At 64.4% G+C, this 53,471-nt stretch carries 61 protein-coding genes and 1 pseudogene; 31 read left to right on the top strand and 31 right to left on the bottom strand.

All coding sequences use genetic code 11. The features are described 5' to 3' along the window. The first annotated feature begins 112 nt into the window (after positions 1–112). From BMX04_RS06600 to BMX04_RS06585, 4 genes are all read left to right on the top strand, one after another. Positions 113–568, top strand: coding sequence for a universal stress protein (locus tag BMX04_RS06600; RefSeq protein ID WP_050662078.1), 456 nt, complete (start codon positions 113–115; stop codon positions 566–568). Between the two features lie 127 nt (positions 569–695). Beyond that, entirely contained in the window at positions 696–1,259 is a 564-nt protein-coding gene (locus BMX04_RS06595) for a NifU family protein (RefSeq protein WP_074785537.1), read from the top strand. Then, positions 1,252–1,827: a tRNA (adenosine(37)-N6)-threonylcarbamoyltransferase complex dimerization subunit type 1 TsaB gene (tsaB, locus tag BMX04_RS06590; protein WP_074785536.1), complete on the top strand. Its 576-nt coding sequence runs from the start codon at positions 1,252–1,254 to the stop codon at positions 1,825–1,827. Before BMX04_RS06595 ends, tsaB begins: the two co-directional genes overlap by 8 nt. Continuing rightward, positions 1,817–2,221 (top strand): GNAT family N-acetyltransferase, encoded by a 405-nt coding sequence (locus BMX04_RS06585; protein ID WP_074785535.1) that lies wholly within the window; start codon positions 1,817–1,819, stop codon positions 2,219–2,221. Before tsaB ends, BMX04_RS06585 begins: the two co-directional genes overlap by 11 nt. Positions 2,222–2,237: 16 nt before the next feature. Here BMX04_RS06585 and BMX04_RS06580 read toward each other — a convergent pair whose 3' ends face one another. The 5 genes from BMX04_RS06580 to dctP all read right to left on the bottom strand — a co-directional run bounded on the left by BMX04_RS06580 (position 2,238) and on the right by dctP (position 7,933). Next, complete coding sequence (locus BMX04_RS06580) at positions 2,238–3,755, bottom strand: malonate--CoA ligase (protein ID WP_074785623.1); 1,518 nt, start codon at positions 3,753–3,755, stop codon at positions 2,238–2,240. Positions 3,756–3,766: 11 nt separating this feature from the next. Next, positions 3,767–5,011, bottom strand: a complete 1,245-nt coding sequence (locus tag BMX04_RS06575) for a malonyl-CoA decarboxylase (RefSeq protein WP_074785534.1) — start codon at positions 5,009–5,011, stop codon at positions 3,767–3,769. Then, positions 5,011–6,324, bottom strand: coding sequence for a TRAP transporter large permease (locus BMX04_RS06570; protein WP_074785533.1), 1,314 nt, complete (start codon positions 6,322–6,324; stop codon positions 5,011–5,013). The genes BMX04_RS06575 and BMX04_RS06570 overlap by 1 nt, the downstream gene beginning before the upstream one ends. Beyond that, positions 6,324–6,872, bottom strand: coding sequence for a TRAP transporter small permease (locus BMX04_RS06565; protein WP_050662084.1), 549 nt, complete (start codon positions 6,870–6,872; stop codon positions 6,324–6,326). The genes BMX04_RS06570 and BMX04_RS06565 overlap by 1 nt, the downstream gene beginning before the upstream one ends. Before the next feature lie 77 nt (positions 6,873–6,949). Beyond that, positions 6,950–7,933 (bottom strand): TRAP transporter substrate-binding protein DctP, encoded by a 984-nt coding sequence (gene dctP, locus BMX04_RS06560; RefSeq protein WP_050662085.1) that lies wholly within the window; start codon positions 7,931–7,933, stop codon positions 6,950–6,952. Positions 7,934–8,074: 141 nt separating this feature from the next. On the opposite strand from dctP, the gene BMX04_RS06555 reads away from it, so the two are divergent. Together BMX04_RS06555 and BMX04_RS06550 are read left to right on the top strand one after the other, a co-directional pair. After that, positions 8,075–8,731 (top strand): GntR family transcriptional regulator, encoded by a 657-nt coding sequence (locus BMX04_RS06555; protein ID WP_074785532.1) that lies wholly within the window; start codon positions 8,075–8,077, stop codon positions 8,729–8,731. Positions 8,732–8,775: 44 nt separating this feature from the next. After that, the gene (locus BMX04_RS06550; protein WP_074785531.1) at positions 8,776–9,420 is read left to right on the top strand and encodes an RluA family pseudouridine synthase; all 645 of its coding nucleotides are present in this window, start codon (positions 8,776–8,778) and stop codon (positions 9,418–9,420) included. A 56-nt stretch (positions 9,421–9,476) separates the two neighbouring features. Here BMX04_RS06550 and BMX04_RS06545 read toward each other — a convergent pair whose 3' ends face one another. After that, on the bottom strand, positions 9,477–10,232 hold the full coding sequence (locus tag BMX04_RS06545; RefSeq protein ID WP_074785530.1) for a glycosyltransferase family 25 protein: 756 nt from the start codon (positions 10,230–10,232) through the stop codon (positions 9,477–9,479). Between the two features lie 4 nt (positions 10,233–10,236). Then, a complete protein-coding gene (locus tag BMX04_RS06540) occupies positions 10,237–11,679 on the bottom strand; it encodes an aldehyde dehydrogenase family protein (protein ID WP_074785529.1) in 1,443 nt (480 codons plus the stop codon). A 136-nt stretch (positions 11,680–11,815) separates the two neighbouring features. Here BMX04_RS06540 and BMX04_RS06535 point away from each other — a divergent pair, with 136 nt between their 5' ends. Next, positions 11,816–12,469: a peroxiredoxin gene (locus BMX04_RS06535; protein ID WP_074785528.1), complete on the top strand. Its 654-nt coding sequence runs from the start codon at positions 11,816–11,818 to the stop codon at positions 12,467–12,469. Here BMX04_RS06535 and BMX04_RS06530 read toward each other — a convergent pair. Beyond that, on the bottom strand, positions 12,439–13,188 hold the full coding sequence (locus BMX04_RS06530; protein ID WP_074785527.1) for a MurR/RpiR family transcriptional regulator: 750 nt from the start codon (positions 13,186–13,188) through the stop codon (positions 12,439–12,441). The genes BMX04_RS06535 and BMX04_RS06530 overlap by 31 nt on opposite strands. A gap of 110 nt (positions 13,189–13,298) precedes the next feature. Here BMX04_RS06530 and BMX04_RS06525 point away from each other — a divergent pair, with 110 nt between their 5' ends. Next, positions 13,299–14,621 carry an aspartate aminotransferase family protein gene (locus tag BMX04_RS06525; RefSeq protein WP_074785526.1) on the top strand — a complete coding sequence of 441 codons (1,323 nt, stop codon included), beginning with the start codon at positions 13,299–13,301 and terminating at the stop codon, positions 14,619–14,621. Beyond that, on the top strand, positions 14,618–15,382 hold the full coding sequence (locus BMX04_RS06520) for a beta-keto acid cleavage family enzyme (protein WP_074785525.1): 765 nt from the start codon (positions 14,618–14,620) through the stop codon (positions 15,380–15,382). The genes BMX04_RS06525 and BMX04_RS06520 overlap by 4 nt, the downstream gene beginning before the upstream one ends. A 244-nt stretch (positions 15,383–15,626) precedes the next feature. Here the strand turns inward: BMX04_RS06520 and cobD are convergent, their stop codons facing one another. From cobD to BMX04_RS06505, 3 genes are read right to left on the bottom strand one after another with little or no spacing between them, the layout of a single operon-like run. Further along, a complete protein-coding gene (gene cobD, locus BMX04_RS06515) occupies positions 15,627–16,604 on the bottom strand; it encodes a threonine-phosphate decarboxylase CobD (RefSeq protein ID WP_074785524.1) in 978 nt (325 codons plus the stop codon). A 6-nt stretch (positions 16,605–16,610) separates the two neighbouring features. Further along, complete coding sequence (cbiB, locus tag BMX04_RS06510; RefSeq protein WP_074785523.1) at positions 16,611–17,549, bottom strand: adenosylcobinamide-phosphate synthase CbiB; 939 nt, start codon at positions 17,547–17,549, stop codon at positions 16,611–16,613. Further along, positions 17,546–18,361, bottom strand: a complete 816-nt coding sequence (locus BMX04_RS06505; RefSeq protein WP_074785522.1) for a hypothetical protein — start codon at positions 18,359–18,361, stop codon at positions 17,546–17,548. The genes cbiB and BMX04_RS06505 overlap by 4 nt, the downstream gene beginning before the upstream one ends. Positions 18,362–18,488: 127 nt before the next feature. Between BMX04_RS06505 and BMX04_RS06500 the strand changes: the two genes are divergently transcribed. The 10 genes and pseudogenes from BMX04_RS06500 (at position 18,489) to BMX04_RS06455 (ending at position 27,078) form a co-directional block, all read left to right on the top strand. After that, positions 18,489–19,700, top strand: coding sequence for a GTP-binding protein (locus BMX04_RS06500; RefSeq protein ID WP_074785521.1), 1,212 nt, complete (start codon positions 18,489–18,491; stop codon positions 19,698–19,700). Further along, positions 19,697–20,332 (top strand): DUF1826 domain-containing protein, encoded by a 636-nt coding sequence (locus BMX04_RS06495; protein ID WP_074785520.1) that lies wholly within the window; start codon positions 19,697–19,699, stop codon positions 20,330–20,332. Before BMX04_RS06500 ends, BMX04_RS06495 begins: the two co-directional genes overlap by 4 nt. Next, the gene (locus tag BMX04_RS06490) at positions 20,329–20,652 is read left to right on the top strand and encodes a DUF6525 family protein (protein WP_074785519.1); all 324 of its coding nucleotides are present in this window, start codon (positions 20,329–20,331) and stop codon (positions 20,650–20,652) included. Before BMX04_RS06495 ends, BMX04_RS06490 begins: the two co-directional genes overlap by 4 nt. A gap of 51 nt (positions 20,653–20,703) precedes the next feature. Continuing rightward, positions 20,704–21,021, top strand: a complete 318-nt coding sequence (locus BMX04_RS06485) for an ArsR/SmtB family transcription factor (RefSeq protein WP_074785518.1) — start codon at positions 20,704–20,706, stop codon at positions 21,019–21,021. 42 nt (positions 21,022–21,063) lie between these two features. Beyond that, a complete protein-coding gene (locus BMX04_RS06480; RefSeq protein WP_244888493.1) occupies positions 21,064–22,113 on the top strand; it encodes a permease in 1,050 nt (349 codons plus the stop codon). Further along, complete coding sequence (locus BMX04_RS06475) at positions 22,110–22,973, top strand: transglutaminase-like domain-containing protein (RefSeq protein ID WP_074785516.1); 864 nt, start codon at positions 22,110–22,112, stop codon at positions 22,971–22,973. The genes BMX04_RS06480 and BMX04_RS06475 overlap by 4 nt, the downstream gene beginning before the upstream one ends. Positions 22,974–23,167: 194 nt before the next feature. Beyond that, positions 23,168–24,587 (top strand): annotated as a pseudogene (locus tag BMX04_RS06470) (circularly permuted type 2 ATP-grasp protein). A 4-nt stretch (positions 24,588–24,591) separates the two neighbouring features. After that, positions 24,592–25,533 (top strand): alpha-E domain-containing protein, encoded by a 942-nt coding sequence (locus tag BMX04_RS06465; RefSeq protein WP_074785515.1) that lies wholly within the window; start codon positions 24,592–24,594, stop codon positions 25,531–25,533. Between the two features lie 3 nt (positions 25,534–25,536). Then, positions 25,537–26,334 carry a transglutaminase family protein gene (locus tag BMX04_RS06460; RefSeq protein WP_074785514.1) on the top strand — a complete coding sequence of 266 codons (798 nt, stop codon included), beginning with the start codon at positions 25,537–25,539 and terminating at the stop codon, positions 26,332–26,334. Positions 26,335–26,343: 9 nt separating this feature from the next. Continuing rightward, positions 26,344–27,078: a proteasome-type protease gene (locus BMX04_RS06455; RefSeq protein WP_074785513.1), complete on the top strand. Its 735-nt coding sequence runs from the start codon at positions 26,344–26,346 to the stop codon at positions 27,076–27,078. Positions 27,079–27,084: 6 nt separating this feature from the next. Here the strand turns inward: BMX04_RS06455 and arsB are convergent, their stop codons facing one another. The 5 genes from arsB to BMX04_RS19750 all read right to left on the bottom strand — a co-directional run bounded on the left by arsB (position 27,085) and on the right by BMX04_RS19750 (position 31,441). Then, complete coding sequence (gene arsB, locus BMX04_RS06450) at positions 27,085–28,092, bottom strand: ACR3 family arsenite efflux transporter (protein WP_074785512.1); 1,008 nt, start codon at positions 28,090–28,092, stop codon at positions 27,085–27,087. Continuing rightward, positions 28,089–29,357 (bottom strand): organoarsenical effux MFS transporter ArsJ, encoded by a 1,269-nt coding sequence (arsJ, locus tag BMX04_RS06445; protein WP_074785511.1) that lies wholly within the window; start codon positions 29,355–29,357, stop codon positions 28,089–28,091. The genes arsB and arsJ overlap by 4 nt, the downstream gene beginning before the upstream one ends. Next, on the bottom strand, positions 29,354–30,352 hold the full coding sequence (locus BMX04_RS06440) for an ArsJ-associated glyceraldehyde-3-phosphate dehydrogenase (protein ID WP_074785510.1): 999 nt from the start codon (positions 30,350–30,352) through the stop codon (positions 29,354–29,356). The genes arsJ and BMX04_RS06440 overlap by 4 nt, the downstream gene beginning before the upstream one ends. Further along, entirely contained in the window at positions 30,349–31,200 is an 852-nt protein-coding gene (locus tag BMX04_RS06435) for an arsenate reductase/protein-tyrosine-phosphatase family protein (protein WP_074785509.1), read from the bottom strand. Before BMX04_RS06435 ends, BMX04_RS06440 begins: the two co-directional genes overlap by 4 nt. 109 nt (positions 31,201–31,309) lie before the next feature. Continuing rightward, positions 31,310–31,441, bottom strand: coding sequence for a hypothetical protein (locus BMX04_RS19750; RefSeq protein ID WP_254892329.1), 132 nt, complete (start codon positions 31,439–31,441; stop codon positions 31,310–31,312). Between the two features lie 512 nt (positions 31,442–31,953). Here BMX04_RS19750 and BMX04_RS06430 point away from each other — a divergent pair. After that, positions 31,954–33,000: a hypothetical protein gene (locus BMX04_RS06430; RefSeq protein WP_175477336.1), complete on the top strand. Its 1,047-nt coding sequence runs from the start codon at positions 31,954–31,956 to the stop codon at positions 32,998–33,000. On the opposite strand, the gene parE is transcribed toward BMX04_RS06430, so the two are convergent. Beyond that, positions 32,997–34,952 (bottom strand): DNA topoisomerase IV subunit B, encoded by a 1,956-nt coding sequence (parE, locus tag BMX04_RS06425; protein WP_074785507.1) that lies wholly within the window; start codon positions 34,950–34,952, stop codon positions 32,997–32,999. The two genes, BMX04_RS06430 and parE, sit on opposite strands and share 4 nt — an antisense overlap. Positions 34,953–35,187: 235 nt before the next feature. Here parE and BMX04_RS06420 point away from each other — a divergent pair, with 235 nt between their 5' ends. After that, complete coding sequence (locus BMX04_RS06420) at positions 35,188–35,907, top strand: redoxin domain-containing protein (RefSeq protein WP_050663222.1); 720 nt, start codon at positions 35,188–35,190, stop codon at positions 35,905–35,907. Positions 35,908–35,926: 19 nt separating this feature from the next. On the opposite strand, the gene BMX04_RS06415 is transcribed toward BMX04_RS06420, so the two are convergent. Genes BMX04_RS06415 through BMX04_RS06400 form a run of 4 tightly spaced genes read right to left on the bottom strand, consistent with a single transcriptional unit; the run spans position 35,927 to position 38,285 of the window. Beyond that, positions 35,927–36,304, bottom strand: a complete 378-nt coding sequence (locus BMX04_RS06415; protein ID WP_074785506.1) for a type II toxin-antitoxin system death-on-curing family toxin — start codon at positions 36,302–36,304, stop codon at positions 35,927–35,929. Then, entirely contained in the window at positions 36,301–36,549 is a 249-nt protein-coding gene (locus BMX04_RS06410) for a hypothetical protein (RefSeq protein ID WP_074785505.1), read from the bottom strand. Before BMX04_RS06410 ends, BMX04_RS06415 begins: the two co-directional genes overlap by 4 nt. A 46-nt stretch (positions 36,550–36,595) precedes the next feature. Beyond that, positions 36,596–37,522, bottom strand: a complete 927-nt coding sequence (locus BMX04_RS06405) for a glucokinase (protein ID WP_074785504.1) — start codon at positions 37,520–37,522, stop codon at positions 36,596–36,598. Beyond that, positions 37,515–38,285 carry an HpcH/HpaI aldolase family protein gene (locus BMX04_RS06400; protein WP_074785503.1) on the bottom strand — a complete coding sequence of 257 codons (771 nt, stop codon included), beginning with the start codon at positions 38,283–38,285 and terminating at the stop codon, positions 37,515–37,517. Before BMX04_RS06400 ends, BMX04_RS06405 begins: the two co-directional genes overlap by 8 nt. A gap of 134 nt (positions 38,286–38,419) precedes the next feature. On the opposite strand from BMX04_RS06400, the gene BMX04_RS06395 reads away from it, so the two are divergent. Both BMX04_RS06395 and BMX04_RS06390 read left to right on the top strand, forming a co-directional pair. Further along, positions 38,420–39,004, top strand: coding sequence for an HdeD family acid-resistance protein (locus BMX04_RS06395; RefSeq protein WP_074785502.1), 585 nt, complete (start codon positions 38,420–38,422; stop codon positions 39,002–39,004). A gap of 65 nt (positions 39,005–39,069) precedes the next feature. Continuing rightward, the gene (locus BMX04_RS06390; protein WP_074785501.1) at positions 39,070–39,969 is read left to right on the top strand and encodes a DMT family transporter; all 900 of its coding nucleotides are present in this window, start codon (positions 39,070–39,072) and stop codon (positions 39,967–39,969) included. Between the two features lie 3 nt (positions 39,970–39,972). Here the strand turns inward: BMX04_RS06390 and BMX04_RS06385 are convergent, their stop codons facing one another. Both BMX04_RS06385 and BMX04_RS06380 read right to left on the bottom strand, forming a co-directional pair. After that, entirely contained in the window at positions 39,973–40,683 is a 711-nt protein-coding gene (locus BMX04_RS06385) for a GNAT family N-acetyltransferase (protein WP_175477335.1), read from the bottom strand. 133 nt (positions 40,684–40,816) lie between these two features. Continuing rightward, positions 40,817–41,626, bottom strand: coding sequence for a division plane positioning ATPase MipZ (locus BMX04_RS06380; protein WP_050663228.1), 810 nt, complete (start codon positions 41,624–41,626; stop codon positions 40,817–40,819). Positions 41,627–41,800: 174 nt separating this feature from the next. Between BMX04_RS06380 and BMX04_RS06375 the strand changes: the two genes are divergently transcribed. The 4 genes from BMX04_RS06375 (at position 41,801) to BMX04_RS06360 (ending at position 45,592) form a co-directional block, all read left to right on the top strand. Beyond that, positions 41,801–43,330, top strand: a complete 1,530-nt coding sequence (locus BMX04_RS06375) for an AAA family ATPase (protein WP_074785499.1) — start codon at positions 41,801–41,803, stop codon at positions 43,328–43,330. Further along, the gene (locus BMX04_RS06370) at positions 43,327–44,046 is read left to right on the top strand and encodes an SDR family oxidoreductase (RefSeq protein WP_074785498.1); all 720 of its coding nucleotides are present in this window, start codon (positions 43,327–43,329) and stop codon (positions 44,044–44,046) included. The genes BMX04_RS06375 and BMX04_RS06370 overlap by 4 nt, the downstream gene beginning before the upstream one ends. A 7-nt stretch (positions 44,047–44,053) precedes the next feature. Beyond that, positions 44,054–44,929 (top strand): DMT family transporter, encoded by an 876-nt coding sequence (locus tag BMX04_RS06365; RefSeq protein ID WP_074785497.1) that lies wholly within the window; start codon positions 44,054–44,056, stop codon positions 44,927–44,929. A gap of 78 nt (positions 44,930–45,007) precedes the next feature. Next, a complete protein-coding gene (locus BMX04_RS06360; protein ID WP_074785496.1) occupies positions 45,008–45,592 on the top strand; it encodes an exopolysaccharide biosynthesis protein in 585 nt (194 codons plus the stop codon). A 7-nt stretch (positions 45,593–45,599) separates the two neighbouring features. Here the strand turns inward: BMX04_RS06360 and BMX04_RS06355 are convergent, their stop codons facing one another. The 5 genes from BMX04_RS06355 to BMX04_RS06335 form a co-directional block, all read right to left on the bottom strand. Beyond that, positions 45,600–45,785, bottom strand: coding sequence for a DUF3008 family protein (locus BMX04_RS06355; RefSeq protein ID WP_074785495.1), 186 nt, complete (start codon positions 45,783–45,785; stop codon positions 45,600–45,602). A gap of 69 nt (positions 45,786–45,854) precedes the next feature. Continuing rightward, positions 45,855–45,995, bottom strand: coding sequence for an entericidin A/B family lipoprotein (locus BMX04_RS06350; RefSeq protein WP_074785494.1), 141 nt, complete (start codon positions 45,993–45,995; stop codon positions 45,855–45,857). Between the two features lie 82 nt (positions 45,996–46,077). Further along, positions 46,078–47,766, bottom strand: a complete 1,689-nt coding sequence (locus BMX04_RS06345) for a sensor histidine kinase (protein WP_244888492.1) — start codon at positions 47,764–47,766, stop codon at positions 46,078–46,080. Positions 47,767–47,825: 59 nt separating this feature from the next. Next, the gene (locus BMX04_RS06340; protein ID WP_175477334.1) at positions 47,826–48,380 is read right to left on the bottom strand and encodes an RNA polymerase sigma factor; all 555 of its coding nucleotides are present in this window, start codon (positions 48,378–48,380) and stop codon (positions 47,826–47,828) included. Then, the gene (locus BMX04_RS06335) at positions 48,377–48,535 is read right to left on the bottom strand and encodes a NepR family anti-sigma factor (protein ID WP_244888490.1); all 159 of its coding nucleotides are present in this window, start codon (positions 48,533–48,535) and stop codon (positions 48,377–48,379) included. Before BMX04_RS06335 ends, BMX04_RS06340 begins: the two co-directional genes overlap by 4 nt. Positions 48,536–48,674: 139 nt before the next feature. Here BMX04_RS06335 and BMX04_RS06330 point away from each other — a divergent pair, with 139 nt between their 5' ends. Beyond that, on the top strand, positions 48,675–49,493 hold the full coding sequence (locus BMX04_RS06330) for a response regulator (RefSeq protein ID WP_074785490.1): 819 nt from the start codon (positions 48,675–48,677) through the stop codon (positions 49,491–49,493). Between the two features lie 84 nt (positions 49,494–49,577). Here BMX04_RS06330 and BMX04_RS06325 read toward each other — a convergent pair whose 3' ends face one another. Continuing rightward, positions 49,578–49,748 (bottom strand): DUF1328 domain-containing protein, encoded by a 171-nt coding sequence (locus tag BMX04_RS06325; protein ID WP_074785621.1) that lies wholly within the window; start codon positions 49,746–49,748, stop codon positions 49,578–49,580. A 173-nt stretch (positions 49,749–49,921) separates the two neighbouring features. Between BMX04_RS06325 and BMX04_RS06320 the strand changes: the two genes are divergently transcribed. Together BMX04_RS06320 and BMX04_RS06315 are read left to right on the top strand one after the other, a co-directional pair. Next, positions 49,922–50,251 carry an ElaB/YgaM/YqjD family protein gene (locus BMX04_RS06320; protein WP_050663205.1) on the top strand — a complete coding sequence of 110 codons (330 nt, stop codon included), beginning with the start codon at positions 49,922–49,924 and terminating at the stop codon, positions 50,249–50,251. Between the two features lie 3 nt (positions 50,252–50,254). Next, complete coding sequence (locus BMX04_RS06315; protein WP_074785489.1) at positions 50,255–50,608, top strand: phage holin family protein; 354 nt, start codon at positions 50,255–50,257, stop codon at positions 50,606–50,608. Here BMX04_RS06315 and BMX04_RS06310 read toward each other — a convergent pair. Beyond that, positions 50,605–51,012: a hypothetical protein gene (locus BMX04_RS06310; protein ID WP_083398107.1), complete on the bottom strand. Its 408-nt coding sequence runs from the start codon at positions 51,010–51,012 to the stop codon at positions 50,605–50,607. The two genes, BMX04_RS06315 and BMX04_RS06310, sit on opposite strands and share 4 nt — an antisense overlap. 67 nt (positions 51,013–51,079) lie before the next feature. Here BMX04_RS06310 and BMX04_RS06305 point away from each other — a divergent pair, with 67 nt between their 5' ends. Then, complete coding sequence (locus BMX04_RS06305) at positions 51,080–51,811, top strand: Crp/Fnr family transcriptional regulator (RefSeq protein WP_074785488.1); 732 nt, start codon at positions 51,080–51,082, stop codon at positions 51,809–51,811. A gap of 4 nt (positions 51,812–51,815) precedes the next feature. Here the strand turns inward: BMX04_RS06305 and BMX04_RS06300 are convergent, their stop codons facing one another. Beyond that, positions 51,816–53,471 carry a mechanosensitive ion channel family protein gene (locus BMX04_RS06300; RefSeq protein ID WP_074785487.1) on the bottom strand — a complete coding sequence of 552 codons (1,656 nt, stop codon included), beginning with the start codon at positions 53,469–53,471 and terminating at the stop codon, positions 51,816–51,818.

Raw genomic sequence — 53,471 nt, 5'->3', positions numbered from 1 at the left:
GCAACTCGCTGTTTCTTTTCGGTAAAGATACTCAAATTCGGATGTGGGAACGGCCTCTATTGCCCCGTGCCCATTTCCGCGTCATGATGCGCGACTGAGGGAGATATGAGCGATGCGCAAGTTTCTTGTGGTGCTGGATGACAGCCGCGAATGCCTGAACGCGATGCGCTTTGCGGCGATGCGCGCCGCGCATACGCAGGGTGGCGTCGAAATTCTATCGGTGATCCCACCAGAGGAATTCAATCACTGGATCGGTGTCGGAGACATCATGCGCGAAGAAAGCCGCGAGCGCATCGAGGCGCATTTCGAGGTTTTCGCCAAATGGATGCGCGACAAACAAGGCATTGATCCTGAACTGGTGATCCGAGAGGGCGAGCCGGTCTCTGAGATCATCGCGCAGGTCCATGACGACCCGGATATCGGCGTGTTGGTTCTGGGTGCCGGGACCGGCAAGAAAGGTCCCGGACCGCTGGTAACGCAACTGACCAAGAATTCGGGCACCCTGCCTATCCCGATCACCATCGTGCCGGGTGATCTGAGCAAGGAACGGCTTGAGGCGATCACCTGAGAAATGCGCGCCTCACTACGCAAACGTCACCCTGCCTTCCCTTGCCAACCAGTTTAGAATCGTTCCAATCCTTGACTTGCGGCCATGGGGGGCGCATATCTGGGGACAAGCACGAAAGGGGCGCGCCATGTTCATCCAGACCGAATCCACTCCAAATCCCGCCACGCTGAAGTTCCTGCCCGGACAGACCGTGCTGGACGCAGGCACCGCTGATTTTCCTACCTCCGACGGCGCGGAGGTGTCGCCTCTGGTCGACCGAATTTTCAAGGTTCCGGGCGTCTCAGGCGTCTTTCTGGGCAACGATTTTGTGACCGTCACCAAGGATGAAGCCACCGAGTGGGACCATATCAAACCCGCGATTCTGGGCGCGATCATGGAGCATTACCAATCTGGTCAGCCGGTGATGACCGGCGAGGGCGGCGGCGCGTCGGGCCATGCCGAGCACAGCGGCGAGGACGCGGAAATCGTGGGTCAGATCAAGGAATTACTCGACACCCGCGTGCGGCCCGCGGTGGCACAGGACGGTGGCGACATCACCTTTCACGGCTTCGAGCGCGGGGTGGTCTACCTGCATATGCAGGGCGCCTGCGCCGGCTGCCCCTCTTCCACCATCACGTTGAAGATGGGGATCGAGAACCTGCTGCGCCATTACATCCCCGAAGTGACCGAGGTGCGCCCTGTCGGTGTCTAGGCCGCTTACCCTGGGGTTCGACACATCGGCCGCGCACTGCGCGGCCGCTTTGCTATGCGGTGACCAGGTTCTGACGGCATGCGCCGAAGAGATGGGACGCGGACAGGCAGAACGTCTCATGCCACTGCTGGAAGACGTCTTGGCAGAGGCTGGGGCCACGTGGCGCGATCTGGCCCGGATCGGCGTCGGCATCGGCCCCGGCAATTTCACCGGCATTCGGATTTCGGTTGCCACCGCGCGGGGGCTGGCGCTGAGCCTTGGCATCCCCGTGATCGGCATCAGCACGCTGGAGGCGATCCGTGCAGGCGCGGAGCCTGGCACGCCCTGCGTGCCCGCCCCGCGCGATCAGGGCTACGTGCAGCGTGTCGGGCAAGCACCGGAACTGGTGGCGATGGCGGATGTTCCTGACGCGCTTCTCCCCCCGCCCCCCGTTCTGCTGGCCGAGCAGATCGCCCGACTTGCGGCTCGTGCCCCCGATAACGGCCCGCCCCCGGCGCCGCTTTACGTACGGCCTGCCGATGCGGCCCCGGCAAAGGACGCGCCACCGGTGATTCTGGATGACGCCTGACGACATGGCTGCCTGCCACGGGCGCGCCTTTGCGGGTCAGGGGCGGGCATGGTCGGTCGCGGAATTCACTGAGCTGCTGGAAAGCCCGCTGGTATTCGCCATGGGCGATGCGCGCGCCTTCGCGCTAGGCCGGGTAATCGCGGACGAGGCGGAATTGCTGACGCTCGCCTGCGACCCGGCGCATCAGCGACAAGGGCTGGCTCGCGCATGCCTTGCCGGGTTCGAGGGCGAGGCTGGCGCACGCGGTGCAGTAACGGCGTTCCTTGAGGTTGCGGCAAACAATGCACCTGCGCGCACGCTGTATCAAGCAGCGGGCTATTCCGAGGTCGCCCGGCGCACGGGATACTACGCACGCGGGACGGTCGACGCTCTGATTCTGCGCAAGGCGCTCTGAACGGGGCATGCGCGGCTCAAGCGGCGGCGAACAGATCCGCGTAATCCGCGCGCAGCATGTTCTTTTGCACCTTGCCCATCGTGTTGCGCGGTAATTCGTCGAGCACGATCAGGCGGCGCGGATGCTTGAACCGCGCAAGGCTCTGCGACGCAGCCCCGGCAATGGCATCAAGATCGAGCGTTTCGCCCTTTTGCGGCACCAGAAAGCCCACCACCGTCTCGCCGAAATCGGGATGCGGCACGCCCACCACGGCGCTTTCCAGAACGCCGGGTTGGTCATCGAGCAGCAATTCGATTTCCTTGGGGTAGATGTTGTAGCCACCCGAGATGATCAGGTCCTTGTTGCGCCCCACGATCTGCACATAGCCCTGATCGTCAATCAGCCCGAGATCGCCGGTGATGAAGAAACCGTTGTCGCGCAGTTCCTCGGCGGTCTTTTCGGGCATGTTCCAGTAGCCCTTGAAGACATTCGGGCCGCGCACCTCGATCAGGCCGATCTCGCCCTGCGGCAAGGTCTCGCCACTTTGCGGATCGGTGACCTTGAGATCCACACCCGGAAGGGGAAAGCCCACGGTCCCGGCGCGGCGCGCGCCCTCGTAGGGGTTGGAGGTGTTCATGTTGGTCTCGGTCATGCCGTAGCGCTCAAGGATGTGGTGGCCGGTGCGCTCTTCAAACGCCACATGCGTTTCGGCCAGAAGCGGCGCCGAGCCGGAGGTGAAGAGCCGCATATGTGCAACCAAGTCGCGGGTGAAGCGCGGATCGTCCAGCAGGCGGGTGTAGAAGGTCGGCACGCCCATCATCGAGGTGGCGCGTGGCAGCGCGTCAATCACCGTGTCCACGTCGAATTTTGGCAGGAAGATCATGGATCCGCCCGCCAGCAGGATGACGTTGGTCGCCACGAAAAGGCCGTGGGTATGAAAGATCGGCAGCGCATGCAAGAGCACGTCCTCGGCGCTGAATCGCCAGTAATCCACCAGAACCTCGGCGTTGGAGAGCAGATTGGTCTGCGTCAGCATCGCCCCCTTGGAGCGGCCCGTGGTGCCAGAGGTATAGAGAAACGCCGCAAGGTCGTCGCCATCGCGCGGAGTGGTCTCGAACGTCTCGGGCAGATCACGCGCCGCGTCGGGCAACGTGCCATTGCCACCCGCATCCAGCGTCATCAGCGCGGCCCCCGCCGCCTCGGCCATCGGGCGGAGCGCGTCGGATTTGGCTGGGTCGCACAGCAACAGCTTCGCGCCGCTGTCGCTTACGAAGTACGACAGCTCATCCCCGGTATAGCCGGTGTTGAGCGGCAGAAAGACGATGCCCGCCTGCACGCATGCGGCATAGACCGCGAGCGCCTCGGGCGATTTCTCGATCTGCGCGGCGAGCCGGTCGCCGGACGCGAGCCCCGCCGCGCAGAACGCATGGGCATAGCGCGCGGTCAGCCGCAGGAAGGCGTCATAGCTGAGCGTTTGCCCGTCGCCGAGGTGGAGAAACGGGGTGCTGCGGCCCGCATGGCGACCGAAAAGCGTGTCATAGAGAGGGTTGGCCATGGTCTTGTCCTTCATTCCGTCGTCTTGGCGGCCGCAGAGGCGAGGGCTGTCACCTCTGACGAGGCGGCGATCTCACCCGAGGCCGCAAATCGCTCGTGGTTTTGCGAAATCTGGCGCAGGTCGTAAAGGTAATTCACCATCACACCGCCCGATTGCTTTTGCCCGTTGGGCGAAAGATCCGCCCCCGCATGGATCGCATGGACCGATGCGCCGTTGCCCAAGTGAAACCGCGCCACCGGATCATAGGGCCCGCCCTTGTCGCGCGTGCCGTTCAGAAGGTAATGCGCGGTGATCTGGCGGCGGGCGTCATCCTCCTCGGGCATGGTCTTGTCACGCTCCGACAGCCAGCGGGTGAGGCCGGGAATCGGCGACAGGGTGACAAAGGTCTTGAGATTGGGCAATTCCTGCGAAAGGTCCGCCACCACCTGCTTGATTAGCGAGTTGCCGAAGGAAATGCCCGCCAGCCCCGACTGACAGTTGGAGATCGAGTAGAAGACGGCGGTGTCGGCGGCATCCGGCGCGATGGCTTCGCGGTCCTCCGACAGGACGTCGTGGATCGCACCGGGGACGCCGTGGCTGAGCGCCACCTCGACGAAAATCAGCGGCTCGTCGGGCATTGCGGGATGGAAAAATCCAAAGCAGCGCCGGTCCGTGGGTTGCAACCGGCGGCGCAAATCATCCCAGCTGTCGATGGCATGCACCGCCTCATAGGCGATGATCTTTTCCAGCACATCCGCCGAACTCGTCCAGTTGATCGGACGCAGCACCAGAAAGCCGCGATTGAACCACGACGCAAAGAGGTGCTTGAGATCGAGATCGACGATCGAAAGCCCCGGATTGTCGCGTGCCAGACGCAAGAGATCCGAGCGCATCGCCACAAGCTGCGCCGTTGCCCCCGGCACCTGATTGAGACGGCGGGCAAGCTCCTGTCGCGGCGGCTCGGCGGCGGTCATGAAGGCGCGGTAGGTGTTCCGGTCGGGCGTGGCCTCAAACGCATCGAGCGTGTCGCGCACCGCCTCGGGGTCGACGCCCATATCCTGCGTCAGGAACTCGAAAAACGCCAGTTTGCCCGCGTCATCCATGCCCGCGTAGCGATCAAGGATCAGCCGGGCGAGTGCCATGCCCGACACCTCGCCCGAACTGCCCAGAAGATCACGGCACAGCGCCTCGATGCTGCGGTTTTGCCGGTCGGGTTCGGCGGCACCGCGATAGCGCCGCTCGAACACCGTTGAAAGAAGATCCGCCAGCACGCTCATCAGCCCAGTCCCATCACTGCATTCGGCAACCATGTGGCCAGCCCGGGGAACAGGCACAAGAGGATGATCGCGAGAATCATGCAGCCGACATATGGCAGCGAGCCGACAAGGATCGTCTTGAGCTTGATATCGGGCGCGATGCCGTTGATCACATAGAGGTTGAGCCCCACGGGCGGCGAAATCAGGCCGATTTCCATGTTGATGGTCAGCACCACGGCAAACCAGATCGGATCAAACCCGGCGGTGGTGATGATCGGCAACAGGATCGGGGCTGCCATCAGGATCACCGCGACGGGGGGCAGGAAGAAGCCCGCGATAAGCAGGAAGACGTTGATCGCGCCCATGAGAATCCAGCGATTGACGTCAAGCGTGCCAATCCATTCCGCGATGGATTGGGTGATGAAAAGCGAGGACAGCATGTAGGAAAACACCCCCGCCGCCGCGATGATGAAGAGGATCATCACGCTCTCGCGGGTGCTGTCGCGCAATACCACCCAAAGCGCGCGGGGATCCCACAGCTTGTAGATTACCATGGCGATCACCAGACACAGCAGCGCGCCGACAGCGGCCGTCTCGGACGGTGTGGCGATGCCGCCATACATCGCGTAGAGCACCCCGAGGATGATCGCGAGAAACGGCAGAACACGGGGCAGGATCTCAATTTTCTGCGCCCATGTATAGGGTTTCGCCCCCAGAAGGCGCACATCGCCCGCCTTCCATGTCTGGTAGAGCGACCACGCCATGAAGAGCGCGACCAACAGCATGCCCGGAATGACGCCCGCCAGAAACAGGCGGCCAATCGAGGTTTCCGTCGCGATGCCATAGACGATCATCGTGACCGAGGGCGGGATGAGAATACCGAGCGTGCCGCCCGCCGCGATGGAGCCTGCGGCGACTGAATCAGGGTAGCCGCGCTTGCGCATCTCGGGGATGCCCATCTTGCCGATGGCAGCACAGGTGGCGGGCGAGGAGCCCGACATCGCCGAGAAGAGCGCGCAAGCCCCAAGGTTGGAGATCACGAGGCCACCGGGCACGCGGGTCAACCACCGCTCCAGCGCCTCATAAAGATCGGCACCCGCACGGGTCGAGGCTATAGAGGCCCCCATGATGATGAACATCGGAATCGACAGAAGCGCGAAATTGTCGAGCTTGCCAAAGAAGATTTCCGGCATGAGTTCCAGCGAGCGCATCCCGTCGAAGATGATCAGGAATCCGCCCGCCACGATCAGCAGACCGAGCGCGACAGAGACGCCGGAGAACAGCACGATAATGGTCGCGATGGCGACGATGAGGCCAAGCACAAGCGGGTCCATCAGGCGTCCTCCAGTCCGAATGGGGTGTCGATATCGAGGATCAGCGCCACGAGGTCGGCCACCAGTTGCAAGAGAAACAGGGCAAAACCCACCGGAATGGCGAGGTACGGGATCCACAGCCGCACTGCCCAGATGGTGTCGGAGGTCCAGCCGCGCGCCCAGGCGAAATGCCAGAATTCATAGCCATACCAAAGCATCACACCGACGACGAGGATCGACAGCGAGAGCGTCAGCACCGCCAGCCCCTTGCGCATGCGGCGCGGCAGGGCGAGCGGGATCAGATCCACGTTCACATGTCCGCGCAGGCGCTGCACGTAAGGCAGGCCCAGCAGAGTCGCGGCGATCATGAGATAGATCACCGCCTCGGTCTGCCAGATGGTCGAGCCGTTCATCACAAAGCGGATCCAGATCATCTGGCAGGTGATCAGCACCGCCGAGACGATCATGCCCGCCGAGATCCAGCCCGCAAGGCTCGAGATCGCAGCAACGGCGCGCAAGAAGGGGTTATTGCCGGTGCGCGCGACGGCGCCCGAGGTCTGGCCAGCCATTTGGCACTCCTGATGGTGGTCGGAATTTCAGTCGGGGAATGCCGCGCCCACCAAGGGGGCGCGGCACTTGGGTCACGTCACTCGACGGCGAGCGCCATGTCGAGCAGTTCCTGCCCGTCGGGCACCTGCTCGACAAAGGCCTTGTAGGAGGTTTCCTGAGCGATGGCGCGCCATGCATCGAACTCCTCTTGGCTCATATGGGCGATCTCGACGCCGGCCTTCTCGAACACCTCAACGGAGTTGGCGTCCTGCTTCTTGGCCTCTTCGAGATAGTAGGCTTCGGCCTTTTCGGCCCCGGCCATGAGCGCCGCCTGCTGATCTTCGGAAAGACCTTCGAAGGTGGTCTTGTTCATCAAAAGCGGCTGATACATGAACCAAAGCGCCACGTCGCCTGCCGGTGTGTAGCAGCTGACCTGCTCGTAAATGCGGTAGGAGACAAAGGACGAGGACGAGGTGTTGGCCGCATCCAGAACGCCGGTCTGCATGGCGTTGTAGATCTCGGAACTCGCCATCGAGGCGATGGACGCACCGGCCCCCGCGAGCATCTGTTCAAACGCCTTGCCCGCCGCCCGGGTTTGAAGGCCCTGAATGTCATCTGGTTTTGTGATGCACTTTTCCTTGCCCGCGAAACCACCTGCGAGATAGCCATGCACAAGCACCATCACGTCATCCTCGGCCATCTTGGCCTCCAGCGCCTCCATGAAGGGGCTGTCGGACAGGCGCGCGGCGTGATCGTGGTTCTTTACCAGCCCCGGCATCAGCGTGAGGTTGTACGCGGGTTGTTGGCCGCCTGCATAGCTCAGCGGCAGGACCGTCATGTCGAGCTGACCACGGCTGAGCGGGGTGTATTGCTCGCGCGGCTTGAACAGCGACTTCGAGCCGAAAATCTTGATCTCAAGGTCGACATCGGCGGCGGCCACTTCATCGGCGACGATTTGCGCCACCTTGTGACGCACGTCGTTGTTGGACCACTGATGCGACAGGCGCAGTTCGGCGGCTGTGGCCGTACCGCCCATAAGCAGTGCAGTTGCGGCGGTGGCCGCTATAAACGTGTGTTTCATGTATTCCTCCCATAACTGCCGTGGGCCTGATGACCCGTGAGCATTGATACAGTCTTTGGAGTTTTGAATTCAGAGTCAAGATTTTTGTATACAAGAAATTCCATCTTGCGCACAAAGCCTTTGCCGCCTAGAGTTTTTCGCATGTCACAACGCCGGGCCGATATCATTGCAGATGCGCTGGAAGAGCTTGTCTTCACCGGCGGGTTCAACGATGGCGACCGGCTGGACGAGATCCGCCTTGCCCGTCAATTCGAGGTATCGCGCACGCCGATTCGCGAGGCGCTCGGACGGCTTGTGGCCTCGGGACTGGCCGAGCAGATACCTCGTCGAGGGGTGTTCATCCGGCAGCCCGGCCCGGTCGAACTGATGGAGATGTTCGAGACCATGGCCGAGATCGAGGGCGTATGCGGACGGCTTGCGGCACAGCGTATTTCCGAACCTGCACTACGTGATCTGGACGCGGCAAATGCGCGTTGCACGGCGGCGGTCGAGGCGGGGGACACCGATGGCTACTACCGCGAGAACGAGCAATTCCACCACGTGATCTATCATCAGGCGGGCAATGGGTTTCTGGAGCATGAAGCGCTGCGACTGCACCGGCGACTCAAGCCATTTCGCCGGTTGCAACTGCGTTTGCGCGGACGGATGCAACAATCCATGGCCGAGCACGAGGCGATCGTCGCGGCTCTGCGCGCGGGTGAGGCGGAATGGGCGGCGGAGGCGCTGCGGGGGCATGTGGCCATTCAGGGCGAGAAGTTCCACCTGCTGATGTCGAGCCTGCGCGACGCGGCGGAGTGAGCGCGGCGGTGGCCCTTGGCCGCATGGTGGTGTAAGGCGCGCGCATGTCCGATTATGCGCCGCCAACAGACCCGCTCGACATCCTGCATCACGACCACGAAATCGTCGTGGTCAACAAGCCCGCAGGCCTGCTCAGCGTGCCGGGAAAGGGCGAACATCTGGCCGATTGCCTGATGACCCGTCTGCAGGACGCGTTTCCGACCGCGCTGCTGGTGCACCGGCTGGACCGCGACACCTCGGGCGTGATGATCTTTGCGCTCACCCCCCATGCACAGCGCCATCTGGGCCTGCAATTCGAGAAGCGGCAGGCGAAGAAAACCTATGTGGCACGGGTGTTTGGGCTGCTTTCACCCAAGACCGGCGTTGTCGATCTGCCGCTGACGGTAGACTGGCCAAACCGGCCTTTGCAGAAGGTCTGCCACGAGACCGGGCGCGCCGCATGGACCGAATGGCGGGTGCTGCGGCAGGGCGAAAACGAGAGCCGCGTGCGGCTCAGCCCGAAGACCGGGCGCAGTCATCAGTTGCGGGTGCATATGCTCAGCCTCGGGCATCCGATCCTCGGTGATCCGCTCTATGCCAGCGGCGCGGCGCGGGACTATTCGCGCCTGATGCTGCATTCCGAGGAGTTGCGCCTGCGCCATCCGGACGGCGGCGCGGGTGTGAAATTTCGCGCCAAGGCACCGTTCTAGAGGCCTCGAAACGGGGGGCTGTATCGCGTCGGTATCGCGTCGGTGCCGGGTGCAGATCACGCGAGCCCGCCCTGCACCGGTGCGCCGCTATGGCGCGAGGCGCGGCTGACACTCCGGCGATAGCGATAGCGCGCCCATTCGCGGTGCAGTTTTGCAAGCACGCCGCGCGTGCCGCCCTGAATGGTGGAACCGTCGAGCGTATCGGCGATGTCGCTGATCCCGGAGGGATGGATCGCCGCCGGGCGCAACCCGGTGTGCCAATGGCTTTGCAGGAACGTATCGACCGGGCGGTCGAAACTCTCGGTCAGGTGCAGGAGGTGATCGGCGGCGTCCCAGCTGAGCATTTGCGCGGTGCTGCGCAGCCCGGTCTGTTGCGGTACGCTGAGCACGCTTGCCCCAACCGTATCGACCAGCGTGGCGGGCCCGGCATGGGGCCGCGTCTGGAACTGGATCAGCCCGAGCATGTCGATATTGGCAAGCGCGAGGCGCAGCGCGCTTGCATAGGGTTCGGCCGTGAGGGCGGCGTCATCCTCGAAGATCAGGCCGAAATCGAGATCGCGGCGGACGATCTCGGCCCAGATCTGGCGGTGGCTGAGGAAACGGCCAATCTCGCCCGCGCTGAGATCGAAGGGATAGGCGGGCGCGAAAATCTGCGCGCCCACGCAGGCGGCGAGATCGGTCGAGGACAGCGTGCGGCCGTCGACGGCGGGCCATATCTCGCCCTCCATCCCGCAGTCTGCCAGCACCGCGCGGGCATTGTCACGCCGGGCGGTGGCGCGCGGCAGATGCAGGACGAAGGCGTGGCCCGCCACCGTCTCAGGCGCCGGGCGTCCAGCCGGAGACCGCCTTGACCTCGAGGAAGTCCTCGATGCCCCATGTGCCGCCCTCGCGGCCATAGCCCGACTGCTTCATGCCGCCGAAGGGCGAGCCCGCGCCGCGCGACTGGCCGTTCATCTCGACCATGCCGGAGCGCAGGCCGCGTGCAAGGCGGTTGGCCCGTGCCCCGTCACTGGTCTGGACATAGTTGGTCAGCCCGTAAGGCGTGTCATTGGCGATCGCGAGGCCGTCTTCCTCGGTGTCGAACGGGATGATCGACAGCACCGGTCCGAAGATTTCCTCGCGCGCGATGGTCATGTCGTTGGTCACATCGGCAAAGACCGTGGGGCGCACGTAAAAGCCCTTGTTGAACCCCTCGGGCCGCCCGGTGCCCCCGGCGACAAGGCGCGCGCCCTCGTCGATGCCTTTCTGGATCAGGTCCTGGATCTTGTTGAACTGCACCTCGTTCACCACCGGGCCGATATGGCGGCCTTCCTCGCTGGCGGGGCCGATGGTGAGCGAGGCGGCGACCTCGGCGGCCTCTTCCACGGCGCTGTCGTATTTCTCGCGCTGCACCAGCATGCGGGTTGGTGCGTTGCAGGACTGACCGGTGTTGTTCATGCAGTGGATGACGCCGCGCTTGACGGCCTTCTCATCCGCATCGGCAAAGATCAGGTTGGCGCCCTTGCCGCCCAATTCGAGGCTGACGCGCTTGAGCGTGTCGGCGGCGGATTTGGCAATGAGCTTGCCCGCCCGCGCGGAGCCGGTGAAGCTGATCATGTCGATATCGGGATGCGCCGAAAGCTGGCTGCCGACGCCCGCGCCATCACCGTTGACGAGGTTGAAGACGCCCTTGGGCAGACCGGCCTCATGGATGATCTCGGCGAAGACGACGGCGTTGAGCGGCGATTCCTCGGAGGGTTTGAGCACCATGGTGCAGCCCGCCACCAGCCCGGCGATGACCTTGAGCGTGACCTGGTTCATCGGCCAGTTCCACGGCGTGATCATGCCGACAACGCCGACCGCCTCGTGGATGATCCGGTCATTGGGGGCGTGATCGCCAAGGGGGGCGTCGAATTCGAACTCGCGCGCGGCCTTGAGGAAATTGGTGATGTGCCAGACGCCCGCGCCCACCTGCTGCTGGCGGGCCATGTCGATGGGCGCGCCCATCTCGACGCTGATCGCATGCGCCATGTCCTCGGCCCGGGACTTGTAGACCTCGAGGATCTTCTCGACATGGGCGATACGCTCGGCCACGGGGGTGGCCATCCAGCCCGGCAGGGCGGCGCGGGCGCTCGCGACGGCGGCATCGGTATCGGCCTGCCCGCCAAGCGAGATCACCGCGCAGGGCTCTTCCGTCGAGGGGTCGATGACGTGATGGTCCTGCCCCGCGATGGGACCTGTCCAGGTGCCGTTGATGTAGAACTGTCGTTTCTCGATCATCTGATTGACCTCCGTGAATCTGGCGATACTGTGTCAGCGTGCCGGGCGGCCCGCAAGGCGGGAAAGCGACTGCCCGGGGTGATTTGATCAAATGACCTATGCTCTCGGAACCACCGCATCAAGAAGGAGGCTGAAAATGGGCCTGCGCATCAATGACACGATCCCCGATCTGACCGTGACCACCGATCTGGGAGAGATTTCGCTGCATGACTGGGTGGGCGACGGCTGGGCCATCCTGTTTTCGCATCCCAAGGATTTCACCCCGGTCTGCACCACCGAATTCGGCGCGGTCGCGCGGCTGGCCGAGGAATGGGAAAAACGCGGCTGCAAGGTGCTGGGCGTGTCGGTCGACGGGGTCGAGGATCACGTGAAATGGAAGGCCGATATCGAGACGGTCGGCGGGGCCGCACCGCGGTTCCCGATCGTCGCCGATGAGGGGCTGGAACTGTCCAAGGCCTTCGACATGCTGCCTGCCGAGGCCTATCTGCCCGACGGGCGCACGCCGGCGGACAGCGCGACGGTGCGGTCAGTGTTCATCATCGGACCGGACCGGCAGGTCAAGCTGATCATGACCTACCCGATGACGGTGGGGCGCAATTTCGGCGAGGTGCTGCGCGCGCTCGATGCGCTGCAGACCACGGCGGGGCATGGCGTGGCTACGCCCGCCGACTGGACCGTGGGGCAGGACGTGATCATCCCGCCAAGCGTCAGCGACGAGGATGCGACGGCGAAATTCGGCGCTTATGACGCGGTGTTGCCCTACCTGCGCAAGACCAAGCTGCCCGGCTGACGGGATGCTCCCAAGCGCTTTGGAAAGCGCTTGGGAAGCCGTTTTTCAAACGGCTTTGGCGCGCGGCGTTTACATACCACCACATAGGCCCCCTGCCCGGCGGCCATTTGCGCGGCCTCGATGGAGCGGGTGGAAAACGGCGGCTTGGTGACGACGATGAGCGCGTCGCGCGCATCGAGATCGGCGAGCCCGGCACCGAGCGACGCGCCCATGCGGCTTGCCATGGACCAGTTTCCGGTGCAGAAATGCGCCATGTAGGCGAGGTATTCCACCACCCCCGTCGAGCCGAGCGCGCCCAGCAAAAGCACGTTGCGCGCCGCTTGCAGGTGATCGACCGCGCGTTCGAGCAGGTCCTGATCCATGTCGCGCAAAAGGGTCTGGAGGTTGTTCTGGCAGGCCCCGACATGGGCCTCGAAAAAGCCGCTCTCGCCCGCCTCATGGGCGTTCTGGAGCCGCTCTGCGCGTTCGGCGAAACTGTTGACGCGCTGGCCGATCTTTTCGCGCATCGCCTCGCGCAGATCCTCGAAGCTCTGATAGCCGATGGCGCGCGCAAGCCGCGAAAACGTGGCCGGGGCCAGTCCGCTTTCGTGCGCCACGGCGCGCAAGGACCGGGTCGCGGTGTCGACAGGGTGCGCCGCCACATATTCCCCGGCCTGCCGCAGCTTGTCGCTGAGGCCGTCGAAATTTTTCGACAGTCTGTGTTCGAACGAGGCGTTCAAACGGGCACTCCCTGACGTTGTATTTTTGAAACAATTGGTTCCATCTGTTTCACGTATTGTCAACAGGTGATTCATTTGTTTCAGTGACGCGAACAGCAAGGATACGCGCCATGACCCATGTCTTTCCCCGCCACACCAAGGCCCGCCCGCCCCGCGCGGCACGCGGCGAGGGGGCCTATATCATCGACGAGACCGGCAAGAGATATCTCGACGGCTCGGGCGGCGCGGCGGTGTCGTGCCTCGGGCATTCCGACCCGGACGTGACGCAGGCGATCAAGGATCAGGCCGACCGAATCGCCTTTGCGCATACCGGGTTTTTCACGTCGGAGCCTGCAGAGCGGCTGGCCGACCGGCTGATCGCCCATGCGCCCAAAGGGATCGAGCGGGTCTATTTTGTCTCGGGCGGGTCCGAGGCGGTGGAGGCGGCGCTGAAACTCGCGCGGCAGTATTTCCTGGAAAAGGGCGAGCCGTCGCGCACCCGGTTCATTGCCCGGCGGCAGAGCTATCACGGCAACACGCTGGGGGCGCTTGGCACCGGCGGCAATGCCTGGCGGCGCGAGCCGTTTGCGCCGCTGATGGTCGAGACCTCGCATATCGCGCCCTGTTATGAATATCGCGGGCGGCACGCAGAGGAGACCCCGGAGGCCTATGGCCTGCGCGTGGCCGATGAGCTTGAGGCGGAATTGAACCGCGTCGGACCGGAGAACGTGATCGGCTTCGTGGCCGAGCCGGTGGTGGGCGCGACGCTGGGGGCGGTACCGTCCGTGCCGGGATATTTCCGGCGCATCCGCGAGATTTGCGACCGGCATGGCATCCTGCTGATCCTCGACGAGGTGATGTGCGGGATGGGGCGGACCGGCACGCTTTTCGCCTGCGAGGGGGACGATGTGCGCCCCGATATCGTGACCATCGCCAAGGGGCTGGGCGCGGGCTATCAGCCGATTGGAGCGATGCTGTGCTCGGGGGAGATTTATGCCGCGATCGAGGGCGGATCGGGGTTTTTCCAGCATGGCCATACCTATATCGGCCATCCCATCGCCTGTGCCGCCGCCGATGTGGTGGTGAGCAAGCTGACGGATGGCGGGATGACCGAGCGCGCGGCGCGGATGGGTGAGGTGCTGGGCGAGGCGCTCATAGCGCGGTTTGGCCAGCATCCGCATATCGGCGACATTCGCGGGCGTGGCATGTTTCGCGGGCTGGAACTGGTCGAGGATCGCGAAAGCAAGACGCCCTTTGATCCGGCGCGCGGGATCAACAAGCGGATCAAGGCCGCGGCGTTCGACGCGGGGCTGATCTGTTACCCGATGGGCGGCACGATTGACGGGCGGCAGGGCGATCACGTGCTGCTCGCGCCGCCGTTCATTCTGACCGAGGATCAGGTGGGCGAGTTGGTCGACAAGCTGGCCACCGCGCTTGATGTGGCGCTGGCATGAGGGCGCTGCCCCAGCTGATGGTCGCGCCCAACGGGGCGCGTCGCGGCAAGGCCGATCACCCCGCGCTGCCCATGACCCTGCCCGAGATCGTTGAGACCGCGTGCGCGTGTTTTGAGGCGGGGGCGGATGGGCTGCACCTGCATCTGCGGGACGCAGAGGGGCGGCATCTGCTGGATGCCGGGGCCTATCGCGAGGCGCTGGAGGAACTGCGCCGCGCGGTGCCGGAGATGGCAGTGCAGGTTACGACCGAGGCGGCGGGGGCCTATGCGCCACCCGCGCAGCGCGCGGTGGCGCTTGGCTCGGGGGCCGATCTGGTGTCGGTCGCGTTGCGCGAGATGGCGGCCGAGGAGCCGGAGGCGCCGGGGTTCTACGCCGCCTGCGCCGAGCGCGGCATCGCGGTGCAGCATATCCTCTACAAGGCTGCGGATTTCGATCTGCTGGCGCGGCTGGTGCCGGACGGTCTGCGCGCGGCGGAAGGGCTGCAATTGATCTTCGTGCTGGGGCGTTACAGCGACGGGCAGGAAAGCGATGCGCGTGATCTTGGGCCGTTCCTAAACCGGCTGGCGGCGCGGGAGGCACCCGCCGACTGGGCGCTCTGTGCCTTTGGCCGGGCTGAAACCGACTGTCTGCGTGCCGCGCATGCGGCGGGCGGAAAGCTGCGGGTCGGGTTCGAGAACAGCCTGTGGCACGCGGATGGGCAGGTGGCGCGCGACAATGCCCAGCGGGTCCGGGCGGTGGTGGAGGTGTGCGAGCGGGGATAGGGGTGGATGGGTTAAGGTCTTGAGCAGGCGTTGGACTAAGCCGCGCATCGACGGGCCGCGGTGCGGCGATCCGACGTCAGTTTTGTAGCGCTTTATATCAGCAAAGCCCGAAAAACATCTGAACGCAGAGCAGATTGCAGCCAAATCGCCGTGCCGGGGGGCGGCCCGGCGATGCGCGGCGGTCTTCGACCGCGTATCGCGCGGGTGCTTTGATCCAATGGCAGCAACAGGCCAAAATCGACCCTCACAGCGCCGTCTCGAGCCGCGCCCACTCCGCCTCGCTCCCCGCAAGGCCGAGGCGGAGCCAGGTGCGCGAATAGGGGAAGATGCGCGACCAGATCTGGTGGCGCGCGAGATGCTCCTGCGCGGCCACCGCATCGGGCGTGGCATAGGTGCGAAAGAGCGGCGTGCCCCCCACCAGCGACCAGCCCGCGCGGAGGCCAAGCGCATCGAGCCGGGCGGCGTCGCGGCTGAGGCGTGCGGTCGTCTGAGACTGCCACGCGCTGTCGGAGAGCGCCCGCAGCGCCACCTCGATCGCGGGGCCCGAGACCGGCCATGGCCCGGCCATGTCGGCGAGGGTGCGGGCGATCCCGGGCGATGAGAGCGCAAAGCCGAGGCGCAGCCCGGCGAGCCCGTAGAACTTGCCGAAGGAGCGCAGGACGAGGATATTCTGCGGCCCCGCATGCAGGCGCGGGGCGAGCGACAGGTCGGGCGCGGGATCGGCAAAGCTTTCGTCCACCACGAGCAGCCCGACCTGCGCCGCGAGGGCGGCAAGGCGGTCGGGATCGTGGCGCGCACCGTCGGGGTTGTTGGGGTTCACGACAATGGCGCAGTCGGCCCCGGCGAGCGCGTCAAGCTGTGGCAGATCCTCGACCGTCCAGCCCCGGGCGCGCAGGGCGGCGGCATGCTCGTTATAGGTGGGCGACAGCACCCGCGCGCGGCCCGGCGCGGCCAGATGCGGCACCGCCTGAATGACCGCCTGCGCACCCGCCAAAGGGGTGACATGGGCCCGGGTGCCATAGCAGGCGGCGGCGGCCTCTCGCAGCGCGGTCATGTCGGAGGTGGTGGGCAGGTCGGCAATGGCGTGCCGGGACAGCGGCGGCATGGGGTAGGGCATGGGGTTGATGCCCGTCGACAGGTCGATCCATTGCGCCCTGTCACCGCCGAACCGGTGCATCGCGGCATCGAGATTGCCGCCGTGATCGCGAGGGGTGGTGTCCATGCCGCCTTAGACCAGCCAAAGCCCCAGAAGCGCAAGCACCATGAGCGTCATGGCGCGGGCATAGAGCGACAGCGCGCGGCGCAGATCATCCGCCTGCGGGTCGGGCGCGCCGGGGTTGAGCCATGGCTCATTGCTGACATGGGTGCCATAGGTGCGCGGCCCTGAAAGGCGGATGCCGAGCGCGCCCGCCATCGCGGCCTCGGGCCAGCCGGCATTGGGCGAGCGGTGGTGGCGGGCGTCGCGGGTCATGATGCGCAGCGTGCGCAGGGTATGGCGCGGGGTGGCGAGGGCAAAGAGCAGCCCGGTCAGCCGCGCCGGGATCAGGTTGGCCAGATCGTCGAGCCGGGCGGCGAGTTTGCCGAACGCCTCGTAGCGGTCATTGCGGTGGCCGATCATCGAATCGAGCGTGTTGATCGCCTTGTAGGCGGCGATGCCCGGCAGGCCTGCGACCACGCCCCAGAAGACCGGGGCGAGAATACCGTCGCCGGTATTCTCGGCAAGGCTTTCGATGCCTGCGCGGGCGACGCCTGCGGTGTCGAGCGTGGCCGGGTCACGCCCCACGATCATCGCCACGGCGCGACGCGCGGCATCAAGATCACCGCTGACAAGCGGCGCAGCGACGGCGGCGACATGATCGTGCATCGAGCGCAGTGCGATCAGCGGCCAGGCCAGCATCCCGCCGATCAGCCAGCCGAGCGGGCCATCGGGGAGCATCGCCTGCAGCGTCAGCGCCGGAAGCGTGGCGGCGGCAATGGTGATCAGCGTGGTGAGTGCGCCTATACGCAAGCGTATGGAGTGCGTGCCGCTGTTGAACCGTCCTTCGAGCGCCGCGATCAGGCGGCCGAGCCATGTCACCGGGTGGCCAATCTTTGCGTAGAGGCGATCCGGCCAGCCGAGCAGGAGATCAAGCGCGAGGCCCGCCAGCATCATCGCCGCGAAACTCATGCAGCACCCCCGGTGCGAAAGCGCAGGACGTCGCGCAGCCCGGCCTCTTGCAGCCCGGCCCCGGCCCCATTGGGCACCTTGCCGGGGGCAAAGATCAGCGCGCGGGCGGGGCCGGTATGGGCGCGGGCATATCCCAAAGCGCCCAGATCGCGCGCCAGATCGGGCATCGGATCGGCAGGGCCGCGATGCGCGGTTGAGCGGCGAGCGGATTCGGTGGCGATACCCGCGAGGGCCGCGAGGTCACCGCGCGCGGCGGCCCCGGACCAGAACGCCACCAGATCGGAGATGTCGGGAAAATTCTCATCGCAAGGATCGGTGCGCTCGGTATCCCCCCAGAGCCCACCGACGATCTCGGCCTCGGGAAGGCTTGGCAAATCGCGCAGCACCTCGGCCCGGCGCGAGGCCCAGAGCAGGCGGTCGGGATGGGCATGCATCAAGGGATCGCTTGCGCCTTCGACGCCAAGGCAGGCGCGGGCCAAGGCATCGCGCGGGCCGCAATGGCCCAGCGCGCGGGCCGAGGCCACGAGACAGGCGGTGGAGGCCCCTGCCCCGGCGCCAAGCGGCATATCACAGTCGAGCGCGGGCCAGTCGGGGCTATTGAGGCCGAGCGCGGCGGCGAAGGCATCGAGGCGCGCGGCGTCAAACAGCGCGGGCAGGCGAATGCCCGTCCCCGGTGCGCGCGCCGACAAGGCCGGGCAGGCCAGCGTGATCAACGCGACCGGGCCATCGGGGCCAAGTCGACCTTGAATCCATTCGCCGAAATGGCCGGGCACGGTGACGGGGGTGCAGGGCATGGCGGCGGGGTCTCTCATCTGCTGTTCGGCCTGCGCCGATGTGTCATGGCCCGCGTGAAAAGTCGAGCGGGCGCGGGAGATTTCGATTTGACGCTCTTTATGTGAGATGTAATAACATTACACTAATTCAACCACGAGGTGCCCCATGACCGAAACCGATCCACGCCTCCCCGTCACCGTCCTGTCCGGTTTTCTCGGGGCCGGCAAGACGACGCTGCTCAACCGTGTACTGAACAACCGCGAGGGCCGCCGCGTGGCGGTGATCGTCAATGACATGTCCGAGGTGAATATAGACGCCGATCTGGTGCGTGCCGAGACCGAGTTGAGCCGCACCGACGAGACGCTGGTCGAGATGTCGAATGGCTGCATCTGCTGCACGCTGCGCGACGATCTGCTGGCCGAGGTGCGCCGCCTCGCGGGGGAGGGGCGGTTCGACTATCTGCTGATCGAATCGACCGGCATTTCCGAGCCGCTGCCCGTTGCCGCCACCTTCGAGTTTCGTGACGAGGCGGGCGAGAGCCTGGCGGATGTGGCGCGGCTCGATACGATGGTGACGGTGGTCGATGCGGTGAACCTGTTGCGCGATTTTTCCAGCCACGATTTCCTGCGCGACCGGGGCGAGAGCCTGGTCGGACCGGGGGGCGAGGCGGATGAGCGCACGCTGGTGCATCTGCTGACCGATCAGATCGAGTTTGCCGATGTGGTGATCCTCAACAAGGTGAGCGACGCCGCCCCGCATCAGCGCGACGCGGCGCGCAAGATCATCCGCAGCCTGAATGCCGATGCGCGGGTGATCGAGACCGATCATGGGGCCGTCGGCGCGGATGCGATCCTTGCCACGGGCCTTTTCGATTTCGACAAGGCGCATGAGCATCCGATGTGGGCGAAAGAGCTATACGGGTTCGCGGATCACGTGCCCGAGACCGAGGAATACGGTGTCGCCTCTTATACCTACCGGGCGCGCGCGCCGTTTCATCCGCAGGCGATCCATGACGTGCTGAACGGCCCCCTGCCCGGCGTGATCCGGGCCAAGGGGCATTTCTGGATCGCCACGCGGCCCGATTGGGTGGCGGAATTCTCGCTGGCGGGGAGCCTGTCGAGCGTGACGCCCTTGGGCACATGGTGGGCGGCGGTGCCGCGCGAGCGCTGGCCGGATCACGTAGAGGCGCAGGCATATCTGCGGGCGCATTGGCAGGAGCCCTGGGGCGACCGGCGGCAGGAGATCGTCTTTATCGGGGCGGGCATCGACTGGGCCGCGCTGCGTGGCAGGTTGGACGCCGCGCTGATGCAGGATGAGGTTGGCGCGGATCTGCCCGATCCGTTCCCGCACTGGCGGCGGGCGGAGGCGGCGGCATGACGCTGGCGCGCGAGATCCTGCACGGGGCGGCGATCGGCGTGGGGGTGGCGGACTGCGCCGATGACCTCGACGTGATCGCGCGGCCGGGGGTGGCGGCGGCGCTGTGGCAGCGGCGGGTCGATCCGGACTGGCAGGCGTGGATCAACGGGCTTGCCCCCGAGACGCTACCGCAGCTGCGGGTGATCCTGCGCCCCGGCAGGGTGCGCGATGCCGTAAGCGATGCCTGTGATGTGGCGGGATTGGACGCGAGCGCGGCGCGCGACTGGCTGATCGAGGATATCGGCGGGCTGGCGGATCGCTTTGCCGGGCTGATGCGGGCGCGGTTCCTGCGGTTGCGGCTCGACGTGATCGAGACTGATGCCTGTCGTCGCTTCCATATCGACGCGGTCACCGCGCGGCTGATCTGCACCTATCGCGGCACCGGCACGCAATACGGGATCAGCGTGGACGGCGAGGAGCCGCGCCGGGTGTTCACCACGCCGACCGGTGCGCCGCTGGTGCTGCGCGGCACGCTCTGGCCCGGTGATCCGCCCTCGGGATTGCTGCATCGTTCGCCGCCCATCGAGAGGAGCGGCGAGACGCGGCTCTTGCTGGTGCTCGACCCGGTGGACGATCCGGAGGAAGCGATATGAGCGGCAGAAATACTGGACGGACAAGCCTGCGCCAACGTCGCCGGTGTCGTGATCCGATGCGTGAGTTCGACCGGCTGCCGCCCGCACTGCGGGCCTGGCTGGCGCGGGCATGTCTGCCGTGGGGGCCGCGTTCGGTGCTGCGGGCCTATCGGCGTGCCTTGGGTCAAAGCGGGGATGCGGGCCGGGCGCTGCAGGCGCTGGACGCAATCGAGGCGCGGCTGATCGCGCGGGATGCGGCGCGGGTCTGGGGCGATGCGCATCCGGCGGGATTGGGCGAAAGGTCACCGGGGGCGGAGCCTCCCTGCCCCGGGTGTGGATGAGGGGTTGCGAAAAAGACTCGACATAACCGGAATATTGGTTATGTTTGCGATATGAGTATCACGAGCCCCAATGCCCGCGCGCTGGCCGCCCTTGGCCATGACGCCCGCCTGTCGATCTTTCGCCTGCTGGTCAAGGCGGGGCATGACGGGTTGCGGGTCGGCGATATCGGCGCGCATCTGGGGCTGGCGCCCTCGACTCTGGCGCATCACCTGTCGACGCTGGTCGAGGCCGGGCTGGTGGTGCAGCGCAAAGAGGGGCGCGAGGTGTTCAACAGCGTGGATTACGCGGCGATGCAGCGGGTGCTGGGGTTTCTCACCTCGGAATGCTGCGCCGGTGTCACCCTGCAGGCCGAAGACGATGCGGCGTGAATTTTTGCGCCCTGAAACAACCAGAATTCCGGAGATATGGATATGACCGACACGAGCCTTTCCCCGACCGGCCCTGTTGCATGGGCCCGCATGCTGTGGCGGGATCACCGGGTGTGGCTGGCCTCGGCGCTGATCCTTGCGGTGGTTGCGCTGCTCGATCCGGCGCAGGCGCGCGACAGCCTTGGCTTTACCGCGCAATCGCTGCTGAATACCGCGCCCTTCCTGATCCTGTCGATCGGTGTGGCGGCATGGGCCACGGCGACCGGGGCTGACAACCTGATCGCGCGCGCCTTTACCGGGGCGCCGGTGGTGATGATCGGGCTGGCCGCATTGGCTGGGGGCCTCTCGCCGTTCTGTTCCTGCGGGGTGATCCCGCTGATTGCGGCGCTGTTGGCAATGGGGGTGCCGCTCTCGGCGGTGATGGCGTTCTGGCTGGCCTCGCCGGTGATGGACCCGTCGATGTTCGTGCTGACCACGGGGGTTCTGGGGCTGAAATTCGCGCTTGCCAAGACGCTGGCGGCCGTGGGGCTGGGCGTCTTCGGCGGGGCGGTGGTGCATGTCATGTCCCGCGCCGGTGGGCTGAGCGATCCGCTGCGCGAGGGGATCGGCAATGGCGGCTGCGGCGGGGCCAAGCTGCGCGCGCCCAAGCCGGTGGTCTGGCGGTTCTGGCAAGACCCCGAGCGGCGCGCGAAATTCGGACGCGAGGCGCTGAACGTGACGCTGTTCCTCGCCAAATGGCTGACGCTGGCCTTTCTGCTCGAAAGCCTGATGCTGGCCTTTATTCCGGCAGAGACCGTCACCTCGGTTCTGGGTGGCAGCGGGCTCGGCCCCATTGCGCTTGGCACGTTGGTGGGGGTGCCGGCCTATCTCAACGGGTATGCCGCGCTGCCGCTGGTGGGCGGGTTGATCGCACAGGGCATGGCACCCGGTGCGGGGCTGGCCTTTCTGGTGGCGGGGGGGGTGACCTCGCTGCCTGCGGCGATTGCGGTCTGGGCGCTGGTGAAACCGCGGGTCTTCGCGCTCTATATCGCATTGTCGCTGAGCGGCGCGTTTGCCGCGGGGCTTCTGTTTCACCTGTGGAGCATGGCATGAGACAGTTGGAGATCGAGATCGGCGGGCTGGAGCCCGGCACCCGCCTGCTGGCCCCGGCGGGCATGTGCAGCCCGCATGATGCCGTGACCCGGACGACTGTGACCGGCGGCGACATCTGCGCCGTCACGCTGGAGGCGGAACTGGGGCTGGCGGCGCTGTGGATCGAGGCGGCGGGCGGCCCGCTGACCCTGACCCATGACATCGCGCCCGCGCCCCAAGGGCAGGGCTATCCGGAGGTGATCTTTGCGCCACGAGGCACGCCCTATACCGTGGCCGCCGAGGAGCTGGTGCGTGCCAGCCAGGAGATCGCGGCCCGTGCAGGTGGCGGCATGGCGGGCCTGCGCGCGCTGGTGGCCGAGGCCGAGGCGCGGTTCAGCTATGCCCATCCCGAGATCCGGTTCAACGACGACACCGACGCCGTGCCCTATCTCTCCTGCGGGACGACGCCCGGCTCTTGCGTGGATATCAACACCTATCTCGTGGCGAGCCTGCGCGCGGCGGGGTTTGAGGCGGGCTATGTCTACGGCTACTTCTTTCCGGCGGAAAAGGGCGGTGTGACGGATGATGCGCATTGCTGGGTCGTCACCCGCCACGCGGGCGAGGTGCTGGAATGGGATATCGCGCATCACATCAAGGCCGGGCTTGGCCCGACGCAACCGGCGCTTGATCCGCGCCCCGGCTGGCGCGTGGCGCTTGGGCATTCGATGGGGCATACCTATCGTCCGGATGAGCGTGCGGCCCGCTTGAAACTGCTGTCAGAGCCGATGCGGGCGGGGCCGGATGGCGCGTGGCATCACGTGCCGCTGGTTGCACGCCTGCCCGCGCCCGAGACAGCGGACGCGTTGCGCGAGCTTGCATGACCCCTGCCCCACCCGGGCCGGAGCGGCCACGGATGGGACCGTTCGGTTTGCCGAAAAAACAGGCAAGAGCGACCCCACAAGCTGCATTCGCACGCGCAATCCATGCCTCACCCTATATTTTCTGTTCAAAAACAGCCCCGTTGCGGTGTGAGAATATCGGTGTAAGCTGATCTTCTTTAGATGTGGGACGTGGGATGGCGGAGTGTTTTGACGAAATGTGGGGCGATGCGGGCGGGTTGCGCGCGCCTTATCGCGGCTTTCACGACTGGTTCGCCGAGGAAGACCCCAAACGCCTGCGCGCAAAGCAGCGCGAGGCCGAGGAAATATTCCGCCTGACCGGCATCACCTTCAACGTCTATGGCCGTGCCGAGGCCGAGGAGCGGCTGATCCCGTTCGACATCGTGCCGCGCATCATGTCGGGAACCGAGTGGCACCGCCTGTCGCGCGGCATCGAGCAGCGGGTGCGCGCGATCAATGCCTTTCTGCACGACATCTACCACAATCAGGAGATCGTGAAGGCGGGCCGTATCCCGCAGGAGATGATCACCCGCAACGACGCCTTTCTGCCGCATATGATCGGGGTCGCGCCGCCGGGCGGGGTCTATACCCATATCGTCGGCATCGACCTTGTCTGCACCGGCGAGGGCGAATTCTACGTGCTCGAGGACAATGCGCGCACGCCCTCGGGGGTCAGCTACATGCTGGAGAACCGCGAGACGATGCTGCAGATGTTCCCGGAACTTTTCTCGCGCAACCGGGTGCAGCCGGTGCAGAATTACCCCGCCAACCTGCGCCGCTCGCTCGCGGCCTGCGCGCCGCCTGCGGCGGGGGTCGATCCGGTGGTCGCGGTGCTGACGCCGGGGATTTTCAATTCCGCCTATTTCGAGCATGCCTTTCTGGCCGATCAGATGGGCGTGGAACTGGTCGAGGGGCATGATTTGCGGGTGGTGGACGGGCGCGTCGCGATGCGCACCACCTGTGGCTACAAGGCCATCGACGTGCTCTATCGCCGCGTCGATGACGAGTTTCTCGACCCGCTCAACTTCAACCCCGAGAGCCAGCTTGGCGTGCCCGGCATCATGGATGTCTACCGCACCGGCGGCATCACCATCGCCAACGCGCCGGGCACCGGCATCGCCGATGACAAGGCGATCTATTCCTACATGCCCGAGATCGTCGAATTCTACACCGGCGAGCGGCCGCTGTTGCAGAACGTGCCGACATGGCGCTGCTCAGACCCGGATTCGCTGGCCTATGTGCTCGACAATCTCGCTGATCTGGTGGTCAAGGAGGTGCATGGCTCGGGCGGTTACGGCATGCTGGTGGGGCCGACCGCCAGCAAGAAGGACATCGCGGCCTTCCGCCGCAAGCTCAAGGCGCGGCCCGGCAATTACATCGCGCAACCGACCCTCAGCCTGTCGACGGTGCCGATCTTTTCGCGCATGGGGCTGACGCCCCGGCATGTCGATCTGCGGCCCTATGTTCTGGTCAGCCCCGAGGGCATCCGGATCACGCCGGGGGGGGCTGACGCGGGTGGCGCTGAAGAAGGGATCGCTCGTGGTCAACTCCTCTCAGGGGGGCGGCACCAAGGACACATGGGTGCTGGAGGACTAGGGCGATGCTGGGCAAGACCGCGAATGGAATTTTCTGGATGTATCGCCTGCTGGAGCGGGCCGAGAACACCGCGCGCCTGATCGAGACCGGGCAGCGGATCGCGCTGACCCGGCTGAACGAGCCTGACGCGGAGTGGCGGCCGGTGCTGCAATCGGCCTCGGTGCTGGATGCCTATCTGGCGGCCAACGAGACGGTGACCAAGGATGCCGCCGTGGACTGGCTGCTGCGCTCGCACGAGAACCCGTCTTCGGTGCTGTGCTGCATCGAGCAGGCGCGGCAAAATGCACGGATGGTGCGCACCGCCCTGACGGGCGATGTCTGGGAGGCGATCAACGCCGCCTACATGCATGCGCGCGAGACGCTGGCGCGCAAGGTCGGGGAACGCGATCTGCCCAACGTGCTGCGCGCGCTGCGGCAGCAGGCGGCGCTGGTGCGTGGCATGACCCACGGCACGATGATGCGCAACGAGATCTACGATTTCGCACGGCTTGGCACCTTTATCGAACGCGCCGACAACACCGCGCGCATTCTCGACGTGAAATACTATGTGCTGCTGCCCTCGACCCTTGCGGTGGGCAGTTCCATCGACAATGTGCAATGGGAAAGCATCCTGCGCTCGCTCTCGGCCAAGGGCGGGTTTCGGATGGAATACGGCTCCAAGCTGGCGCCGCGCGAGATCACGCATTTCCTGGTGCTGGACAAGCGGATGCCGCGCAGTCTGGCCTTCTGCACCTCCAAGATCCGCGACAACCTGAGTTACCTGAATCGCGGCAATCGCGAGCCGGGGCCGTCGCTACGGCTAGTATCGCAGATCGAACAGCAGTATCTTTCGCATGACCTGGACCAGATTTTCGAGTTTGGTCTGCACGAGATGATCACCGAATTGTTGGGTGCCTTCTCTGGCCTCGCCCGGCAGATCGAGTTGGATTATCGCTTTTATGAGTGATTCATGCGCCTGACCATTCATCACGTGACCAGCTATCGCTTTGCCGAACCGGTTCGGTTCGGCCTGCAACAGGTGCGCAAGACGCCCAAGACCACGCCGCATCAGACCGTGGTCAGCTGGCGCACCGCAATCACCGGCGGCAAGAAGGAACTGAGTTTCGAGGATCATCACAACAACACCACCGAACTGATCAGCCTTGATCGGGATACGCAGATCCTCGACGTGCTGAGCGAGGGCGAGATCGAGGTGAGCGACACCCATGGCATCGTCGGGCCGCATCGGGGGCCTGCGCCGCTATGGCTCTATAGTCGCGCCACGCCGCGCACCGAGGCGCGCGAGCAGGTGCGCGCCCTGGCCCGCCGTCTGGCACCGGGCAACGATCTCGACCGGCTGCACGCGCTCTGCGGGTTGATCCGCGAGGCGGTGGCCTATGAGACCGGCGCATCCGAACCCACCTGGAGCGCCGAGGACGCGCTGAGCGACGGGCGCGGGGTGTGTCAGGATCACGCCCATATCTTCATCGCCTGCGCGCGGCACCTCGATCTGCCCGCACGCTACGTGTCGGGCTATCTGATGATGGACGACACCACCGATCAGACCGCGATGCATGCCTGGGCCGAGGCCTATCTGGATGGGATCGGCTGGGTCGGGTTTGATGTCTCGAACGGGATTTCGCCGGATGCGCGCTATGTGCGGGTGGCGACGGGGCTGGACTATTCCGATGCGTCTCCGATAACTGGCATGCGGATCGGCGGGCTGTCGGAAACGCTCGGCGTGCAGATCAAGGTTGTTCAGCAGTGAAGGCACAAGATGACCTATTGTGTGGGCATGGCCCTGAAAGACGGCCTGATGTTCATGTCCGACACCCGCACCAATGCGGGCGTGGACAATATCTCGACCTATCGCAAGATGGTGATCTGGGAGGTGCCGGGGCAGCTTTGCCTGACGCTGTTGTCCTCGGGCAACCTTGCCACCACGCAGGCGGTGATCAGCCAGCTTGAGGAACGCGGCAAGGCGCATGACGACCGCAATCCCGATTTGCTGTCGGCCCCTTCGATGTTTCAGGCCGCACGGATCGTCGCCGAGACCCTGCACGAGGTGGTGGCGGCGCATGAAACCGGCGGGATGAAGGCCGACTCAGCGTTTCACGCCACGCTGATCCTTGGCGGGCAGATCGCGGGCGGGCCGCCGCGCCTGTTCCTGATCTACCCCGAGGGAAATTTCATCGAGACCACCGAGGATTCGCCGTTCTTCCAGATCGGGGAAACCAAGTACGGCAAGCCCATCCTTGTGCGCGCCTATGACAAGGATCTGAGTTTCGAACAGGCGATGCGACTGTTGCTGGTGAGTTTCGATTCGACGATGAAGGCCAATCTCGGGGTGGCCCCGCCGTTCGATTATCATTTCTACGCCGCTGACAGCATGAGCCGGGGGCGGTCGGGGCGCATTCAGGGGGATGACCCCTATTTCAACCACATCTCGGAGGCCTGGGGGCAGGCGCTTAAGGATGCGCTCAGGAGCCTGCCGGAATATTCCGAGGGCTGACCAGCCTCAGGCGAACCGCGCGCGTGTCCGGTTGGCGAAGGCCACGAGCGAGAGCATCACCGGCACCTCGACCAGCACGCCGACCACCGTGGCGAGGGCCGCGCCGGAATTGAGGCCGAAGAGCGAAATCGCCACTGCGACTGCCAGCTCAAAGAAATTCGACGTGCCGATCAGCGCGCAGGGAGCGGCTATGCGGTGCGGCACCTTGAGCATCCATGCCGCCGCATAGGCCAGCACGAAGATGCCGTAGGATTGCACGAGGATCGGCACCGCGATCAGCCCGATCACCATCGGCCGGTCAAGGATCACCTGCCCCTGAAGGCCGAAGAGGATCACCACCGTCGCGATCAGACCGATCACCGACCACGGCTTGAGCCGCGCCTGAAACGCCGCGATGCGGGCCTCGGACTCCAGCCTGCGCCGGGTCCAGATGCCTGCCGCCAGCGGCAGCGCCACGAAGAGCAGGACCGAGAGCAGCAATGTCTCCCACGGAACGGTGATGTCGGTCACACCGAGGAGGAACGCCACGATCGGCGCGAACGCAAAGACCATCACCACGTCGTTCACGCTGACCTGCAAGAGGGTGTAGCTTTCGTCGCCCCTGGTCAGTTGCGACCACACGAAAACCATCGCCGTGCAGGGGGCCGCGCCCAGCAGGATCAGCCCGGCGATATATTGCTGCGCGTCGGCGGGCGCGATGAGATCGGCGAAGATACCCTCGAAGAACAGCACCGCGAGGGCGGCCATGGTGAAGGGCTTGATCAGCCAGTTGACCGCCAGCGTGATGCCGAGGCCGCGCGGCTGCCGCAGCACGTCGCGCAGGCTGGACGGATCGACGCCGACCATCATCGGATAGACCATCGCCCAGATCAGCACCGCCACCACGAGGTTGACGCGGGCGACCTCGGCCGCTGCGACGGCATTGACCAGCCCCGGGATGGTGTTGCCGAGGGCTATACCCGCGATCATCGCGAGGGCGACCCAGAGGGTGAGGTACCGCTCGAATGCGCTCATGTTGGTGTCTCCGATCCTAGGGTCGCATCGAGCCGCCCGGATGCGAGGGCCGAGGCGGCGATCATCACGCTTGCCGTGCCCAGCATAAGGGGCAAACCGCCTAGCTGATAGGTCAGCCCCGAGAGCACCGTGCCCAGAAGCCGCCCGCCTGCGTTGGCCATGTAGTAAAAGCCCACATCCATTGTCACCCGTTCCGCCTGCGTGAAGGCGAGGATCAGGTAGGAATGCAGCGCCGAATTGACCGCGAATATCGCGCCGAAGGCCAATAGCCCGGCCACCAGCGTGATCGTCAGCCATGTCTGCGGGCCATCCGCCAGGAGCGCGGCGACGGTCAGGGCCACCGGCACCACGAGCAGGGCCAGGGCCCAGCCCCGCGCCGCGCGAATGAGATCGCCCTCGGGGCGGGAGGCCGCGCGCATCAGGCGCGGGGCACTGGCCTGCACCGCGCCGTAAAGGATGATCCAGCCCGCCATGAACGTGCCGATCATGAAGAACGCGGCGCGGTTTCCGGCCTCGGACCCGTCCGAGAGCACGCTGTAGAAATAGACCGGGATACCCACTACGAACCACACATCGCGCGCCCCGAAGAGGAACACGCGCGCCGCCGAGAGCCAGTTGACGTTGGCGGATTTCGAGAAAACCTCGGAGAACTTGGCCCCCTTGCGGCCCGTCGGCAGGCCCGGCGGCATGGCGAGGGCCACCGCGGCGAGGATCACCGCCAGCACCGCCGCCATCGCCCAGACCGCGCCGACGAAGCCGATCCCGGCCAGCAGCGCTGCGCCCAGCAGGAAGCCCAGCCCCTTGACCGCGTTCTTGGAGCCGGTGAGAGCGGCGACCCAGCGGAACAGCCCGCCGTCGCCCTTGGATGCCAGGAGCTTGACGGCGGATTTCGAGGACATCTTGGCCAGATCCTTGGCCACGCCGGAGGCCCCCTGCACCACCATAACGTAAGCGACCGAGAGCGCGACGGTCCAGGTGGGATCAAGCTGCGCCAGCGCAATGAGCGCCAGCACCTGCAGGCCAAGCCCGGCATAGAGCGTCGAGGTCAGCCCGAACCGCGCGGCGATCCAGCCTGCGGAGAGGTTGGTCACCATGCCCGCGATCTCGTAGAGGACAAAGAGATAGGCCAGCTGCACCGGGGTGAACCCGAGCGTGTGGAAGTGCAGCAGCACCAGCATCCTGAGCGCGCCATCGGTCAGCATGAAGGCCCAATAGGCCGCCGTGACGGCGATATAGGCGCTGAGGCCCTCGGGACGTGCGGTCAAACCGTGGCCCCCACCATCAGCGCTACATCGACAAGGCGATGCGCATAGCCCATCTCGTTGTCGTACCACGCATAGACCTTCACCTGCGTGCCGTTGATGACCATGGTCGAGGGTGCATCGACGATGCCGGAGCGGGTGTCGTTGGTGTAATCGGCACTGACCAGGGGCCGCGTCTCATAGCCCAGGATACCGGCGAGCGGTCCATCGGCGGCGGTCTGAAAGAGGGCGTTGACCTCCTCCACGCTCGTCTCGCGGTCCATCTCGAACACGCAATCGGTGATCGAGGCGTTGAGCAGCGGCACGCGCACGGCGTGGCCGTTCAGACGCCCGGCGAGTTCGGGATAGATCAGCGTGATCGCCGTGGCGCTGCCGGTCGTCGTCGGGATTAGCGAATTGAGTGCCGACCGCGCGCGGCGCAAGTCCTTGGCGGGGCGGTCCACGATAGTTTGCGTGTTGGTCACGTCATGGATCGTGGTGATCGAGCCGTGCTTGATGCCGATGGCCTCGTGCAGCACCTTGACCACCGGGGCAAGGCAATTGGTGGTGCAGCTGGCCGCCGTGACAATGCGGTGGCGGGCGGGCTCATAGATGTCGTGATTGACGCCGTAGACGATATTGGCGGCGTCGCCATCCTTGACCGGGGCGGAGACGACGACCTTCTTCACGCCCGCGTCGAAATAGGGGGCGAGCTTGGCCTCGGTTTTGAAGACGCCGGTGCAGTCGATCACCACATCGACGCCCTCGAGCGGCAAGGCGTCCAGATCGCGCGTGCCGATGAAGGGCAGGCGCGTGCCGTCGATGGTGACGCTGTCCGCGTCATGCGCAAATACGGCATCCCACCGGCCATGCACGGTGTCGAATTCCAGCAGGTGGGCGTGCATTTCCGCGTCGCCCACGGCGTCGTTGATCCACGCGATTTGCGCGCCGCGCTCCAGCAGCGGCTTGAGGATCAGCTTGCCGATCCGGCCCAGACCGTTGACTGCATAGACCGTCATGCCTCGGCCTCGTCGGCCGTGCGGCCGATCTCGTCCACGGCGGCCTGCAGGCTGACGCGGTCGAGCGTTTCGACGGGAAGCGCGGCAAAGGCCGTGATCCGGTTCTTGAGCGCGCCGTAGGCCTGTTGGAAGGCGAGGCTTTTCTGCGCGTCGGTGCCGGTGGCCAGCACCGGGTCGGGGGTGCCCCAATGGGCGCTGACCGGCTGTCCGGCCCAGGCCGGGCAATCCTCGTTGGCGGCGCGGTCGCAGACGGTGAAGACGAAATCCATCACCGGGGCATCCGGCGCGGTGAACTCGTCCACATTCTTGGCGCGCAGGGCGGAGACGTCATGGCCCTTGGATTTCAGCACCTCGAGCGCGAAGGGGTTCAATTCGGAGAACGGCCGCGTGCCGGCGGAATGGACGGTGAACCGGTCGCCCGCCATGTCGCGCAGCAGCGTTTCGGCAAAGATCGAGCGGGCGGAGTTGCCCACGCAGATGAAGAGCGCGTTGTAGGTCTTGTCGGCCATGTCCGGGCCTCCTTGCAAGGTGGGGGGCAGGTTAGAGGTGGGGGCGCAGATATCGGGCCGCCCGCGACAGCAATCATTGAGCAGGCAATCGAAGGTGCGACGCACCTCTGTCATGTTCATGGAATAGCGGAGCGACGTGCCGTTGCGTTCCTGCGTGACCAGCCCGGCGCGCATCAGCGCGCTGAGGTAGGCCGAGAGGGTCGAGGGCTTGAGGCTGAGCGCCTCGGCCAGTTCGCCCGCCGGAACCCGGTCGGGATAGCGCCGCATCAGGAGCCGGAACAGCTCCAGCCGCTGCGGATGGCCGAGGGTGGCGAGCCTGTCGGGTATCTCTTTTTCCATATTTCGTGAATATGTGAAATATAGAGGCGAGTCCAGTAAAGGTTTGATGACAGGGATGTGTCGAAGGGAACGCGCGGGGCGGGGGCCGCTCCGCGCGTGATGGTCGGCGTTACTTGACCGGCTTGCCCGCGATCACCGTGGGGTTTTTTCCGGCGTTGGAATTCGCGGTGGCAAGGACCTTGGGCGTTTCCTTCTTCGGCTTCTTGGCCTCGCGGTTGCCCCGGTTTTTTTCTTTGGACATGGGTTCGACTCCTGAAAGATCCCGGCCGGGCGGGATGCCGGGCCGGTCCGTGCTCAGGGGTTCAGGGGAGCCTGACAGGGTCAGGGCGATGAGCCCTCGGGCGCAGCAGGCACGGCGCGGGGCCGGTGCTGCGAGATGTAAGATAAGGGGGCGGGGGCGTGGCGGCAAGAGGGGTGATGGGGCCGCGCGATCGACGGGCCGCGGTGCGGCGATCTACGCTGGTTCTGGGCACTTTATGGCCGCCAAATCCGGAAAACATCGGGGCGGAGCGCAGGTGGCGGCCAAATCGCCGTGCCGTCACGCCAAAGGCGTGCCGATTATCAATGACGCACCTCCGGTGCGGCGGGCGGCCCGGCGATCGCGCGGCGGCGCAGCAAGCTGCGCCTTGGTTCCGCGCGTTTATAGTTTCCAGATCAAATCTATAGAAAGTTTGACCACTCAAAAAATAAACTGCAAAGTCGAGCGCAATCTTTAGGGGATCTATTTTGAACAGAGTGTTGGTGCATTTCGATGTGGCAGAAGACTACGTTCTGCTCGATACCTTTGTTGCTTCGGCTGAAGCCACCCGTAAAGCAGTCGAGGCCCTTAATCGTGAGTTTTTCAATAATGAACTCCAATTTGAATTTGTTATATTTCCTCCAGAGTCGGGTAGCCTGAAGCAGTATGTTGGAGTTGTATTCAAAGGCGTTAAAAAGCTCTCCAAGCAAATCGCTCCAACAGCCGTCATTCTCTGGGCCATAATTCAAGTGATGGATTCGGAAACAACACAAGACTTAACGCAAGAGTATCTAGGCGGCACACCAAATGAGATGCTTATTGAAAAGATAGATGCCTTTAAGAATAAAATCAAATACTTAGAATCCTCTTCGGACGAACAAATAAACGACGTTGAAACTGAATATCTGCAGCAAGAAGGCACGGCCCTTCTGGAGGAAATTGTATCGCGTTCCGCAAGCCAGTCTTTGCTTGAGCCTGTAATGACCTTTGAGTCTGCGAGAGCCTCTAAACAATTGCGCTATGACTTAGAAGATGCTCAGGCGGACTTGTATGGTGCCGCACTCAATGATCCTACAGTGAGAGGCATTGGTTTCTCGGAAGAAGAGGAATTTCCAATAGAACGGAACAGTTTTGCCGAGAGAGCCATTCGACCAACGGTTTTAAAGGAGGAAGATCCCGAAATTGATTGGATTGTGTCGCTCAGGATTATCAGGGTAACGTCTCCAAACTTTGACCGAGACGACCAGTCAAGCCGCAGGTGGAAGGGCCGAGATAGTTCTGGCCACTCTGTTTTGTTTGAGGTGGTCGACGAAGAATTTTGGCACAAGCTGCTGCGTGATGAATTAGAGTTTGGAGAAGCAACCGTGCTAAAAGTACAGATGGCTTCAAGTATCTCCAAAAGTCGCGCAAAAGAGAACAAAGTCATAAGGGTTCTTGCAATTGACGAAGAAGAACTTGCGGAGCCCCTACAAGATGAAGCACTTAGTGCCGTTCTAGGTTCATTCTCCCACGAACAGAAGCGAGCGACTCCTGATCTTTTCGATGATAATGCTTCCCACTAAACATCCAACTCCTCCACAAACCTTGCATTCTCCGAGATATACTGGAACCGCAGTTCCGGCTTTTTCCCCATCAGGCGCTCCACGAGGTCGCCGGTCTGGCCGGGTTCGTCCTCGTCGATGGTGACGCGGATGAGTTTGCGGGTGGCCGGGTCCATCGTGGTTTCCTTGAGGTCCTTGGCGTCCATTTCGCCCAGGCCCTTGAAGCGGCTGTAGTCGATCTTGCCCTTGCCGCCGAGGCCCTTTTCCATCCAGGCGTCGCGCTCGGCCTCGTCGAGGCAATAGACCCGTTTCGCGCCTTGCGTCAGCCGGTAGAGCGGTGGGCAGGCCAGATAGAGGTGGCCCGCGTCGATCATCGGGCGCATCTGGGTGAAGAAGAAGGTCATCAGCAGCGCCGCGATATGCGCGCCGTCGACATCGGCGTCGGTCATGATGATGACCTTGTCATAGCGCAGATCGTCGAGGTTGAATTTGGTCCCCAAGCCGACGCCAAGCGCCTGTGTCAGGTCGTTGATTTCCTGATTGCTGCCCAGCTTCGAGGACGCCGCGCCCAGCACGTTGAGGATCTTGCCCCTGAGCGGCAAAAGCGCCTGTGTCTTGCGGTCCCGCCCCATCTTGGCGGAGCCGCCCGCAGAGTCGCCCTCGACGATAAAGAGTTCCGTGCCGTCGCGGGTGTTCGAGGTGCAATCCACCAGCTTGCCGGGCAGGCGCAGTTTCTTGGTGGCGGTCTTGCGGGCGGTCTCTTTCTCCTGCCGACGGCGCAGCCGTTCCTCGGCGCGCAGGACGAGGAAATCGAGGATCGCACCGGCGGATTTGGTATCGGCCGCCAGCCAGTTGTCAAAATGGTCGCGCACCGCGCCCTCGACCATGCGCTGCGCGTCGGTGGTGGCCAGCCGGTCCTTGGTCTGGCCGACGAATTCCGGCTCGCGGATGAAACACGAGACCAGCGCGCAGCCCCCCGATATGAGGTCTTCGCGGGTGATCTGCGCGGCCTTGCGGGTGTTGCTCAGCTCGCCATACGCCTTGATGCCCTTGAGGATCGCGGCCCAGAACCCGGCCTCATGCGTGCCGCCCTCGGGGGTTGGGACGGTGTTGCAATAGGACTGGATGAAACCGTCGCGCGCCGGTGTCCAGTTGATCGCCCATTCCACCTTGCCGGGCACGTTGTACTTGTCGCGGAAATCGACCGTCCCGGCGAAGGGACGCTCGGCATAGGTGGTGCTGGTGCCAAGCGTCTCGGCGAGGTAATCGGCGAGGCCACCGGGGAATTTGAACGTCGCCTCCTGCGGGGTTTCACCATCGCTGATCTCGGTTTTCCAGCGGATTTCCACGCCCGAGAACAGATAGGCCTTGGAGCGCGCCATCTTGAAGAGCCGCGCGGGCTTGAGCGTCAGCGAGCCGAAGATTTCGGGGTCGGGGTGGAAGGTGACGGATGTGCCACGCCGGTTGGGGGCCGCGCCGATCTTTTCCAGCAGACCCTGCGGCAGGCCGCGCGAGAACTCCATGCGATAGAGTTCACGGTTGCGCGCCACCTCGACGCTTAGATGATCCGAGAGCGCGTTCACCACCGAAGAGCCGACGCCGTGCAAGCCGCCCGAGGTCTGGTAGCTGTCGCCGGAAAACTTGCCGCCCGCGTTGAGGGTGCAGAAGATGATCTCGAGCGCGGTCTTGCTGGGGTCCTTGGGATGCGGATCAACCGGGATGCCGCGCCCGTTGTCGCGCACGCTGACATGGCCATTGGCGTGCAGCTCCACCTCGATCCATGTGGCGTGGCCCGCCACCGCCTCGTCCATCGAGTTGTCGATGATTTCGGCCACCATGTGATGCAGGGCGCGGTCATCCTTGCCGCCGATATACATGCCCGGACGCAGGCGCACATGCTCCATATCCTCGAGCACCTGAATGGAGGAGGCGTCATACTCGGATTTCGGGGTGGGCGAGAGAAGATCGTTCATGCCGCTGCTCTTTGCTTTTATGGGTTGGCGGGCATTATGGCAGAGGGGACCGGGCGGGGAAAGGGATTGCGCACCGGGCCCGGTGTCGCGCAGTTGTATTTTCTGCAAGAGCGCATTTTGGAAAACTGCAACGCATTTGCCTCAATTCGGCCACACTTAAAAAACAACCTCAACGTGTAGTTGGTTCCGCTTCCTGTTTTGTTTGAACGAAACCTCATTGCGGAGACGAAAGAGAATGAAATACTGGTCAGCCTCGGCGCGCGCCGCCGAAAACTGGGTCGAAGTCCCATCCGGGTATCGCAAGTCCAACGCATGGACGCCGCAGATCGGCGATATCTTTCCCAACTTCAACGTGCAGAGCACGCAAGGCAAGATCGCATTCCACAACTGGGCCGAGGGCGGATGGGTCTATCTGTTCAGCCACCCGGCAGCCTTTACCCCGATCTGCACGACCGAACTCGCCTCCATGGCGATGATGCTGCAGGATTTCGAAGAGGCGGGCGTTTCTGTCGCCGCGATCTCGATGAGCGGACAGGAGGAAGCCGCCCGCTGGGTGGCGGATGTCGAGGACACGTTCGGCCTCGACGTGGACTTCCCGGTGATGTCCGATCCCGGCGGGCGCATTTCGCGAGAGATGGGGCTGATCCATTCCAAGGAGGCTGCCGGTTGCACGATCCGCAAGAGTTTCATCATCGACCCGTCGCTGAAATTGCGGATGATGTTCGACTATCCGCCCTCGGTCGGGCGGTCGAGTGAAGAAGCCCTGCGCTCCACGCTGGCCTTGCAGGCGGTGGATCGCACGTCACTCGGGGTTCCGGCGGACTGGCAGCCCGGCGACGATCTTCTGGCGCGGGCGAGCGATTGCGGCGATGCAGACCTGGATGCGCGGTATGGTCGGAAATGGACGCGCATGTGCGATTACCTGAAGGTTGTCCACGCGGGGGCGGTGGACTGACCGGCGGCGCGCGCGGGGCTCAGACCGCGCGCGCCCTTAGCCAATCGGCCATTGCGCCCGCGTCGATCTGGCCCTGTGCGAGGCGGATGATCTGCTGGCCGGTGTCTTCGACATTCCATTCCATATACACCCCGTGCAATTCGAGGCAGAAGTTCATCGAGTCGAAGGCCGTGCGCTTGTTGGCATCATTGAAACAATGCCCCTGCGCGATTGCCTCAGCATAGGCGGCAGCGAGGTCGAACACGTCCTCGATCATGCCGTAGAGAATGCGGTTGTCGACCCGCGCCAGTGCGCCTTCCAGCGATTTGTCGCGGGCACGACCGGCCAGTTCCCCAGGATTGAGCGCCGCATCGTGAAGTGCCTCCACCAGATCGGGGGTCAGCAGGACAAAGCTCATTTGTCTTTGAGGTAGTCGAGAACCGGCTGCACCCTGTCACGCGACGATCGGAGATAGGCCATCACCTCATCCATGGTCGCGTGGCGCGGCTCGTCCTGGAGGGTGGCGGCCTCGGGCACGAGATAGCCGATGCATTTGGAGTTCTTCATGATCGCCACGGGTTTGCCGCCCGCCGCGTCGAGCACTTTTTGCGGCTCGCGCAGTTCGGTCATGGTGCAGATCTGGTTGGTGAAAAGGCGTTTCATGGGATGCTCCGTATATTACACACCAGAATATACATCTGAATGATCTTTATTTCAATATAGCTCGCAGATGTTGCAGGCACCCAAGCAATGCTGCGTGATCATCGGTGACGAGTGAGATCGGCATATCGCGCATGATCTGCGTATAGGGCCCCTTGGCGCAGAAATGCCGGTGACATCCAAGTTCGTTGAAATGCGGGGCGATTGCGCGGGCCAGACCACCGATCAGGAAGACGCCGCCGGTGCTCATGTGGGTGAGCGCCAGATTGCCCATTACAGTGCCCAATATGCGCCCGAACAGATCAAGCGTTTCGCGCGCCTCCGGCACGCCGACCTCATACAAGGCAATGATCCGGTCAGGTGCCTGTTCTTGCCCGCTGCACAGCCGGTGCAGCCGCGCAAGGCCGGGCCCCGACAAAACCGCCTCATAGGGTTTGTGCGCCACCTCGCGCCCAAGGGCGGCGATCAGGTCATTCTCTGCCGCGCCCATATTCGGCAGGCTGGAGTGCCCGGCCTCGGCGGGCGGCACGAAAAGGCGGTCGCCGACCCGATGCGCGACCGCGATATTGCTGCCGGTGCCCAGCCCCATGACCATGCGCGGGCCATCCGGATCCGGCACACCCGGAACGAGCGGCGTTATGCGCGCCGGGGGCAGATCATCGAGCGCGTGGGCCTGCGCCTGCAGATCATTCAGAAGATGCACCGCCTGCGCGCCGGTCGCGCGGGCGATCTCGGCGGCGTCGATGAACCAGTCGAGATTGGTCAGTTGTGCCGTGCCAGCCCGCACCGGCCCGGCCACCCCGGCGCAGACCGCATCGACCGGTGCGCCATCGAGATAAGCCGCCATGAGGGGGCCGAGACCTGCGAAACCGGCATTGGCATAGCGCCGCGCCGTGCCGGGGCAGAGCCCCTGCCCCGTGCCGCGCGCGAGCCGCGTATGGCTTGCGCCGACATCGGCCAGCAAGACCTCAGCCATCGCGCCAGCGGGCCACGGTCGCGCGTGCCGCCTGCGCTAGCAGCAGGACATCCGCCGCCACCGCGAGGAACTGCGCGCCCCAGTCGCGATAGCGCAGCGCCACCTCGTGATCGGTCGCGAGGATGCCCGCCGCCTTGTCCGAGGCGGCGATGCGGCCCAATGCGTTGCGAATGACCTCCTGCACCTCGGGCACGTCGCTATCGCCGAGATGGCCCATGTCGGCGGCAAGGTCAGACGGGCCGATAAAGACGCCGTCCACGCCCTCGAGCGCAAGGATATCGTCGAGCGCGTCAATGCCCGCGCGGGTTTCGACCTGCACCAGAAGGCACATCTGCGCATCGGCGGTGGCGACATAGTTTTCAACCCCGGCGAACATCGTCGCGCGGGCGATCATCGCGCCCGACCCCCGGATGCCCGCAGGCGGATAACGCATCGCGCGCACCAGGTCGCCGGCCTGATCGGCGCTTTCGACCATCGGGATCAGGAGCGTCTGCGCGCCCGCGTCGAGCACCTGCTTGATCGCCCAATCCTCGCCCATCGGCAGGCGCACCACGGGATGCGTGGAATATCCGTACATCGCCTGTAATTGCGCGGTGATGGTGGGCAGGTCATTGGGCGCGTGTTCGCCGTCGATCACCAGCCAGTCGAACCCGGTCGAGGCCATCAATTCGGTAGCGTATGGATGGGCGAACGCACCCCAACAGCCATATTGCATCTCGCCGCGCTGCAACGCGGCCTTGAAGGGATTTTGCGGGGCGGGCATGGCGCTCTCCTCTGTCAGGGTCAAGCGCAGCATAGACCGCACCGCCGGGAAATGGCGAGAGGGTGGGTGGTTGAAACCCGCAAGGCGCATGCGCAGGTCACGGGGCAACGACATGGCTTTGAAAGGAGGACGACATGACCGCACGCGATGACACGTCCCGGAGCGACGCGGAGGACGATCTCGAGACGCTGACGCCGGACATGGGCTGGAAAGGTCTGGCCGTGCTGGGCGTCGTGATGCTGATCGGCGGCTTTCTGGCGTTTCTCAATCCATTCGCCGCCTCGCTTGCCGCCGAGGCGGTGGCCGGTGCCGCATTCCTTGCGGCGGGCGGTGTGCAACTCTGGCTGGCCGTGACCGACAAGACCAAGACCACCGGCGATCGCTGGCTGTCGGGTGCGCTTGGGCTGGCGCTGGTGCTGTTCGCTGTGACACTGGTGCTCAATCCGCTGGCCGGGCTGGTGACGCTGACCGCCCTTGTGGCGGTGCTCTTCACGGTGCTGGGCGCGTTGCGGGTCGGCTTGGCGTGGCAGATGCGGCCCGTGCAAGGCTGGGGCTGGATCATGGCCTCGGGTGTTCTGTCGCTGGTGCTGGCGGCGCTGATCGTGCTGGGTCTGCCGGGCGCGGCACTCGGGCTTCTTGGCCTCTTCCTGGGGATGGACCTGACCATGGCCGGGGCGGCGTCACTGGTCCTCGCCTGGGCGAAAAAGACCCGCAGTTGAGCCCGCCGCCACCGCATGGACAGCGCCGCCGCTCTGTGGTCTGACTGGCCGCGAGGAGACGGTGCATGTCGGAACATCTCAAGGGGCTTTTGATCACCGCGCTCGGCGTGCTTTTCGTGGTGCCGGATTCGCTATTCGTGCGGCTTATTGACGGGGACGCGGCGAGCATCGCCTTTTGGCGCGGGATCACGGCGGGGGGTGTGATCCTGCTGGGTGTGCTGGCCATAAATGGCGTGCGCGGCTTCGCCGAGGTGGCGCGCACCGGGCGGCCCGGGCTGATCTATACGGTGCTGATCGGGGCCACCGCGCCCGGCTTTGTCTTTGCCGTCAGCATGACAAGCGTGGCCAATGTGGTTTTCATTCTCGCCTCGATGCCGGTCTTTGCCGCGATCTTCAGTCGGGTGTTTCTTAAGGAGCCGATCAGCCGCCGGATGATCCTGACCATGCTGGGGGTGTTCGCGGGGCTGGCGGTGATCGCCCGGGGGTCGGGTGAGACCCATGGCGCGCATTGGAGCGGCGATCTGGTGGCGCTTGGGGTCTCGGCCAGCTTTGCCGCCGCGATAACGGCGGCCCGGCAATTGCGCGCGGTGTCGATGATCCCGGCCATTCCGGTGGCGATGATCGGGGCCTCATTGGTGATCTGGCCGCTGGCGCAGCCGCTGGCGGTCTGGTCGCTGAACTGGCCGCTGATCCTCGCGCATGGGGCGTTCATCAGCGTCTCGACCTGCCTGCTGACGCTTGGGCCACGCTATATCGCCTCGGCGGAGGTTGCGCTGCTTATCTTGCTGGAATCGGTGCTGGCGCCCTTGCTGGTCTGGGCGATGATCGGCGAGGATCCGGGCGGTTGGACCATCGTTGGCGGGGCGGTGGTGATCGGGGCGCTCTTCGTGTCGAACCTCTGGGCGCTGATCTACCAGAGACGCCTGCGCAACCGGCCGCAGCCGCGCACCGGCCCCCCGGTCTGAGCCTTAGCTGTCGCGGTAGGTCACGAAGCAGGACCAGCCGTCATCGCGATGCCCGCGGTCGTGATAGCCCGCCGCGCGCAGGCACCGCTCTGACGCGGGATTGTCGGGATGCACGAAGGCCACCAGCCGGTAGAGCCAGTCGTGATCGGCAAAGGCGCGCTGCGTGGCGCGGCGCACGAGGTCGCGCCCGAGGCCCCTGCCCCAATGCGCGCGGCCCAGCCAGTAGCTGAGTTCGGCGGTGTCCGCGCTGCTGGGGTCAGCGCCGAAGGCAAGGCGCATCTGCCCGACGGGTTTTCCATCAAGAGTCACGGCCAGAACGTCATGGTGATCGCTGAACGCGGAAATCTCGATCAGGTCGCGTGCGAGGGCCTCGGTCATCTCGCCGGGGCAGTCCTCGTGCATGTAGCGCCAGACCTGCGGATCGCCCAGAAGCTGCCGGAAGGCGGGCAAGTCATCGCTCTGCCAGCGCCTGAAATCGAGCAGGCGGGTAGGTTTCGCCTTCCATGACAGCGGCGCGGATGGCACGGCGTTGGGGCAGACCGCCTCCTTGTCGGCGATGATCCAGCCGATCTGCATCGGGTCATAGGCCAGGGGCACGCCATTGGCCTCGCACCATGATTTCTGCTCGGGGTCGAGACGCCCGTCCCAGCGCGACGAAAGAGAGGACGCAGGACCGCGCCCTTCTGGAAACGATTTATTGCTTCGATCCGTCACGTCGCGGCTCCCCAGTCGGCGGCGATACTTGGTCGTATGTTCTAAAGATATGGGGGAGCGCGCGCGCCGTTCAAGGGCACGCATGGCGGGCATGGGGTTGCTGATGGTCCGGCCTGACCGGCGGTGACAGGGACTAGAACTTGGCCGTGACGCCGGGCAGGTTCAGCGCCTTGATCAGATCACGCAATTCCTGACGGGCAGCGATATTCGAGATGTTGAGGCCCTTGACCCCGATATCCTTGAGATCGAGCAGCGTCAGGCCGCGCGGGAAGAGCTCGCGGAAGATCACCCGTTCGTTGAAGCCGGGTGCCACGCGAAAGCCGATCCGGCGCGCGAGATTTTCGATGGCGCGGCCCATCTTTTCCTTGTTGACCATCTGCTGCGCGCCCACCCGGTTGCGCAGGACGACCCAATCGATCGCCTTCAACCCGGCCTGTGCCCGCAATTGACGCGCATTCCAGACCATTTCGGAATAGACCGACGGCCCGAGGATCTTCTGCCCGTCGCCGTCGATATTGGCGAGCAGGTCGAAGTCGATGAAACTGTCGTTGAGCGGCGTGATCAGCGTATCGGCGAGGCTATGCGCCACCTGGCTGAGGCGGGTATGCGAGCCGGGGCAGTCGATCACGATAAAATCGCTGTCAGGCTCCAGTTCCGCCACCGCCGCCGAGAGCCTGCGGTCATAGACGTTCTCGCCCGGCTTGAGCTGATCGGCGGCCACTTCGGGCAGGTCGTGATAGCGCGGGCTGGGCAGATCGAGCCCCTCGGCCGCAAGAAAGCGTTTACGGTTCTCGGCATAGCGGCCAAAGGTCCGCTGCCGCAGATCGAGATCGAGCGCGCTGGTCTTGTGCCCCATCCGCGCAAGGGCTGTCGCCACATGCATCGACACGGTGGATTTGCCCGCGCCGCCCTTTTCATTCCCGACGACGATGATATGCGCCATGGTCCCGTTCCCCTTGGTCGCGGGGTGCGCGGCCTGTACGCCCCCGGTCTTTTTGTGTGACTTTACCTGTTGGTATCGCAATAGGGAAGGTGCGCCAGCCGGGTCAAGCGACATCGCCATGGCGGCTGCGTCTTTCGCTGGCACCTCATCCGCCCCGGCGCTAGGGTCGCGCGCATGACCGAGACCGAACTTATCTATTCTCCCGATCAGGCAGAGGCCCATGACCGCATCGCAGAGGCGTTGCGCGGTGTGGGTGTGGACCTTGACGAAGGGCTGCTGACTCCGCCGCGTGAGGGTAAGCAGGCGGTTCTGGCGGTGGTGGGCAAGGCCGGGTCGGGCAAGACGCTCTTGCTGGCCGCGCTCTACCGTGCGCTGGAGGAAGCGGGGGTGGATGTGGTCTCGGGCGATTGGGAGGGGCGCAAACGGCGCGACCGGCGCACGCTGGCGATTCTCGCGCCGACCAACAAGGCGGCGAGCGTGCTGCGCCTGCGCGGTGTGCCCGCAACAACCATTCACCGCATTCTCTATACCCCGGTCTATGACCCGGAATATGAAAAGATCGCCGAATGGCTGGCCGGGAATGGCGACCGCCCCGAGGTCGAGGGGCTGACCGATCTGGCGCTTGACCGGGCGCTGGCGTTCTACCAGAGCAACAAGTCCATTCCGGGAGCCTTGGCGGCGGCGGGGCTGCGCGGCTCGGATTTCATCACTGGCTGGAAACGCCGGGAAGAGCCGCTCGATATCGGGTTCGTCGATGAGGCGAGCATGCTGGATGGTCAGCAATTCGCAGACTTGCAGGAAATCTTTCCGACCCTGCTGTTGTTCGGCGATCCGGCACAATTGCCGCCCGTCAAATCCAATGACGGGATGGTGTTCGAGACATTGCCCGCCCCTGCCCGGTTGGAACTGAGCCGCATCCACCGGCAGGATGCCGACAATCCGATCCTTGATCTGGCCCATGCGCTCGCTGATCCGGCGCTGGAGTTCCACCAGTTCGAGCGGATGATCGAGGACGCGGCCAAGCGCGACGAGCGGGTGCGATGGGCCGAGCGGGTCGAGGTCGATCTGATGGCGCGCTCGCCGGTGCTGGTCTGGCGCAACGCCACGCGCATCCGGCTGATCAATGCGTTTCGCGCGGTGCATGGCGCGCCCGAGACGGCGCTGCTGGAAGGTGAGCCGCTGGTCTGTGACGGCATCGAGCTGCCGCTCAAACATCGCAAGAAGCGGCTGGATCTGGAGGCGCGCGGGCTGATCAAGGGCGCGCAGGTGATCTATCTCGGGCCCGGCAAGCGGCCCGGGTTTTCGCGGCTGCATGTCATCGGGGCCGAAGACCCGCGACTGTCGGCGGCCTCTATCGTCAAGATCGAGAAGCCCGACGAGGAAGAGCCGTTCATCCCCTATGCGGCCAATATGGGGGCAACCTTCCTGCATGGCGCGGCGGTGACGATCCACAAGGCGCAAGGGTCGCAATGGCGCGATGTGCAGGTCTTTGCCCCCGATATCTATGCCGCCGCCCGGATGGGCCGATCCGAGGCCGGACAACCGCTTTGGAAGCGGCTGGCCTATGTGGCGATCACCCGCGCCGAGGAGCGGCTGCATTGGGTGGTGCGCAACCGGCTGTCGAAACCCACCGCGCCGCTTCGCATCGACGATCTGCGAGCCGCGCCGGTGCCCTTGGAACTCGAACAGGAGGAAGAGACATGAAAACCGTTCTCGTCACCGGCGCAAGTGCCGGTATTGGGGCCGCCTGCGCGCGCGCCTTTCTGGCGGCAGGCTGGCAGGTCGGCCTGATGGCGCGCCGTCCCGAGGCGCTGGAGGCGGTGGCCGAGGGGGATGATCGCGCGGTGATCCTGCCCGGCGACGTGACCGACCCGCGGGACGTGGCGCGCTGTTTCGCAGATTTCACCGCCCGAACCGGACGGCTTGATGTTCTGTTCAACAACGCGGGCAGCTTTGGCCGCGCGGCGACGATCGACGAGTTGGGCTATGACGAATGGCGGCAGGTGGTCGATGTGAACCTGCACGGCATGTTCCTCTGCGCGCAGGCGGCGTTCGGGCAGATGCGGCGGCAATCACCGCAAGGCGGGCGGATCATCAACAACGGCTCGATCTCGGCCCATGCGCCGCGCGAAGGCTCTGTCGCCTATACCACGACCAAGCACGCGATTACCGGGCTGACCAAGACGCTCAGCCTTGATGGCCGCGCGTTTGACATCGCCTGCGGACAGATCGACATCGGCAACGCGCGCACCGAGTTGCTGGAGGGGATCATCGCCGCCAATCCGGGCAACCCGCCGCCCACGATGGACGTGGCCGAAGTGGGGCGCGCAGTGCTGCACATGGCCGATCTGCCGCCCGAGGCAAACGTGCAGTTCATGACGCTGATGGCGACCAAGATGCCATTTGTCGGGCGCGGCTAACCCTGCAATGCCCCTGTCAGAGCTTGTTCGTGTCATCCTGCTGGTCTTTGCCGCCGTCACCTGCGTGGTGGTCGGCGACACGGCGGGCAAGCTGATGACGGCGGGCGGGGTCGATCCGTTCTTCGTGGCGTGGTCGCGCTTTGCGCTGGCGGGGCTGGTGCTGCTGCCGTTCAGCGGGCTGACGCGGGATGAGGTACCGGAACTGTTTCGCTGGCGCATCCTGTTGCGCGCGGCGGCCATCGCGGCGGGCGTGTCATGCATCCTGACGGCGCTGCGGACCGAGCCGCTGGCCAATGTTTTCGGGGCGTTCTTCATCGGGCCGGTGGTGTCCTACGTGCTGGCGATGATCTTTCTGCACGAGCGCCCGACGCTGCGGCGCAGCCTGCTGCTGGCGCTCGGGTTTCTGGGCGTGATGCTGGTGGTCAAGCCGGGGTTCGGGGCGACGCCCGGCATGGGCTTTGCGCTGGCCGCGGGCACGTTCTACGGGGCCTATCTGGTGATGACGCGCACCGTAGCGGGCGCGCACCGGCCCCGGTTTCTGCTGATCTCGCAACTGCTGATCGGGAGCGCGCTGCTGACCCCGTTTGGCGTGATCGGCGAATTGCCTGTGTTCGACATGCGCCTGTCGCTGCTTGTCGCGCTGAGCGCCGGGGCCTCGGCCTGCGGCAATTTCATGCTGGTGATCGCCAACCGCACTGCCGAGGCCAGTCTGATCGCGCCCCTGATCTACAGCCAGTTGGTTTCCGCCACCGTGCTTGGCGTGCTGGTCTTTGGCGACTGGCCAGATGGTTGGTCGCTGTTGGGGTTGGTGCTGATCGCGCTGTCTGGGATCGGATCGCTCTGGGCCAGTCACAAGAGGGCACTGCCCGGCCTGCGCCCGTGACGGTCCGATAGGGCGTGCGGGGAACCGATCGCCCTGCGATGCGTTGGTTGGGGGGACGTTTTCAAAAAGGAGACTGATGTGCCGGCCTCTGCCGAATTGCAAACCGCGAGCGACGTTGTCAAACAGGCGCGCAAGGCGCTGGATGGCGCGACGTCGAGCGTCGGCGAGGTGATCGACGCGCTTGGCGTGGCAAGCTATACGCCGCTGTTGATCGTGCCGTCGCTGGCGCTGGTTTCGCCGCTGAGCGGGGTGCCTGGATTTACCAGCGTCTGCGGCCTGCTGATCGCGGCGGTGTCGCTGCAACAGATCCTGCAACGCCCGAGCCTGTGGCTGCCCGGCTGGCTGCGCCGCGCGACCATAAGCACCGACCGCGCACGCAGCGCGATGCTGTGGTTCACCCGTCCGGCGCGGTGGCTCGATACCTTTACCAAGCGGCGATTGCGGGGGCTGGTAACTCCGCCGCTCGCGCGGCTGCCGCAGGGCATCTGCCTGATCTTCGGGATGGTGATGCCGCTTCTGGAGCTGATCCCATTCTCCTCTTCGATCCTCGGCGCGATCATTGTCGTGCTGGCGACGGGGATGTTCATGGGCGATGGGCTATTGGTGCTGATCGGGATGATGCTCGCCATGGCGGTGACCGGGGGCCTCGTCGTCCTGATCTGAGGTCGGCTCAGTCTTCCTTGCGGTCGGGCAGATGGTCATGCGAGGTCGCCGCGATCTCTTCAAGCTCGGCCTCGGTCATCGTTTCATACATGTCTTTCGAGGCACCTTGCAGATCGGCAACCTTGGTCTCGCCCCGCTTGGCGGAAAGGGCCGCCCCGGCGGCCTTTTGCTGGGCTTCGGATTGTGCGGGCATGGGTGGCTCCTTTGGGTGCACACCAAAAATCAGCCCGCGAGGAGTGTCCCCGCGGGCTGATCATTGCGCTTAATTGTCGGCCTCTTGGGCAGTGTCGGAAATGGCGTCCCCGGCTTTGCCGATGTCCTGCCCGGCACCTTCCACGGTCTCGCAGGCGCTGACGAACGCGAAAGCGATGAGAGAGAGAAGCGAAATGCGTTTGCGTATCATGGTGACCTCCAGTTTAATTGCTGAATAACAAACGCGGCAACGCCCGGATGGTTCCAGAGAAAAACGCGATTACCCACAGTTTTCAGACGGCGTCTTCCCGCGCCTCGTGCCAGGCCATCGGAAAGACCACATGCAGCTCGAAGCGATCCGGCAAATCCTCGGTTTCCAGCGTGCCGTTGAGTTGGGTCGCAAAGGATTTGATGAGGCGCGAGCCCAGCCCGGTGCTGCTGGCATCGTCGGTCGCGGCATCGTCGTCCGCGCTCGCGCGCGAGTTGACGATGCTGAGGCACAGGTTGCCGTCGTCCTGCGATTTCAGCGCGATATTGATCCACGCCTCGCCTTCCGCGTTCACGCCGCAATATTTGACCGCGTTCATCGCCGCCTCGGTGGCCAGCAGCGACAGTGGCACCGATTGATCGGGGTTGATCTCGACCGGGTCGAGTTCTGTCGCGACTTTGATCTGCTGGCCGCTCTCATCGAGGGTGCCGACGATCACAAGTTGCTGGATGATGTCCTCAAGCAGCTTATCGGCGCGCAGCATCGACAGCTTGCGCGCGAGATAGAGGTAGCGGTGAATGGCCGAAAGGGCCATCACCCGGTCCTGCACCCGGCGCAACAGGCGCTGTGCCTCGGCGCTGTCGGTGGCGCGGATCTGCATGTTCATCATGCTGGAAATCAGTTGCAGGTTGTTCTTGACCCGGTGATGCACTTCGCGCAGCAACACGGTCTTTTCCTGCAAGTCCTCCTCGCGGCGGCGGTCCTGCTCTGACAGGCGACGCGTCATCGCGCGAAAGGCATCGGCCATGACCTCGAGTTCCTCGGGGGCGTCATCGAGCCGCGCGTCGCCCAGATCATCATAACCGCCGCTGGCATAGAGCCGCATCCACGAGCGCAACCGCCGCACGTGGCGGATCACCAGACGATGCACGCCGACATAGGCCACGCCGATGGTGATCGCCCACATCGCGCATGGGAAATAGAGCGCCAGCGCCTGCTCGAAGATCGGCATCTGAATCCCGCGCTCCTGCGGCATCCAGCTGCCGAGGACAAAGACCTGCCCCGAAACGATGGGCGACACCGCGAAATCGCGGGTTTCGCCTTCGCGGCTCTTGCCACGAAAGGTCTGCCGCCCGGAGGCCGCGAGATCCTGAAGGCTGTAGTCGGCAGGCAGCACGGAGCGCCGGTTCTCGGTGTAATCCTCGGTGGCGATGATGTCGCCATCGGTCTTGAAGAGCACCAGATTGACGTTTTCGCCGGCCTGCGAGAGCGCCCCGTTGAGGGCCGAAACCGGTACCGCGATCCAGACCGTGCCGACAAAGCGGCCCTCGTCGATGACCGGCACGGTGACGCTGAACGTGGCGATCCCGCCGAGGAATTCGAGCGGGCGCATCAGCACCGCCTCGCTCCGCTGGTCGATTTCCGGAAGGGCATCGAGAGGGCTTTCGGTATTGGCGCTGACGTCTCTTGAGGCGCAGATCAGCCCGCGTGCGTTGTCGCGGTAGCCTGCAAAGGCGAATGTTTCCGAGCGGTCCACCACCTCGGACATGACCGCGCTGCAGGTGTCGCCCGAGGATTGCAGTGCGGAAATCTGGACCGCCAGTGTCTCGGCGGAACTGATTGCCGAACGGATGACCTCGCGGCTTTCGCCGACCGCCTGTTGCGTGCGTTGCAGAAGGGCGGACTCAGAGAGCGACTGGCGCTCTTGCAGGACCTTGTTGGTCTGGTAGACCGAGATCAGCCCGAGCGGCAGGATGGCGATGCTGAGAACCACGATCAATTGCGTGGCAAGGCGGGGTTTGAGAGCGCGCCGGGGTAGCGCTGGGCGGGCGCTCATGCTGCAGGCGTGCCCTGCACGACGGCGAGCGTAGCGGCATCTGTCATCTCTAGTTCGTCCTCGTCGTCGAGATGCATCAACTCGGCCAGACGCTTGCGGGCGCGGTTGGTGCGGCTCTTGATCGTGCCGACGGCACAGCCGCACATCTCGGCGGCATCTTCATACGAGAAGCCCTCGGCACCCACGAGCACCAGCACCTCGCGCTGTTCGTCGGTGAGCTTGGCAAAGGCCTCGCGGAAATCGGTCATCGCGAGATGCCCGTCATGGGCGGGCTTTTCCGACAACTGCCCAGCCATCGTGCCGTCGGGATCCTCGACCTCGCGGCGGCGCTTGCGATAGAGCGAATAGTACGTGTTGCGCAGGATCGTGAAAAGCCAGGCGCGCAGGTTGGTGCCGGGCTGGAACTTGTCGAAATTGCCCCATGCCTTGACCACCGCGTCCTGCACGAGATCATCCGCCGTCGCCGGATTGTGCGTCAGGCTCATCGCGAAGGCGCGCATAGCTGGCAAATGCTCTACCAGCTCGTCTCTGGGATCGGAACTAGAGGTCACGAGTCATCCTTTGACGATTGCTCGGATTTATCCTTGGGTTCTTCGCTCTCTTGCGCGCGCAATTTGTCGAGCAAATGCGAGAAACGGTCCGGCAACGGTTCTTGCACCGTGTCCGAATAGACGCGCCGGAGATTGTCGTCGATCTGCTGTTGCAACCTTGAAGTCCTGCGTTTGTTTGTCATCGTGCCGCTTTTTCTGCCATGCTTGAGCGGGCGGTTTTTTTCGCCCGAGCGGGAACCTAACACGCCAAGCCGCGTTTGGTTCCATGCACAGCAACATTTTTTTGAGGATGCCATGACAGAAACCCAAAGCCAGCCTGACCTCGCGCAGCACATCGCGGAGGAGCTGCCCTATCTGCGACGCTATGCGCGGGCGCTCACCGGCAATCAGAAAACCGGGGACCATTATGCGGCGGCCACGCTAGAGACGCTCTTGGCAGACAAGGAGGTGTTCGATGCGGGCCTGTCGCACAAGGCCGCGCTGTTTCGGGCGTTTCACCAGATCTGGATCTCGTCCGGGGCGCCTGTCGACGAGATGGGCGAGGCGGACGGTGCCGAAGCCCGCGCGCAGTGGCGGCTCTCGACGCTGACGCCCAACACCCGTGAGGCGCTGTTGCTGCACAGCATCGAGGGGTTTCAGACCAGCGACATCGCCGCGATTCTCGATGTCAGCCCCGATGAGGCGGGCGAATTTCTCAGCATTGCGCATCGCGAGATGTCTGGCGATATTTGCGGGCGGATCATGGTGATCGAGGACGAGGCGATCATCGCCATGGACATCACCGCCATCGTCGAGGGCATGGGCCACGAGGTGACCGGCAATGCCCGCACCCGCGACGAGGCGGTGACACTCGCACGGCGCGACCCGCCGGACATGATCCTGGCGGATATCCAGTTGGCCGACAGATCCTCGGGCATCGACGCGGTCAATCACATTCTCGAAGAGATCGGCGAGGTGCCGGTGGTGTTCATCACCGCATTCCCCGAACGGCTGTTGACTGGTGAACGGCCAGAGCCTGCCTTTCTGATCACCAAGCCCTATTCCGAGGATCAGGTGCTGTCTGCGGTGAGCCAGGCGATGTTCTTTGCCAGCACCGAGACGTTGCAGGGCTGATCGCCTGCCCCGAAAGGTGAGAAAAGGCCCCGCACCATCAAGGTGCAGGGCCTTTTTTGAGTTCAGCCCGTGTACGGATGCGAATCAGGGCGAGCGGCCCTTGAGCGCGCGCACGACCATCGCCACGACGAAAAGGACGAGGAAGATCACGAACAGGATCTGCGCGATCCCCGCCGAGGCCGAGGCGATCCCGCCAAAGCCGAAAACGCCGGCGACAAGTGCGACGACGAGAAAGATGAGTGCCCAGTAAAGCATGAGTGCCTCCATTGCTGAGTTGCCGTTGCGTTGAAAACCCCCGGGCAAGGCAAATGGTTCCGAAGAAATTCCAGAAGCCATGGCACGAACCGGATTTTTGACAGGTTTTTCTGGAACTTCCCGGGCGCGCCCGCGTTGACAAGCCAACGCAACTCAAAACGGAGGGCCGCAGAATGGCACAATCGAGAACCACCGACGCATCGCCGCAAAAGGATATCGACCAACTTTCGGAGCAGATCACGACGCTGCGGCAGGACATTTCCGATATCTCGCAAACGCTGTCGGGTTTGGGTCGGTCGTCGCGCGACGCGGCCACCGAACAGGCGCGCCAGAAGGCCGCCGACCTGCGTGATGCGGGCCAGCGACAGATGCACAACGCGCAGTACCGCGCCGAGGAAATGGGCCAGCAGGCCGCCGATCAGGTGCGCAATCAGCCTGCGGCAGCAGTCGGGCTGGCTGTTGGCCTCGGCTTTCTGCTTGGGTTCATGACCGGGCGGAAGTGACCGATGACCGGTTTCTTCTCGACCATGGGCGCGCGCCTGCGCAACGCGGCGCGCGCCACCGCGTTCAGCGTGATGGGCGTGGTCTTTGGCCTTGCAGGGCTGGGGTTTCTGACCGTGGCGCTGTGGATCCTTCTGGCCGCGCATGAAGGCGTACTGATGGCCTATACGGTGATCGGCGCGCTCTATCTTGTGCTGGGGTTCTGCCTGATGGCGCTCGGGGCACAGGGCGGCGGGGCAGAGGAGCCGCGCAGGGCTGCCCCCCCGTCAGAGCCGACCAAAGACCCGCTGGTGCAACTTGCCGAAGGCTTTGCCATGGGCATGCAGGCGGGCCGCGCGATGCGCGAGAGGCGCGACTAGCGCCGACGTTCGATCGTGCCCATGAGCGCCTCGCGGAGCATCTCATCGGTGAAAGGGCGCACCAGCATGCCCCAGCCCAAGGCCTGCGCATGATCCGCGTCATCCTCGCCGATGGTGAGGATGACATGCGCGCCATGTTCGGCCAGACGCCGGTCAAGGCCGAGTTCCAGAACCTGCGTCAGGCGCATTTCCAAAAACACCGCCGAAACGGCCGGCTCCGCGCTCAGATGCGGCGTGATCTCGGACGCGTCGCTGACATGGATGGTACGGCATGGCCCCATATCCGCAAGCGACCCCATGATATCCTCGGCAATCAGCGCGTCGCGCTCCAGCACAAGGAATACGGGTATCACTGGATTCGTGGTTTCGGGCATTGCATTGTTCATTGTATCGATCTCGGGCATGCTCCTTGGGTAGAGCACAATGGGCACCCCCGCATTTAACTGTGACATATTGGGAAGGAAATATTCGATGGCGACGTCTTGCCGAAATTGTCCGCTGCGCAAGCTGTCGCTCTTTGCCCCGATGAGCGACCACGAAGTCGATTTCATGCAGGGTTTCAAGACCGGAGAATTGCAGGTCGATCCGGGAACCACGCTGATGCTGGAGGGATCGAACAGCCCGCAGCTTTATACGGTGCTGGACGGGATGGGCCTGCGCTACAAGACCATGGCATCGGGCGACCGGCAGGTTCTCAACATCGTTCTGCCCGGCGATTTTGTCGGATTGCAGGCCGGGGTGATGAAGGAAATGCAGCATTCCGTTGAGGCGACGACGGCGATGACGCTCTGCGTGTTTGACCGAAAATCGCTGTGGGCACTGTTTCGCGATCAACCGGAACGGGCGTTTGACCTGACATGGATCGCCGCCGTCGAAGAGCATTTTCTGGGCGAGGTTCTGGCGCTGATCGGACATATGAGCGGGATCGAGCGAATCGCGCGCGCCTTCGTGCGGCTGCATGATCGCTGCATGGCGCTTGGGCTGGTGGAGGGATCAGAGATGCCCCTGCCCTACAGGCAACAGGATCTGGCCGACGCGCTCGGCCTGTCGCTGGTGCATACCAACAAGACGCTCAAGCACCTGCGCGAGATGGGCGTGGTGTCCTGGCGCAACGGGAGGCTGCAGTTTTTAGATTATGACAAGCTGTGCGAGATCGCCGACCTCGATGGCGCGCGCACCCCGGTCACGCGCCCGCTGATCTGAGAGCTCAGCCCTGTGTGGCGGCGATTGTCGCACCGCCTTCGACGCGTTCCTGCGGCCACCATTCGGGATGGCTTTCGCGGATGAACCGCAACATCCCCTCACGCAGCCGCATTTCTGTCACCCATCCGGTCGAGGGATCGGGCGACATGGCGTAGAACGATATCTCCACACCCTGCGCGTTGTGATCGGTGACATAGCAGGCGATCTGATCGTGTTCGATCACGCCCTCGTCTTCGCGGGCCAGTTCAACAAACCGGTCGCGCAGCACGTCGCTATCGGCGCTGTGATCGAGCCGGAGGCGGACGGTATGCATGATCCGGGCATCCTTGACCGACCAGTTCTCGAAGGGTTTGGAGACGAAATAGCGCACCGGGACGATGATCCGCCGCTCGTCCCATGTGCGCAGGCGCATGAAGGTATAGAAGATGCTTTCGACATAGGCCCAATCGCCCTCGAAAAGCACGCTGTCGCCGATCCGCACCGGCTTGGCCAGTGCGATCTGGAGCGAGGCCAGTATATTGCCCAGCACCGCCTGCCCGGCGATGCCCAAAAGCACCGTCAGCACACCCGCCGAGGCCAGCAACGTCATCCCGACGGATTGAAAGAGGTTGAGCCGTGCCAGCACGTAAAACGCGGCGAACCCGACCATGAAGAGCACGATGACCCGCCGCAGCGCGTAGATAGAGGTATAAAGCTCGCGCTTGTCGAGACTGCGCGTGTCGTCGATATCGCCGACATAGCGCAGCGTGACGCGATCAAGGATCGCATCGACGATGCGCAGCGCCGCCATCCCGACACCCGAGGCCATGACGATCACAAGCAGCGGCTGCACAATACTGGTGACCGGGCCGGAGAACGAGACCGCGAGGCTGAGCACGACCTGGGCCAACACCGCCACGGCGAACAGTGCCAGCGGAAAGCCCGCGCGTGCGAAGGCGTGCTGCAAGAATCCGTAAGGGGCCTTGCGCGCGAGCATGGTGACCATCGAATTGACCGACCAGCCGATGCCGATAAGCAGGCCCAGCATGATCGGAAGGCCGAGCCACTCCCAGATCCGCAGCCCGCCCAGCTGATCCTTCATCCGGTCGGGAATGTATTGCTCGAAGGCGCGCGGGCCGTAAGCGTCATGCAGTGGCGCGACATCCGCGACCGTCTGCGGTGTAAAGAGCCAGACCGGCTCGCTGTCCTCGCCCGCCTTGTAGCGCGCGATCCGTATTTCGTAGGCGCGGCCGTTCAACTCAAAGAGCTTGATCCCCAGGTCGCGGCGCATCTCTCCGGGGCCGCTGCCCTCACTGGCCGATTGCTCGACCTTGGCATCCGGGCGCGAGGGCAGGTCGGACCAGTCCACCCAGACGCGGCGGTCGATCACCTGATATAGCTGCTGCGCGACGCGAACCGCCCGGTCAGGCTGACGCTCGGGCTCGACCCTCGACAGGTTGAGAACATGCGCTGCCGCGTCGAACCGATCAGCGCGCGCATATTCGACAAAGCTGCGCATCGCCGCGCGCGGTGTCGAAAGATCCAGATCATCAGGAGCAGCGCCAAGCCCCTCATTCAACACCTCGGCAGAATACCAGGCGTTCGACGAGTCTTGGGCCACGGCACCCGTAAAAAAGAGGGCCGTGGCGCAGAGGATCAGCAGACGGAAAAACGATACCAT

It is taken from the genome of Roseovarius tolerans (assembly GCF_900109855.1).
GTDB lineage: Bacteria > Pseudomonadota > Alphaproteobacteria > Rhodobacterales > Rhodobacteraceae > Roseovarius > Roseovarius tolerans.
The sequence above is the reverse complement of the archived record's forward strand: the minus strand, read 5'-3'. Positions and strand labels throughout refer to the sequence as shown.

What these genes read in the sequence shown, in the direction of transcription:
- BMX04_RS06365 (WP_074785497.1), top strand. Translation starts at nt 44,054, where the DNA reads ATGCCCCTGTCAGAGCTTGTTCGTGTCATCCTGCTGGTCTTTGCCGCC.
- BMX04_RS06300 (WP_074785487.1), bottom strand. Translation starts at nt 53,471, where the DNA reads ATGGTATCGTTTTTCCGTCTGCTGATCCTCTGCGCCACGGCCCTCTTT.
- BMX04_RS06485 (WP_074785518.1), top strand. Translation starts at nt 20,704, where the DNA reads ATGAGTATCACGAGCCCCAATGCCCGCGCGCTGGCCGCCCTTGGCCAT.
- BMX04_RS06310 (WP_083398107.1), bottom strand. Translation starts at nt 51,012, where the DNA reads ATGCCCGAGATCGATACAATGAACAATGCAATGCCCGAAACCACGAAT.
- BMX04_RS06500 (WP_074785521.1), top strand. Translation starts at nt 18,489, where the DNA reads ATGACCGAAACCGATCCACGCCTCCCCGTCACCGTCCTGTCCGGTTTT.
- BMX04_RS06440 (WP_074785510.1), bottom strand. Translation starts at nt 30,352, where the DNA reads ATGACGGTCTATGCAGTCAACGGTCTGGGCCGGATCGGCAAGCTGATC.
- BMX04_RS06505 (WP_074785522.1), bottom strand. Translation starts at nt 18,361, where the DNA reads ATGAGAGACCCCGCCGCCATGCCCTGCACCCCCGTCACCGTGCCCGGC.
- BMX04_RS06580 (WP_074785623.1), bottom strand. Translation starts at nt 3,755, where the DNA reads ATGGCCAACCCTCTCTATGACACGCTTTTCGGTCGCCATGCGGGCCGC.
- BMX04_RS06305 (WP_074785488.1), top strand. Translation starts at nt 51,080, where the DNA reads ATGGCGACGTCTTGCCGAAATTGTCCGCTGCGCAAGCTGTCGCTCTTT.
- BMX04_RS06535 (WP_074785528.1), top strand. Translation starts at nt 11,816, where the DNA reads ATGGGCCTGCGCATCAATGACACGATCCCCGATCTGACCGTGACCACC.
- BMX04_RS06395 (WP_074785502.1), top strand. Translation starts at nt 38,420, where the DNA reads ATGACCGCACGCGATGACACGTCCCGGAGCGACGCGGAGGACGATCTC.
- parE (WP_074785507.1), bottom strand. Translation starts at nt 34,952, where the DNA reads ATGAACGATCTTCTCTCGCCCACCCCGAAATCCGAGTATGACGCCTCC.
- BMX04_RS06390 (WP_074785501.1), top strand. Translation starts at nt 39,070, where the DNA reads ATGTCGGAACATCTCAAGGGGCTTTTGATCACCGCGCTCGGCGTGCTT.
- BMX04_RS06490 (WP_074785519.1), top strand. Translation starts at nt 20,329, where the DNA reads ATGAGCGGCAGAAATACTGGACGGACAAGCCTGCGCCAACGTCGCCGG.
- BMX04_RS06555 (WP_074785532.1), top strand. Translation starts at nt 8,075, where the DNA reads ATGTCACAACGCCGGGCCGATATCATTGCAGATGCGCTGGAAGAGCTT.
- BMX04_RS06575 (WP_074785534.1), bottom strand. Translation starts at nt 5,011, where the DNA reads ATGAGCGTGCTGGCGGATCTTCTTTCAACGGTGTTCGAGCGGCGCTAT.
- BMX04_RS06320 (WP_050663205.1), top strand. Translation starts at nt 49,922, where the DNA reads ATGGCACAATCGAGAACCACCGACGCATCGCCGCAAAAGGATATCGAC.
- BMX04_RS06455 (WP_074785513.1), top strand. Translation starts at nt 26,344, where the DNA reads ATGACCTATTGTGTGGGCATGGCCCTGAAAGACGGCCTGATGTTCATG.
- BMX04_RS06595 (WP_074785537.1), top strand. Translation starts at nt 696, where the DNA reads ATGTTCATCCAGACCGAATCCACTCCAAATCCCGCCACGCTGAAGTTC.
- BMX04_RS06495 (WP_074785520.1), top strand. Translation starts at nt 19,697, where the DNA reads ATGACGCTGGCGCGCGAGATCCTGCACGGGGCGGCGATCGGCGTGGGG.
- BMX04_RS06520 (WP_074785525.1), top strand. Translation starts at nt 14,618, where the DNA reads ATGAGGGCGCTGCCCCAGCTGATGGTCGCGCCCAACGGGGCGCGTCGC.
- BMX04_RS19750 (WP_254892329.1), bottom strand. Translation starts at nt 31,441, where the DNA reads ATGTCCAAAGAAAAAAACCGGGGCAACCGCGAGGCCAAGAAGCCGAAG.
- BMX04_RS06475 (WP_074785516.1), top strand. Translation starts at nt 22,110, where the DNA reads ATGAGACAGTTGGAGATCGAGATCGGCGGGCTGGAGCCCGGCACCCGC.
- BMX04_RS06540 (WP_074785529.1), bottom strand. Translation starts at nt 11,679, where the DNA reads ATGATCGAGAAACGACAGTTCTACATCAACGGCACCTGGACAGGTCCC.
- BMX04_RS06405 (WP_074785504.1), bottom strand. Translation starts at nt 37,522, where the DNA reads ATGGCTGAGGTCTTGCTGGCCGATGTCGGCGCAAGCCATACGCGGCTC.
- BMX04_RS06415 (WP_074785506.1), bottom strand. Translation starts at nt 36,304, where the DNA reads ATGAGCTTTGTCCTGCTGACCCCCGATCTGGTGGAGGCACTTCACGAT.
- cbiB (WP_074785523.1), bottom strand. Translation starts at nt 17,549, where the DNA reads ATGAGTTTCGCGGCGATGATGCTGGCGGGCCTCGCGCTTGATCTCCTG.
- BMX04_RS06410 (WP_074785505.1), bottom strand. Translation starts at nt 36,549, where the DNA reads ATGAAACGCCTTTTCACCAACCAGATCTGCACCATGACCGAACTGCGC.
- BMX04_RS06420 (WP_050663222.1), top strand. Translation starts at nt 35,188, where the DNA reads ATGAAATACTGGTCAGCCTCGGCGCGCGCCGCCGAAAACTGGGTCGAA.
- BMX04_RS06600 (WP_050662078.1), top strand. Translation starts at nt 113, where the DNA reads ATGCGCAAGTTTCTTGTGGTGCTGGATGACAGCCGCGAATGCCTGAAC.
- BMX04_RS06330 (WP_074785490.1), top strand. Translation starts at nt 48,675, where the DNA reads ATGACAGAAACCCAAAGCCAGCCTGACCTCGCGCAGCACATCGCGGAG.
- BMX04_RS06585 (WP_074785535.1), top strand. Translation starts at nt 1,817, where the DNA reads ATGACGCCTGACGACATGGCTGCCTGCCACGGGCGCGCCTTTGCGGGT.
- BMX04_RS06375 (WP_074785499.1), top strand. Translation starts at nt 41,801, where the DNA reads ATGACCGAGACCGAACTTATCTATTCTCCCGATCAGGCAGAGGCCCAT.
- BMX04_RS06460 (WP_074785514.1), top strand. Translation starts at nt 25,537, where the DNA reads ATGCGCCTGACCATTCATCACGTGACCAGCTATCGCTTTGCCGAACCG.
- BMX04_RS06480 (WP_244888493.1), top strand. Translation starts at nt 21,064, where the DNA reads ATGACCGACACGAGCCTTTCCCCGACCGGCCCTGTTGCATGGGCCCGC.
- BMX04_RS06350 (WP_074785494.1), bottom strand. Translation starts at nt 45,995, where the DNA reads ATGATACGCAAACGCATTTCGCTTCTCTCTCTCATCGCTTTCGCGTTC.
- BMX04_RS06570 (WP_074785533.1), bottom strand. Translation starts at nt 6,324, where the DNA reads ATGGACCCGCTTGTGCTTGGCCTCATCGTCGCCATCGCGACCATTATC.
- BMX04_RS06400 (WP_074785503.1), bottom strand. Translation starts at nt 38,285, where the DNA reads ATGCCCGCCCCGCAAAATCCCTTCAAGGCCGCGTTGCAGCGCGGCGAG.
- BMX04_RS06525 (WP_074785526.1), top strand. Translation starts at nt 13,299, where the DNA reads ATGACCCATGTCTTTCCCCGCCACACCAAGGCCCGCCCGCCCCGCGCG.
- BMX04_RS06325 (WP_074785621.1), bottom strand. Translation starts at nt 49,748, where the DNA reads ATGCTTTACTGGGCACTCATCTTTCTCGTCGTCGCACTTGTCGCCGGC.
- BMX04_RS06380 (WP_050663228.1), bottom strand. Translation starts at nt 41,626, where the DNA reads ATGGCGCATATCATCGTCGTCGGGAATGAAAAGGGCGGCGCGGGCAAA.
- BMX04_RS06435 (WP_074785509.1), bottom strand. Translation starts at nt 31,200, where the DNA reads ATGGAAAAAGAGATACCCGACAGGCTCGCCACCCTCGGCCATCCGCAG.
- BMX04_RS06315 (WP_074785489.1), top strand. Translation starts at nt 50,255, where the DNA reads ATGACCGGTTTCTTCTCGACCATGGGCGCGCGCCTGCGCAACGCGGCG.
- dctP (WP_050662085.1), bottom strand. Translation starts at nt 7,933, where the DNA reads ATGAAACACACGTTTATAGCGGCCACCGCCGCAACTGCACTGCTTATG.
- BMX04_RS06565 (WP_050662084.1), bottom strand. Translation starts at nt 6,872, where the DNA reads ATGGCTGGCCAGACCTCGGGCGCCGTCGCGCGCACCGGCAATAACCCC.
- arsB (WP_074785512.1), bottom strand. Translation starts at nt 28,092, where the DNA reads ATGAGCGCATTCGAGCGGTACCTCACCCTCTGGGTCGCCCTCGCGATG.
- BMX04_RS06370 (WP_074785498.1), top strand. Translation starts at nt 43,327, where the DNA reads ATGAAAACCGTTCTCGTCACCGGCGCAAGTGCCGGTATTGGGGCCGCC.
- BMX04_RS06355 (WP_074785495.1), bottom strand. Translation starts at nt 45,785, where the DNA reads ATGCCCGCACAATCCGAAGCCCAGCAAAAGGCCGCCGGGGCGGCCCTT.
- cobD (WP_074785524.1), bottom strand. Translation starts at nt 16,604, where the DNA reads ATGGACACCACCCCTCGCGATCACGGCGGCAATCTCGATGCCGCGATG.
- BMX04_RS06465 (WP_074785515.1), top strand. Translation starts at nt 24,592, where the DNA reads ATGCTGGGCAAGACCGCGAATGGAATTTTCTGGATGTATCGCCTGCTG.
- BMX04_RS06550 (WP_074785531.1), top strand. Translation starts at nt 8,776, where the DNA reads ATGTCCGATTATGCGCCGCCAACAGACCCGCTCGACATCCTGCATCAC.